The organism is Sulfitobacter sp. 1A13679 (genome assembly GCF_043557115.1).
Taxonomy (GTDB): domain Bacteria; phylum Pseudomonadota; class Alphaproteobacteria; order Rhodobacterales; family Rhodobacteraceae; genus Sulfitobacter; species Sulfitobacter faviae.
Genome location: NZ_JBIFFO010000010.1, coordinates 56253 through 113923 on the forward strand (window position 1 = coordinate 56253; position 57671 = coordinate 113923).

52 protein-coding genes and 2 pseudogenes (1 of these 54 only partly in view) are annotated in these 57671 nt (G+C 59.3%); 32 read left to right on the top strand and 22 right to left on the bottom strand.

From position 1 onward, the window contains the following. Window positions 1–212: 212 nt before the first annotated feature. From ACGYLA_RS09685 to ACGYLA_RS09700, 4 genes are all read left to right on the top strand, one after another. The gene (locus ACGYLA_RS09685) at window positions 213–821 is read left to right on the top strand and encodes a TetR/AcrR family transcriptional regulator (protein WP_136340169.1); all 609 of its coding nucleotides are present in this window, start codon (window positions 213–215) and stop codon (window positions 819–821) included. Between the two features lie 79 nt (window positions 822–900). Continuing rightward, entirely contained in the window at window positions 901–1440 is a 540-nt protein-coding gene (locus ACGYLA_RS09690) for a TetR/AcrR family transcriptional regulator (RefSeq protein WP_136340217.1), read from the top strand. Next, window positions 1427–2575: an efflux RND transporter periplasmic adaptor subunit gene (locus ACGYLA_RS09695; protein ID WP_152467181.1), complete on the top strand. Its 1149-nt coding sequence runs from the start codon at window positions 1427–1429 to the stop codon at window positions 2573–2575. The genes ACGYLA_RS09690 and ACGYLA_RS09695 overlap by 14 nt, the downstream gene beginning before the upstream one ends. A 27-nt stretch (window positions 2576–2602) precedes the next feature. Beyond that, window positions 2603–5683: an efflux RND transporter permease subunit gene (locus ACGYLA_RS09700; RefSeq protein WP_152467182.1), complete on the top strand. Its 3081-nt coding sequence runs from the start codon at window positions 2603–2605 to the stop codon at window positions 5681–5683. 12 nt (window positions 5684–5695) lie between these two features. Here ACGYLA_RS09700 and ACGYLA_RS09705 read toward each other — a convergent pair whose 3' ends face one another. After that, window positions 5696–5929 carry a hypothetical protein gene (locus ACGYLA_RS09705; protein WP_336246031.1) on the bottom strand — a complete coding sequence of 78 codons (234 nt, stop codon included), beginning with the start codon at window positions 5927–5929 and terminating at the stop codon, window positions 5696–5698. Between ACGYLA_RS09705 and ACGYLA_RS09710 the strand changes: the two are divergent. The 16 genes and pseudogenes from ACGYLA_RS09710 to ACGYLA_RS09785 all read left to right on the top strand — a co-directional run. Continuing rightward, window positions 5886–6308: pseudogene (locus ACGYLA_RS09710) on the top strand (transposase); the annotation flags it as partial. The gene ACGYLA_RS09705 and the pseudogene ACGYLA_RS09710 sit on opposite strands and share 44 nt — an antisense overlap. Window positions 6309–6431: 123 nt before the next feature. Next, complete coding sequence (locus ACGYLA_RS09715) at window positions 6432–7643, top strand: CaiB/BaiF CoA-transferase family protein (protein WP_152467184.1); 1212 nt, start codon at window positions 6432–6434, stop codon at window positions 7641–7643. Then, window positions 7640–8806 carry an acyl-CoA dehydrogenase family protein gene (locus ACGYLA_RS09720; RefSeq protein WP_172975950.1) on the top strand — a complete coding sequence of 389 codons (1167 nt, stop codon included), beginning with the start codon at window positions 7640–7642 and terminating at the stop codon, window positions 8804–8806. Before ACGYLA_RS09715 ends, ACGYLA_RS09720 begins: the two co-directional genes overlap by 4 nt. A 105-nt stretch (window positions 8807–8911) precedes the next feature. Continuing rightward, window positions 8912–9766, top strand: coding sequence for an SDR family oxidoreductase (locus tag ACGYLA_RS09725; RefSeq protein WP_028284935.1), 855 nt, complete (start codon window positions 8912–8914; stop codon window positions 9764–9766). A gap of 37 nt (window positions 9767–9803) precedes the next feature. After that, entirely contained in the window at window positions 9804–10610 is an 807-nt protein-coding gene (locus ACGYLA_RS09730; RefSeq protein ID WP_136340174.1) for an ABC transporter ATP-binding protein, read from the top strand. After that, a complete protein-coding gene (locus ACGYLA_RS09735; RefSeq protein ID WP_368999367.1) occupies window positions 10603–12522 on the top strand; it encodes a long-chain fatty acid--CoA ligase in 1920 nt (639 codons plus the stop codon). Before ACGYLA_RS09730 ends, ACGYLA_RS09735 begins: the two co-directional genes overlap by 8 nt. After that, window positions 12523–13410: a branched-chain amino acid ABC transporter permease gene (locus ACGYLA_RS09740; RefSeq protein ID WP_152467186.1), complete on the top strand. Its 888-nt coding sequence runs from the start codon at window positions 12523–12525 to the stop codon at window positions 13408–13410. It begins immediately after the preceding gene. 3 nt (window positions 13411–13413) lie between these two features. Continuing rightward, window positions 13414–14487, top strand: coding sequence for a branched-chain amino acid ABC transporter permease (locus tag ACGYLA_RS09745; protein WP_152467187.1), 1074 nt, complete (start codon window positions 13414–13416; stop codon window positions 14485–14487). Window positions 14488–14498: 11 nt separating this feature from the next. Next, window positions 14499–15308, top strand: coding sequence for an ABC transporter ATP-binding protein (locus ACGYLA_RS09750; RefSeq protein ID WP_152467188.1), 810 nt, complete (start codon window positions 14499–14501; stop codon window positions 15306–15308). A 33-nt stretch (window positions 15309–15341) separates the two neighbouring features. Further along, window positions 15342–16580, top strand: a complete 1239-nt coding sequence (locus tag ACGYLA_RS09755) for an ABC transporter substrate-binding protein (protein WP_394374333.1) — start codon at window positions 15342–15344, stop codon at window positions 16578–16580. Window positions 16581–16677: 97 nt separating this feature from the next. Then, the gene (locus ACGYLA_RS09760) at window positions 16678–17928 is read left to right on the top strand and encodes an ABC transporter substrate-binding protein (RefSeq protein WP_152467189.1); all 1251 of its coding nucleotides are present in this window, start codon (window positions 16678–16680) and stop codon (window positions 17926–17928) included. Window positions 17929–18022: 94 nt separating this feature from the next. Next, a complete protein-coding gene (locus ACGYLA_RS09765; protein ID WP_394402448.1) occupies window positions 18023–18784 on the top strand; it encodes an enoyl-CoA hydratase/isomerase family protein in 762 nt (253 codons plus the stop codon). Between the two features lie 11 nt (window positions 18785–18795). Further along, window positions 18796–19578 carry an enoyl-CoA hydratase/isomerase family protein gene (locus ACGYLA_RS09770; protein WP_136340178.1) on the top strand — a complete coding sequence of 261 codons (783 nt, stop codon included), beginning with the start codon at window positions 18796–18798 and terminating at the stop codon, window positions 19576–19578. A gap of 42 nt (window positions 19579–19620) precedes the next feature. Beyond that, window positions 19621–20379 (top strand): electron transfer flavoprotein subunit beta/FixA family protein, encoded by a 759-nt coding sequence (locus ACGYLA_RS09775; protein ID WP_090029138.1) that lies wholly within the window; start codon window positions 19621–19623, stop codon window positions 20377–20379. Further along, window positions 20379–21305, top strand: a complete 927-nt coding sequence (locus ACGYLA_RS09780; RefSeq protein ID WP_152467191.1) for an electron transfer flavoprotein subunit alpha/FixB family protein — start codon at window positions 20379–20381, stop codon at window positions 21303–21305. Before ACGYLA_RS09775 ends, ACGYLA_RS09780 begins: the two co-directional genes overlap by 1 nt. A 205-nt stretch (window positions 21306–21510) precedes the next feature. Next, window positions 21511–22668 (top strand): acyl-CoA dehydrogenase family protein, encoded by a 1158-nt coding sequence (locus ACGYLA_RS09785; RefSeq protein ID WP_081979662.1) that lies wholly within the window; start codon window positions 21511–21513, stop codon window positions 22666–22668. Between the two features lie 21 nt (window positions 22669–22689). Here the strand turns inward: ACGYLA_RS09785 and ACGYLA_RS09790 are convergent, their stop codons facing one another. Further along, on the bottom strand, window positions 22690–23856 hold the full coding sequence (locus tag ACGYLA_RS09790; protein ID WP_152467192.1) for a CaiB/BaiF CoA-transferase family protein: 1167 nt from the start codon (window positions 23854–23856) through the stop codon (window positions 22690–22692). Window positions 23857–23886: 30 nt separating this feature from the next. After that, window positions 23887–25032 carry a CaiB/BaiF CoA-transferase family protein gene (locus ACGYLA_RS09795; RefSeq protein WP_152467193.1) on the bottom strand — a complete coding sequence of 382 codons (1146 nt, stop codon included), beginning with the start codon at window positions 25030–25032 and terminating at the stop codon, window positions 23887–23889. A 104-nt stretch (window positions 25033–25136) separates the two neighbouring features. Between ACGYLA_RS09795 and ACGYLA_RS09800 the strand changes: the two genes are divergently transcribed. From ACGYLA_RS09800 to ACGYLA_RS09845, 10 genes are all read left to right on the top strand, one after another. Beyond that, window positions 25137–25514: a Zn-ribbon domain-containing OB-fold protein gene (locus tag ACGYLA_RS09800; protein WP_152467115.1), complete on the top strand. Its 378-nt coding sequence runs from the start codon at window positions 25137–25139 to the stop codon at window positions 25512–25514. A 3-nt stretch (window positions 25515–25517) separates the two neighbouring features. After that, on the top strand, window positions 25518–26669 hold the full coding sequence (locus tag ACGYLA_RS09805; protein WP_152467116.1) for a thiolase: 1152 nt from the start codon (window positions 25518–25520) through the stop codon (window positions 26667–26669). Window positions 26670–26692: 23 nt separating this feature from the next. Then, complete coding sequence (locus ACGYLA_RS09810) at window positions 26693–27550, top strand: MaoC/PaaZ C-terminal domain-containing protein (RefSeq protein WP_172975947.1); 858 nt, start codon at window positions 26693–26695, stop codon at window positions 27548–27550. 10 nt (window positions 27551–27560) lie between these two features. Beyond that, a complete protein-coding gene (locus ACGYLA_RS09815; protein WP_394374334.1) occupies window positions 27561–28697 on the top strand; it encodes a CaiB/BaiF CoA transferase family protein in 1137 nt (378 codons plus the stop codon). A gap of 63 nt (window positions 28698–28760) precedes the next feature. Continuing rightward, window positions 28761–29480 carry a transglutaminase family protein gene (locus ACGYLA_RS09820; RefSeq protein WP_152467118.1) on the top strand — a complete coding sequence of 240 codons (720 nt, stop codon included), beginning with the start codon at window positions 28761–28763 and terminating at the stop codon, window positions 29478–29480. Beyond that, window positions 29477–29926 (top strand): MaoC family dehydratase, encoded by a 450-nt coding sequence (locus ACGYLA_RS09825; protein WP_136340184.1) that lies wholly within the window; start codon window positions 29477–29479, stop codon window positions 29924–29926. The genes ACGYLA_RS09820 and ACGYLA_RS09825 overlap by 4 nt, the downstream gene beginning before the upstream one ends. Then, on the top strand, window positions 29913–31037 hold the full coding sequence (locus ACGYLA_RS09830) for an acyl-CoA dehydrogenase family protein (RefSeq protein WP_394374335.1): 1125 nt from the start codon (window positions 29913–29915) through the stop codon (window positions 31035–31037). Before ACGYLA_RS09825 ends, ACGYLA_RS09830 begins: the two co-directional genes overlap by 14 nt. Then, window positions 31034–32185 carry an acyl-CoA dehydrogenase family protein gene (locus tag ACGYLA_RS09835; protein WP_152467119.1) on the top strand — a complete coding sequence of 384 codons (1152 nt, stop codon included), beginning with the start codon at window positions 31034–31036 and terminating at the stop codon, window positions 32183–32185. Before ACGYLA_RS09830 ends, ACGYLA_RS09835 begins: the two co-directional genes overlap by 4 nt. Window positions 32186–32213: 28 nt before the next feature. Next, complete coding sequence (locus ACGYLA_RS09840) at window positions 32214–33023, top strand: enoyl-CoA hydratase/isomerase family protein (protein WP_028095226.1); 810 nt, start codon at window positions 32214–32216, stop codon at window positions 33021–33023. 27 nt (window positions 33024–33050) lie between these two features. Continuing rightward, on the top strand, window positions 33051–34247 hold the full coding sequence (locus ACGYLA_RS09845) for a phenylacetate--CoA ligase family protein (RefSeq protein ID WP_232237126.1): 1197 nt from the start codon (window positions 33051–33053) through the stop codon (window positions 34245–34247). A gap of 225 nt (window positions 34248–34472) precedes the next feature. On the opposite strand, the gene ACGYLA_RS09850 is transcribed toward ACGYLA_RS09845, so the two are convergent. After that, entirely contained in the window at window positions 34473–35450 is a 978-nt protein-coding gene (locus ACGYLA_RS09850; RefSeq protein ID WP_168733229.1) for an FAD-binding oxidoreductase, read from the bottom strand. On the opposite strand from ACGYLA_RS09850, the pseudogene ACGYLA_RS09855 reads away from it, so the two are divergent. Next, window positions 35401–35922 (top strand): annotated as a pseudogene (locus ACGYLA_RS09855) (SDR family NAD(P)-dependent oxidoreductase); the annotation flags it as partial. The gene ACGYLA_RS09850 and the pseudogene ACGYLA_RS09855 sit on opposite strands and share 50 nt — an antisense overlap. Window positions 35923–36068: 146 nt before the next feature. On the opposite strand, the gene ACGYLA_RS09860 reads toward ACGYLA_RS09855, so the two are convergent. Genes ACGYLA_RS09860 through ACGYLA_RS09870 form a run of 3 tightly spaced genes read right to left on the bottom strand, consistent with a single transcriptional unit; the run spans window position 36069 to window position 39295 of the window. Next, a complete protein-coding gene (locus ACGYLA_RS09860; protein ID WP_136340189.1) occupies window positions 36069–37235 on the bottom strand; it encodes an acyl-CoA dehydrogenase family protein in 1167 nt (388 codons plus the stop codon). Between the two features lie 16 nt (window positions 37236–37251). Next, complete coding sequence (locus tag ACGYLA_RS09865) at window positions 37252–38490, bottom strand: thiolase family protein (protein WP_152467122.1); 1239 nt, start codon at window positions 38488–38490, stop codon at window positions 37252–37254. Between the two features lie 16 nt (window positions 38491–38506). Beyond that, window positions 38507–39295 carry an enoyl-CoA hydratase/isomerase family protein gene (locus ACGYLA_RS09870; protein ID WP_152467123.1) on the bottom strand — a complete coding sequence of 263 codons (789 nt, stop codon included), beginning with the start codon at window positions 39293–39295 and terminating at the stop codon, window positions 38507–38509. A 41-nt stretch (window positions 39296–39336) separates the two neighbouring features. Between ACGYLA_RS09870 and ACGYLA_RS09875 the strand changes: the two genes are divergently transcribed. Beyond that, window positions 39337–40512 (top strand): CaiB/BaiF CoA-transferase family protein, encoded by a 1176-nt coding sequence (locus ACGYLA_RS09875; RefSeq protein WP_276155042.1) that lies wholly within the window; start codon window positions 39337–39339, stop codon window positions 40510–40512. 25 nt (window positions 40513–40537) lie between these two features. On the opposite strand, the gene ACGYLA_RS09880 is transcribed toward ACGYLA_RS09875, so the two are convergent. The 15 genes from ACGYLA_RS09880 to ACGYLA_RS09950 form a co-directional block, all read right to left on the bottom strand. Next, window positions 40538–41326, bottom strand: a complete 789-nt coding sequence (locus tag ACGYLA_RS09880) for an SDR family NAD(P)-dependent oxidoreductase (RefSeq protein ID WP_043753691.1) — start codon at window positions 41324–41326, stop codon at window positions 40538–40540. Between the two features lie 12 nt (window positions 41327–41338). Next, a complete protein-coding gene (locus ACGYLA_RS09885; RefSeq protein ID WP_028288589.1) occupies window positions 41339–42130 on the bottom strand; it encodes an ABC transporter ATP-binding protein in 792 nt (263 codons plus the stop codon). A gap of 61 nt (window positions 42131–42191) precedes the next feature. Then, window positions 42192–43430 carry an ABC transporter substrate-binding protein gene (locus ACGYLA_RS09890; RefSeq protein ID WP_051630972.1) on the bottom strand — a complete coding sequence of 413 codons (1239 nt, stop codon included), beginning with the start codon at window positions 43428–43430 and terminating at the stop codon, window positions 42192–42194. A 34-nt stretch (window positions 43431–43464) separates the two neighbouring features. Next, the gene (locus tag ACGYLA_RS09895) at window positions 43465–44517 is read right to left on the bottom strand and encodes a branched-chain amino acid ABC transporter permease (RefSeq protein ID WP_027264390.1); all 1053 of its coding nucleotides are present in this window, start codon (window positions 44515–44517) and stop codon (window positions 43465–43467) included. A gap of 3 nt (window positions 44518–44520) precedes the next feature. After that, on the bottom strand, window positions 44521–45405 hold the full coding sequence (locus tag ACGYLA_RS09900; protein WP_028288586.1) for a branched-chain amino acid ABC transporter permease: 885 nt from the start codon (window positions 45403–45405) through the stop codon (window positions 44521–44523). A 15-nt stretch (window positions 45406–45420) separates the two neighbouring features. Beyond that, window positions 45421–47376, bottom strand: a complete 1956-nt coding sequence (locus tag ACGYLA_RS09905) for an AMP-binding protein (RefSeq protein WP_233145719.1) — start codon at window positions 47374–47376, stop codon at window positions 45421–45423. Between the two features lie 46 nt (window positions 47377–47422). Then, window positions 47423–48202 (bottom strand): ABC transporter ATP-binding protein, encoded by a 780-nt coding sequence (locus ACGYLA_RS09910; RefSeq protein ID WP_028288584.1) that lies wholly within the window; start codon window positions 48200–48202, stop codon window positions 47423–47425. Window positions 48203–48413: 211 nt separating this feature from the next. Continuing rightward, the gene (locus ACGYLA_RS09915; RefSeq protein ID WP_152467124.1) at window positions 48414–49253 is read right to left on the bottom strand and encodes a MaoC family dehydratase N-terminal domain-containing protein; all 840 of its coding nucleotides are present in this window, start codon (window positions 49251–49253) and stop codon (window positions 48414–48416) included. Between the two features lie 11 nt (window positions 49254–49264). After that, window positions 49265–50428, bottom strand: a complete 1164-nt coding sequence (locus tag ACGYLA_RS09920) for an acyl-CoA dehydrogenase family protein (protein ID WP_152467125.1) — start codon at window positions 50426–50428, stop codon at window positions 49265–49267. 3 nt (window positions 50429–50431) lie between these two features. Continuing rightward, on the bottom strand, window positions 50432–51226 hold the full coding sequence (locus tag ACGYLA_RS09925; RefSeq protein WP_152467126.1) for a citryl-CoA lyase: 795 nt from the start codon (window positions 51224–51226) through the stop codon (window positions 50432–50434). Further along, window positions 51226–52140 carry an SDR family NAD(P)-dependent oxidoreductase gene (locus ACGYLA_RS09930; protein WP_152467127.1) on the bottom strand — a complete coding sequence of 305 codons (915 nt, stop codon included), beginning with the start codon at window positions 52138–52140 and terminating at the stop codon, window positions 51226–51228. Before ACGYLA_RS09930 ends, ACGYLA_RS09925 begins: the two co-directional genes overlap by 1 nt. Before the next feature lie 12 nt (window positions 52141–52152). Then, window positions 52153–53112, bottom strand: a complete 960-nt coding sequence (locus ACGYLA_RS09935; RefSeq protein WP_152467128.1) for a hydroxymethylglutaryl-CoA lyase — start codon at window positions 53110–53112, stop codon at window positions 52153–52155. 4 nt (window positions 53113–53116) lie between these two features. Then, window positions 53117–55123, bottom strand: a complete 2007-nt coding sequence (locus ACGYLA_RS09940) for a biotin carboxylase N-terminal domain-containing protein (RefSeq protein WP_152467129.1) — start codon at window positions 55121–55123, stop codon at window positions 53117–53119. Between the two features lie 10 nt (window positions 55124–55133). Then, the gene (locus ACGYLA_RS09945) at window positions 55134–56741 is read right to left on the bottom strand and encodes an acyl-CoA carboxylase subunit beta (RefSeq protein WP_152467130.1); all 1608 of its coding nucleotides are present in this window, start codon (window positions 56739–56741) and stop codon (window positions 55134–55136) included. Beyond that, window positions 56738–57671, bottom strand: the 3' portion of a protein-coding gene (locus tag ACGYLA_RS09950) for a phenylacetate--CoA ligase family protein (protein ID WP_136340197.1). 458 nt of this gene lie beyond the right edge of the window; 934 of the gene's 1392 nt are visible here — the last part of the coding sequence; its start codon lies beyond the right edge, outside the window; the stop codon is at window positions 56738–56740. Before ACGYLA_RS09950 ends, ACGYLA_RS09945 begins: the two co-directional genes overlap by 4 nt.

The following is a 57671-nucleotide window of genomic DNA, read 5'->3' on the forward strand; positions in this document are numbered from 1 at the left end:
ATCCCGCGCCCGAGAACAACTCAGGCAGAATCAGACCCGAAGCTCATGACGAATTGAAAACGGCGCTAGAAAAAGCCGCCAAGCGGCGCTTGGTGGGGTAGATCCGCACAGCTTTACGCTTTGCTGCTAAATCAACTTCTATCTACTATACTCACTAGACGGTACAGTAAAGCTTGTAACCGCCTAGTCCTGCCTGGGATAGAGAGAACGAGATGCCCGTGAGAAAAATGGCCGACGTCATGATTGGTGCGCGCGAGGTTTTCTTCCGATGCGGTTACGAAGGAGCCACGGTCGATGCAATTGCCGCTGAAGGAAAAGTGTCGAAGGCAACCATGTATTCGTATTACCCGACCAAGGAGCAACTGTTCCTGAGCGTGGTTGAATCCGAATGCGGTCGGCTTGCGGACGAAATCCTCCGGCCCTTGATCGCGTCTTTGGAGCCGCGCGCCCAGTTGGAAGAACTCGCCCTTCGCATGGTCGACCTCACCTTGGACGACACCTACATCCGTCTCCTGCGAACGTGCGTTGGCGCCTCCGAGGCACTGCCCGAAGTGGGTGAGGTTTATTTTCGCGCAGGCCCGAAACCTGCCCGCGAACTCGTCGGTCGGATTCTGGAGCGCCTTACGCGCGAAGGCGCGCTCGATGTCGATGACGTCCGGCGCGCGTCCGATCACTTCATACACCTTTGCGTTTCGGGGCTACTTATGCCGCGCCTTCTCGCAGTGAAACGAGCTGTCCACCGCGAGCAACATGCGCGCGAAGCGGTCGCTGCATTCCTGCGACTTTACGGTAGCGGCCACAGAGACAAATTTTCAGATTGAGCTCGCTTGCCAAATACGGGGCAGCGCATTAGCTCGCCCAATGACTTAACCGACCGGACGGTACAGGGTGACTGCACAAGTGGAAAAGCAACCGAAGAACGCCTCGCCGAAGATTCTCGGCGCTGCGCGGGCGATTGCGCTGCGAGAAGGCGCGGGAAAGATCACGATCGACGCCGTCGCTCGGGAATCCGGCCTCAGCAAGGGTGGGGTGTTGTACAACTTCCCCACCAAGAAAGCGCTTCTGGCCGGGCTGCTCGACGAAATGCTCGCGGAGCACCGCGAACGTCTGGCGTCGGTCCCGGAAGGGCACAGTTCCCGCACCCTGCGCGGTCATCTCGAGACAGTTCTGCAAGCCGTAAGCACCGATGATGACCTTTCGATGGCTATTCTCGCGGTTTCGGCGTCGGATCCGAATCTTCTGGACCCGCTGAGAAGAGAGCTGTCCCGTGATGTCGAGCGCATCCGTTCGGACGCGCAGGACGACACTGCGGCGATGGTTCTTTTTTTGGCGATCCAGGGTCTTCGTTTCCAGAGGCTTCTTCGCCTCGCGGATGGTGACGACGATCAGCAAGACGCCGCCATCGACAGATTGAAGGACATGATAAATGAGCTTGAATAGAACCAGATACTTCCGAGGAGGTGCCGCTGGATTGGTCGCCCTTCTTCTCGCCATTGTCCTTCTCGTGCAATTCAACCCGGACATCGCATCCAAGGTCTTCGCGCAGACTACGGATGAGGTTTCCGGTGCCGATGCGCAAGGGAGCGCCGAGCAAGACATGGCCCAACCGGTCACGGTCGAAGTATCGCGTGCCGAGCTTCGCGATAGCGATAGGGCGCGCAGCCTGGCAGGCCGCGTGGAGCCCGCCCGGACCGTGGATATTGCCTTTCAGGTTTCGGGTCAGCTTTCCGACCTCGCGGTAGATGCTGGGACTCGGGTCGAGAAAGGCGATTTAATTGCCGCGCTCGACCCAGTCGATTTCGAATTGGCCGTGGATCGGGCGCAGGCCTCTTTCGACCTCGCAAAATCCGAATACGATCGTGCGTTGAGTCTGACCGAGAGGGGGGTGGCGACCGACGCCCGACTTGAAACGAACCGCGCGCAGCTTGCTCAGGCAGAAGTCGCCCTGCGTGAAGCGGAGCGACGCTTGGCTCAAGCCACGATCACCGCGCCCTTCGACGCCATTGTCGCGCGCATCTTTCTGGAGGAGTTTTCGAACGTCACCCCTGCGGCTCCGATTGCCAGGTTGCAGGACATCAGTGAAATGCGGGTGCGGATTTCGCTGCCCGAGGAACTCGCCGCGATGGCACGGGCCCAGCCCGATGCATTCAGGGTAACCGCCTCTTTCCCCGCCGTGCCGGGATATGACGCAACTCTGTATCTGCGGAAATTCGTGACCGATGCAGACCCCACAGCCCAAACCTATGACGTCGAGTTTGCAATCGAGGGCGCCATCGACCCGAGATTGCTGCCCGGAATGACGGCGAATGTGCGCGTAGCCGCCGCCGCGGAGGGTGCGCAATCGCGGTTGGTAGTCGTCCCGGTCTCGGCGATCGACACGACGAGCCGGAGCGAGCCGTCCATCTGGCTGTATGACGAGGGGACCGGCCGGGTGTCCCGTAAGACGATCCGCCTGGGGCTGCCGAACGACGACGAAATCGTCGTGCTTGAGGGGCTCTCCGGAGACGAACTGGTTGTGTCCGGCGGGTGGTGGCGCCTGAAGGAAAACGAAACAGTCGCGGTTCGCGGCCTCTGAACGATCCTGGACCGGAAAACCGAAACCATGACAATGAGTATTTCCCGCGCAAGCATCCGACGTCCGGTCGCCGTTTGGCTGGCAATTATCTTTTGCCTTCTCGGCGGTTTGTGGGGGCTGAACACGGTCGGACGCCTCGAAGACCCGAGTTTCACGCTCAAGACGGCGCTCGTTTTCGTGCCCTATCCGGGCGCGACGGCGATGGAGGTGGAAGAGGAAGTCACCGATGTCGTGGAAAGCGCACTCCAACAGATGAAGCAGCTCGACCGGGTGGAATCGAAATCCATGCCGGGCATGGCCCAGATCACGGTCGAGATCGAGATGACCTATGGGCCCGACGAGATTCCGCAGGTCTGGGACGAGATGCGCCGCCGTATCCGCGACATCGAAGGAGAGCTTCCCTCCGGTGCGCAGTCTCCGATCATCAATGACGATTTCGGCGACGTCTACGGCATGTTCTACGCTGTGACGGCCGATGGGTTGAGCGCCTCGGAACAGCGAGACCTCGCGACTAAACTGCGGCGCGACCTTGTCACCGTCGACGGGGTGGCCAAGATCGAGGTTCAGGGGCTGGCTGAAGAGGAGATCATCATTTCGATCCCTTCGGCGCGCCTGACCGAACTGGGCCTGCCACCGGACCAGATCCTCGGTATCATCGCCGACGAAAACCAGGTTTTCTCCAACGGCGAGATCAGCGAAGGGCTGTCTCGGCTGGGCGTGTCCGTTCCGCCGGGTTATGTCAGCGTCGAGGGCATAGAGGCGCTGCGGCTCGGCGCCCCCGGAGAGGTCGGGCAGATTGCGCTCTACGACATCGCTCGCGTGGTCCGAGAGGAGACAGAGCGGCCGAGCCAGATCGTGCGTCACAATGGCACGCGGGCCTTCACCCTCGGGGTCTCGGCGCTCGTGGACCGCAACGTTGTCGAGGTCGGCAGATCGGTCGAGGCACGGCTGGACCAGCTGAAGACCGAATTGCCGGACGGCGTCGAGATCGTACCGATCTATGAACAGCATAAGGTCGTCGACGAAGCGGTCTCGAGCTTCCTCGTCGGCCTCGGTCAATCCGTGGCCATCGTCATCGGGGCGCTGATGCTGACCATGGGTTGGCGCGCGGGTTTGGTCGTGGGTGCCACGCTGGGCCTCACGGTTTTTTCCACACTGTTTTTCATGTCTGTCTTCGGCATCGAGATGGAACGGATCAGTCTCGGGGCTTTGATCATCGCCATGGGCATGCTGGTCGACAATGCCATCGTGATCGCCGAAGGCATGCTGATTGGCATGGCGCGGGGCAAGTCCGCCGAAGACGCCGCCGCCGATACAGAGACCGCGACAGGGTTTCCCCTGCTTGGGGCCACCGTGATCGGGATCATGGCGTTTTCGGGCATTGGGCTATCGCCAGACGCCACCGGAGAATTCCTGTTCTCGCTTTTCGCGGTTATCGCGATTTCGTTGCTGATGAGCTGGATCCTCGCCGTAACCGTTACACCCTATCTTGGGAAGCTCCTTCTGAAGGCGCCAAGAGACACCTCCAAGGACCCCTATCGCGGCTTAGTCTATTCGGCTTATCGCGGTTTCCTCTGGATGGCGCTGCGCGCCCGCGTGCTCGTAGTCCTGACGGTCGTCGGAATCACGGTCTGGTCGGTCATGGCCTTCGGCCAAGTCAAGCAGGCTTTCTTTCCGGCGTCGAACACCCCGATATTCTACGTCGAATTCCAGATGCCACAGGGCACGGACATTCGAGCCACGAATGAAGAAATGGCCCGGCTCGAGGCGATCATCTTAGGCGAGGAGATAGTGACGGACGTTACAACGCTTGTCGGGCGAGGGGCCAGCCGCTTCATGCTGACCTACAACCCTGAGCAGGCCGATGCGAGCTACGGTCAGCTGATCGTGCGTGCGACCGATGCCACACTCATCCCCGATGTTGCGGCGCGTCTCAATCGCGAACTGCCGGCGCAATTCCCCAATGCTCTTATCCGCGTCGAGGAGATCGTCTTCGGTCCGCCTGCCGGGGCCGATGTCGCCGTTCGCTTTTCGGGACCCGATCCGGTAGTCCTCCGGCAGCTATCGGATAACGCGCTTGCGATCTTCGACGAGGCCGGCACGATCACAAACCCGCGCACAGACTGGCGACAGCGCGAAATTCTCGTCGAACCCATCGTCGACGAGGCTCGCATGCGGTTGGCCGGTGCGACTCGCGGATCGATTTCCGACACCGTGCAATACGGGACCTCGGGCCTGCGGGTCGGCACCCTGCGCGAAGGCGATGCCGAAATCCCTATGTATCTGCGGCTTCCCGAGGTCGAGCGCGACGGGCTGGATCGTTTGCGCGATCTCTCCGTCTGGTCGCCGGGTGCAAATGGCTATGTGCCGATGGCCAACCTCGTCTCCGGCTTTGAGCCCCGCCTCGTCGAGGCCCTTATCCACCGCCGCGACCGTGAGCGTACGATAACGGTCCTCGGCGGTGCAGGCGGCGACCTGACAGCAGATGAGGCCTTTCGCAGTGTCCGCTCTGATATCGAAGCCATTCGGCTTCCCGAAGGCTACACGATGGAATGGGGTGGCGAGTTCGAAAGCGCGGGAGAAGCGCAGGCAAGTCTCGGCAAACAGCTTCCCTTGGGCTTTCTGGTAATGCTGACAATTTCGATCCTGATGTTCAACAAAGTGCGCCAGCCACTGATCCTGTGGCTCGTGGTTCCGATGTCGGTCACGGGGATGGTTCTTGGTCTGCTGTTCACTGGGCTACCGTTCACGTTCACGGCGCTTCTCGGCTTCTTGTCCCTTTCCGGGATGCTGATGAAGAATGCCATTGTGCTGGTGGAAGAAATCGATCAGCAACGCGCCGAAGGTGTCGAGGACTATCAGGCGGTAATCGATGGCTCGGTCAGCCGTTTGAGGCCCGTCGTGCTGGCTGCGGGCACAACGATTTTCGGTATGACTCCGCTCATATCAGACGCCTTCTTCGCATCGATGGCTGTCACAATCATGGGTGGCCTCGCGTTCGCCTCGATCCTGACACTGGTCGCGGTGCCGGTATTGTATGCGCTGTTCTTCTTGATCAAGCCGCCTAAACAAGAAAACGCTCCTTCAGGTTCCCCAGCGACAGCCTGAACGCAGATGCAGTTATAAGCGTTTCTCTGAGCGCCCTCGACCCGTCTTAAGGACGGTGTAGGCATGTTCCGTCGCCTCAAGCGCGCCTTCGAGAAAACCGCCGAATGTCGGAGCCACTTCGGTGCCGCCAAAGACGAGCGCTTCGTCCCACAGGCCTGAAAGAACGCACGGCAGGCCATAGTTCGGGTGGGCAAAAAAGACAGCGAAACTGCGGCTGGCAGCACGCCAGGCGCACTCCCGCTCCATGGTCTAGGCCTTCAAGGCATGGACCGAGGCCCAACTGCTACGCATTCCCGGCAAGGACGGTCTCGCGAAGGCCTTCCGCTATGGTCTCAGCTGCTGGCCGTCATTCGAGCTCTTCCTTGGAGATGGCCGCGTCGGCATCGACGACACCACCGCCGAGCGCGTCATGCGCCCGATCAGCATCGGGCGAAAAAACTGACTTTTTGCAGGCTCCGACAGCGGTGGCGAAACGCTGTCCCGGGCGATCTCCCTTGTCGAGACAGCCAAGATGAACGGCCACGATCGGCAAGCCTGGCTGGCCGAAATCCTCGACCGCATCCACAATCACATGACCAACCCGCTCAACGAACTGCTTTCATGGAACTGGACGCCGATAAACTGATCCGCGGTAACAACCGGGCGGTTACGTTTTTGGGGAAGTGATTACCTTTGAATCTTGAGGTCCGACTTCGCCTTTGCTAGGAATCGAACAACCATTAGAAAATTAGCAAAGTCGAAAGTGCAGATGTCTGGACCCCTTGATCAACTGAAGATTATAGAACTTGGTCACGTAATTGCCGGACCACTTGCGGCAGCTTTACTCTCGGATTTTGGTGCAGATGTCATCAAGATCGAAGCCCCCAACCGGACGGATATGATGCGCGACCTTGGACCCAAGGCAGAGGATGGGGTGGGCGTCTGGTGGAAGACTTTGGGCCGTAACAAGAAAACACTAGGCCTGGACTGGAAGTCCGACGAGGGCCGGGACATCCTGCGAAAGTTGGTCGAAGATGCCGACGTGCTGATCGAAAATTTCCGACCGGGTGTGCTGGAACGTGCCGGTGTTGGGCCAGACGTCTTGCACGATTGGAACCCGGACTTGGTTGTCTTGCGGGTTTCAGGTTACGGACAGGACGGTCCGATGCGCGACGTGCCAGCGTTTGGGCGTGCTGCGGAGGCCATGAGTGGATTAGCGCATCTGACCGGTTTTCCCGACGGGCCGCCGATGCACCCCGGCTTTCCGGCGGCCGACAGCACGACAGGGCTGATGGGCGCTTTGGGAATCATGATCGCGCTATTTGCTCGCGAAAAGGGCATTGCACGCGGTCAGGTCGTCGATCTTGCGGTGTTCGAGGCGTTGCTTCGGTTGATGGACTATCCTGTTCCCGCATTGACGGGCGCGAACCTCTCGCCGCGGCGCAATGGGCTGCGCCAGCCGATGGACTTTGCTCCGGGGGGGATGTTCCGAACGTCCGATGGGGTGTGGCTGACCGTTTCCGCAGGGAGCGCGGAAACCGCGCACCGACTGTTGCGGGCAGTCGGCGGGGACGCCCTTGCCGATGATCCGCGGTTTGCGACACTCGGCGAGATGTCGCAGCACATGACGGTGGTCTTTGACGCGATCAATGATTTCGTCACGCAGCACACGGCTAAGGAAGTGGAGGCGGTATTCGCCCGCCATGATGCCGTTGCCTCGCGTGTGTTGAGTGTCGAGGAAATCGCGACGAACGAGCAGATACGCCATCGCGGGGATATCGTGTCGGTCGCTGGCGAACAGACTCAGGTCATTGGTCCGGTCCCTCATCTCAGCGCGACGCCCGGTCAGCTTCGTTGGCTGGGACGACCGCCTGGCGCAGACAGCCAAAGCATTCTGCGTGATCTTGGTTTTGACGATGAGCGGATCGCTGCCCTATGTGAGGCTGGGCTCGTAAGATTGGAAAGAGGGCGCGCGCTATGACATTTCGATTGACCGCCGACCAACAAGAGATTCGCGACCAGGTTCTGCGGATTTGCGCAAGGTTCGACGACGACTATTGGCTGGATCGGGATCGCAACGGTGGTTTTCCCCATGAACTGCACAGGGCAATGGCCGATGGCGCCTGGCTGGGTATCGCCATGCCAGAAGCTGTCGGCGGCGCTGGTCTGGGGATCACCGAGGCGACCATAATGATGCAGGCAATCGCCGAGTCGGGGGCCGGCGCAAGCGGAGCCTCGGCCATCCACATGAACATTTTCGGGCTCAACCCGGTGGTGAAGTTTGGGACCGATGAGCAGCGCGCGCGTATGCTTGGCCCTCTAATAGCAGGCGATGAAAAGGCCTGTTTCGCCGTGACCGAACCGACGACGGGGCTGGATACCACAAAGCTGAAGACCATGGCGGTGCGGCGGGGGGACAGATATGTCGTGCACGGACAAAAAGTCTGGATTTCTACCGCGCAGGTGGCAGACAAGATGTTGCTTCTGGCCAGAACAACGCGGCTTGAGGATGTGAGCAGCCCGACCGAAGGGCTGAGCCTGTTCTATACAGATCTCGACCGAAATTTCGTTGACGTGCGAGAGATCGAAAAGATGGGTCGAAAGGCTGTCGATTCGAACGAAGTCTTCATCGATGGATTGCCGATTCCGGCTGAGGACCTGATCGGGGAGGAGGGCAAAGGCTTTAGGCAAATTTTGCACGGGTTGAATCCCGAACGCATCCTGGTGGCCGGTGAATGCATCGGTATTGCGCGCAACGCACTGGCGCGAGCGGCGCATTATGCAAACGAACGTGTGATTTTTGACCGCCCGATCGGCCAAAATCAGGGTGTTCAGCATCCACTCGCCAAAGCCTGGGCGCGAGTGGAATCTGCCAATCTCATGGTGATGCACGCTGCAGCCCTCTACGATGCGGGAGAACCCTGCGGCGTCGAGGCGAACGCCGCCAAGCTTTTGGCCGCCGACGCCGCGGTCGAGGCGACCGAAGCCGCGCAAATTACGTTTGGCGGATTCGGATATGCTAAGGAATATCACGTGGAGCGACTGGTACGTGAAGCTCTGCTGTTCCGCATCGTACCGGTGACACCGCAGATGCTTCTGTCGTTCATAGCAGAAAAAGCCCTTGGACTTCCAAAGTCTTACTGATCGGAGATAACGGGCGGGGCTGGTGGGAAAAGTTGTCTTGACCAATTTTCTAACGCCCGTTAGATTACTGGCAGCTGCCCCTAATGGGGAATGGGAGGAGGCGTCATGAATAAGACGCAGTTTGGGTCTTCGAGGGAGGACCTATCAAAACGTGCAACCGTTTACGCAAGCGGTTTATTCACCGGCAAAGTCGTTGTGGTGACCGGGGCCGGAGGCGGATTGGGGCTGGCAATTGCGACCTTGTTCGCAAGGCTCGGGGCCAATCTGGCGATCAATGGACGCAACGAAGAGAAACTGGCTTTGGCCAAGGAGTTTCTTGAAAGTTTCGGGGGCGAAGTTTTCGCTGTGCCTATGACCATCCGGGAGCCTGAGCAGGTCGAGGATTTTGTCGCCAAGACGAACCAGGAGTTCGGGGCGATTGACGTATTGGTGAACAATGCTGGGGGTCAGTTTCCGCAAGCAGCGTTGGAGTTTAGTCCAAAGGGCTGGAATGCGGTCATAGACACCAACCTGAACGGCACGTGGTGGATGATGCAATCCACGGCGCGCCACTGGGTTGCCAACAAGCAATCGGGCTCCATCGTCAACATCGTGGCCGATATCTGGCGCGGCATGCCCGGCATCGCGCATACCTGTGCGGCCCGGGCAGGGGTAGTTTACCTGTCCAAGTCGGTTGCGGTGGAGTGGGCCCCGCACGGTATCCGAGTGAACTGCGTGGCGCCGGGTTGCTGCGAAAGCAACGGTTTCGGGAACTACCCTCCGGAGGGTTCTGCGACCTTTCAGGACTCCAACCCGATGCGGCACGCCGGGGACGAATGGGATGTCGCTGAAGGGGTTGTCTATATGGCGGCGAATTCAGGGAAATTCGTAACCGGAGAAGTTCTGAACATCGACGGTGGGCAGCAATTGTGGGGGGATCCATGGCCAACGGGGCGGCCGGACTACTTCCGGATTACCTGATGTTGGCCGTGAACCTTAGGGGGACAATGATATCTAGATGACGACAAGGATTAACACAGCAATCGGAGCCGATGATGGGGCGATACTGGAGTGCAGCGGGGTCGAACGACGGTTCGGCGGCATCGTCGCTGTCACCGGTGTTGACCTCGTTATTCGACAAGGGGAAATCTTTGGACTTGTCGGTCCGAATGGCAGCGGCAAGACAACGCTAACAAACGCAATTACCGGATTTTACCCGCCAAACGAGGGCAGGGTCCGGCTGGCAGGAAACGACATTACGGGTACGGCGCCTCACAAGGTTGCCAAGCTCGGCGTTGCCAGAACGTTCCAAAATCTTGCCCTGTTCAACGGGATGAGCGTTCTGGACAACATCCTGCTCGGGCGGCACATCCACATGAGCCCAGGCGTTTTGCGTACGGCGCTATATTGGTGGGCAGCACAGCGTGAAGAAATCGAGAACCGTAAAATCGTCGAGGAGGTGATCGAGTTTCTACAGCTCGAGAGCATTCGGCATGAGTTGGTCGATGGTCTTCCGATCGGGTTGAAAAAGCGGGTCGAGCTGGCGCGGGCATTGGTGGCCGAGCCACAGATGCTGATTCTCGATGAACCGATGGCCGGCATGAACCAGGAAGAGAAAGGGTATATGTCCCGTTTCATTCTGGATGCCCGTGCCGAACGCGGCGTCAGCGTTCTGCTGATCGAACACCATATGGATGTCATCACCGGCATTTGTGATCGGATGCTGGCACTGAACTACGGTGAAATGATCGCCAGTGGCATCCCCAAGGAGGTTGTGAAGGACCCGCGGGTCATCGAGGCATATATCGGAGGGTCGCATGACTGATTTTACGAAGAACCGGTCTTCAGGCGGCGAAACGATTGGTGCACTTCTGGCGAAGAACGCGTCGCTCCACGGAAAGGATATCGCCCGTCGCGAAAAAGAGCGTGGGATATGGAAAGAAACCACCTGGGCGGAATACGCCCAAGAGGTGGTGGCCTGTGCGGCTGGGCTTGAAAAAATCGGCGTGAAGCCTGGCAAAGCAGTGCTTGTTCTGGGCGATAACCGTGCGCGGCTCTATGGCGGCATGCTGGCTGTTTCGTTGCTTGGTGCCTACGCCATGCCCGCTTATCCGGGCGCAACTCTTGAGGAACTAAGGCACTTTCTTGGCGAAGTCGAGATCGTCGCGGCCATTGCGGAAGATCAGGAACAGGTTGACAAGATCCTGGAACTGAAGGACGCGGGCGCCGAGGGCATCGACCACATCATTTATGATGAAGCGCGCGGTCTTGGCTTCTACGAGGTTGAAGGGCTGTTGTCCTGGGATCACCTGATCGAAGTTGGTCAGCACGATCTGAACGAAACCCCGGGCCTGCGTGAGGAACTGCTTAGTCGTGCGAAGCCGGAAGATCCGGCCATTTTTCTGCACTCCTCCGGAACGACGGGCGCGCCGAAGGGCATCGTACTGAGTCAGAAGAACGTTCTTGCTGCTGCTCGGAATGGACATGCGGCGGGTGCCTTCGACGAAAATGAGGAGATCCTCGCGTACTTGCCGATGGCCTGGGTGGGAGACTACGCCATAACCGTTGCCGCGGCACTCCTTTGGCGTTTCACCGTGAATGTGCCTGAGCGCCAGGAAACGGTCGTGCGCGACATGCGCGAGATCGCTCCGACCTTCTATCTGGCGGCTCCGAGAAGCTGGGACCAGATGCTGACGACAATCCAGGTGGGTATCGAAAATTCGTCCCCTTTAAAGAAATGGCTGTACCATTTTTTCATGGATCGGGCCATCGCCGCTGAGACACGCAAGCTGAACGGAAAAAGCGGTGGTATATTGGAGCCTTTGGGCCGACTTTTGGGCGAGGCAATCATTTTCGGACCGATCAAGGACCAGTTCGGAATGAGCCGCCTCAAGAACGCGTTCACCGGCGGCGAAGCGATCGGCGAAGACACCTTTGTTTTCTACCGATCCTTGGGAATCAAATTGCGCCAACTCTATGGCCAAACCGAAAACAGCGCGATCAATGCAATTCAGTCTCCGGGTGAAGTGCGCCTTCATACCGTCGGCAAACCCGCGCCCGGCGTCGAGGTGACCATCGCCGAGGACGGGGAGATCCTGGTACGCTCGGACAGCGTATTCGAAGGGTACTTCAACAAACCCGAAGCGACCGCCGAAGCCCTTGAGGGCGGGTGGCTGCATACAGGTGATGCCGGGTATTTGGAGGAAGATGGACACTTGGTTGTTCTGGGGCGCGTCTCCGAGGTCATGCATACGGCCGGAGGCGAGCGGTTTGTGCCAAACTACATCGAGAACCGGTTGAAATTCAGCCCTTATATTAAGGATGCTGCCGTAATCGGCGCCGGGCTGAAGGAACTGACGGCGATGGTCTGCGTGGATTTCGAGGCCGTGGGGCACTGGGCCGAAGTGAACGGCGTACCTTACGTGTCATATGCCGATCTTTCTCAGCGTGAAGAGGTCGCGACGTTGCTTCGCGAGGCCTTCCAACGGGTCAACAAGGCCGTCACCGAACCATTGCGCCTGCAACGCTTTGTCAGTCTGCCGAAAGAATTCGACCCGGACGATGGTGAAATCACACGGACACGAAAACTACGGCGCAAGGTCGTTCAGGAACGCTATGCTGACGTGATCGCGGCGCTCTACGACGGTTCAAAAGAGGTCCATGTAAGCGCGCAGGTGACTTACGAGACCGGGGAAGTAGGGAAGGTCGAAAGAAGCCTTCCCATCAGGGAGGTATAAATGGACTGGGTCTTTCTATCAGAGCTTGCGATCAACGGAGCCTTGACGGGTCTGCTGTACTCGCTATTCGCCATCGGCCTTGTGCTGATTTACAAGGCATCTTCGGTGCCCAATCTGGCGCAGGGCGGGTTGACCATGGTCGGGGCCTATGTGGTCTTGGCGCTGGCACGCGACGTGGGTTTACCCTTGTGGCTGGCCATCCCTCTGGCTGCGGTTGTCATGTTCGGCCTTGGGTTCGGCATTGAGCGTGTTGCTTTGCGCCGTCTCGCAGGTCGGCCGGTTGTCATGATCTTGATGCTGACACTCGGCCTCGACATTTTCCTGCGGGGTACAACGCTTGCGATTTGGGGCGGGACGTCACGTTCGATGGAATTGGGCGTCAGCTATGATCCACTGTTTTTGGACGACATCTTCATCAGCCGCATCCATCTGGTTGGTGCCGGTGTTGCGCTCGCCTTGTTTGTCGCATTCATGCTGTTTTTCCGAACCCGGACCGGGATCAAGTTGCGGGCGATCGCGGATGATTACATGGCTTCGTGGTCGGTCGGCATCTCGGTTGAACGCGGAGTTGGCCTGTCCTGGGCGCTGGCATCTGTTGTTGCTGTCGCCGCGGGCGTTATCTGGGGCGGAATTCAGGGTGTCGATCAGGCGCTGTCGCTGTTGCTGCTCAAGGGTCTGACCGTTGCCGTTCTCGGTGGTCTCGACAGTATCCTTGGCGCCGTGATCGCGGGCATCATCCTGGGCGTCGTCGAAAACGTTGGCGCTGATTTCCTCGATCCGCTTGTCGGAGGCGGAAGCCGTGAGCTTATCGTCGCCGCCGTGCTCATTCTTACGGTCATGATCCGTCCGCACGGGCTATTTGGTCGTCACGACATCGAAAGGGTGTAAGGGATGTTTTACAGACTTTCTGGCGTCCATCACGCCGACTACGTTTCGGACAGCCGTATCTTCAAGGTGCCTGCCGACAGAAATCTGACAGCATTCATCTTTCTGATCGGTCTTGCCGCGCCGTTCATCATTCCGTCGCTTTACCTGAACAGCTACTTGCTTCCCTGGCTGATCTGGACGGCCGCCGCTTTGGGGCTGAACCTGGTGACAGGTTGGGCGGGGCAGCTTCACCTGGGCTATGCCGCGGTCATGGCGGTCGGCGCCTATTCGGCGATCCATGCCGCGCGTTTCGGGGTGCCGTGGGAATTCGCGCTGATCATCGGCGGGTTGACGTCATCCGTGATCGGCAGCCTGTTTGCTTTTGCCGCTTTGCGGGTCAAGGGACTGTACCTCGCCCTTACCACTCTTGCGATGCAATTTGTGATGGACTGGGTTCTGACCCACTCTCCGGCGATCTCGGGGGGCTCACACGCGTCGCTCCAGTCACCGACATTGGCGCTGCTCGGGCAAGAGATTACCACTGATACTGGCTTCTACTATGTCGCCTTCGGCTGGTGTGTCTTGGTGACGATCTTCATGCTTAATCTCAAGCGTACTGGACTCGGTCGCGCTTTGGTCGCTGTCCGTGAAAAAGATTTTGCCGCCGCGATCCTGGGTGTGAACAGTTTCTACTACAAAATTCTCGCATTCGCGACTTCGTCGTTCATCGCGGGCGTCAGCGGTGCGTTGCTTGTTGCCACCTTTTTCTTTCTCGCCGCACCCGAGCAATTCTCGGTTGCCGTTTCGATCCAGGTTCTTGCGATGGTGATCGTTGGAGGTCTTGGCAGCATCATCGGATCCTATTTTGGGGTTGCCCTGATCCTTCTTGTTCCGGGTATCGTGAACGGTCTCGTCGTCACGCTGAGTGAATGGATTGGCATGCAGATCAACGTTGAAACGCTCGCTCACATCCCGAACGCAGTCTATGGCGCACTGATCGTCATTATCCTTCTGATCGAACCACTCGGTTTGGGAAAACTCTACGGCAACATCAGAGACTACCTGATGGTCTGGCCCTTCGATCAGTTCAAGAAATAAGGGAATTGACGATGCAAGAGAAAGTTGAAGCCCAGAACATTCTGTCCATGAACAGTGTCGAGGTGCTGTACGACAATGTAATGCTGGCGATCAAAGGTGTTTCGGTTCAGGTTCCTACAGGCGGGATGATCGCACTCTTGGGATCGAACGGAGCGGGGAAAAGCACCACGTTGAAAGCGATCAGCGGTCTTTTGAAGGCTGAGCGCGGACGCATCAGCCGAGGTGAGATAACGTTCCAGGGAGCGGACATTACCGAAGCGCTCGCGCAAAAACGCGTCGAGATGGGCATCTGTCATGTCATCGAAGGGCGACGAGTCTTCGAACACCTGACCCCCGACGAGAACCTGACCGCCGCCGCGCCGCGCGGAATGTCCCGATCAACGCTGAATGCGGAAAAGGACAAGATCTACGGATATTTTCCGCGGCTTGCCGAACGCAAGAATTCGCAAGCAGGCTATTTGTCGGGTGGTGAGCAACAGATGCTTGCCATTGGGCGGGCCCTCGTGACCCAGCCGAAGCTGTTGATGCTTGATGAACCAAGTCTCGGGCTTGCTCCGTTCCTGGTCGAGGAAATCTTCGGCATCTTGCAAAAGATCAATAAGGATGAGGGCCTGTCCGTCCTGCTGGTGGAACAGAACGCCTTGGCGGCTCTGGAAATCGTTTCGCAAGGGTACCTTATCGAAAACGGCCGCGTTGTTATGCACGGCACCGCCGAGGCGCTCAAATCTAACTCCGACATTCAGGAGTTCTATCTAGGCGGCGGAGAGACCGATTTTCACAACGTCAAGCACTACAGCCGACGCAAACGTTGGTTGAGTTGAGGTACTAATCAGAAGTTGTTCAGGGAGGAACAAATGAAGAAACTTACCAAAGCGTTGGCCGTATTATCAATGTTCGGCGGAGCAATGTTTGGCACCCAGACGCTGGCTGAGCCATTCAAGATCGGCATCTGCTACGATCTCAGCAAGGCCTATACCTTTGCCACGCCGCAGGTTTCGCAGGCCGCGATGGACCTTGCCAAGCTCATCAACATGAAGGGCGGCATCGGTGGGGAACCGGTCGAAGTCATCGTGCGTGACCACGGGAACGAACCGCAGCGCGGAATCGAGTGCTACTCCAAGCTCAGCCGCGAGGGTGTATTCGTCTTCGATACCCTGTCCACTCCGGTCTCTCTGGCTATCCTGCCGCGGGCCATGGAAGACGGGCGTATCCTGATGCAGTCGCTTGTCGGCCGAGGCGATGCCGTTGACGGCACCGTTTTCGAATGGGTCTATCCGGTCGGACCGACCTATTGGGGACAGGCGGCCAATGATGTTGCCTACATAAAGCAATTGCATGATGGCGACTTGTCGGACGTGAAGGTGGGGTTTGTGTATTTCGATTACCCTTTCGGACAGGAGCCGATCGAGATCCTGGAAACCTTGTCCGAAAAAGAGGGTTTCGAGCTTGAGCTGTACCCCGTGCCGCTTCCGGGCAGTGACCAGGCCGGTGTGTGGTCCAAGGTGCGCCGCGACAAGCCCGATCATGTAATCGTCTGGATGTTGGGCGGTGCGCATGTGGTTGCGTCGAAGGAGATGCAGCGCAATCGCATTCCGATGGACAAGTACATCTCGGTCAACTGGTTGAACGAAGTCGATATCGCCAACATCGGTGAAGAGGCCGCCAAGGGTATCAAGCGCGGTACCAATGTCGTGGGCGGTCAGGATATTGCCCTGTATCAGGAAATCATGTCCGAGCTTTATGACAAGGGCGAGGGGTCCGGCCCGATCGAGAAGACGCAGGACGTTTTCTACAACACCGGTCTGGCGATGTATTCAATCATGTTCGAAGCCGCGCGCAGGGCGGCAGAACAGGAAGGCCTTCCGATAACCGCGGAGTCCTACAAAGCCGGACTGGAATCTCTTGAGGGATACGACGCGAACGGGCTGATGGCCCCCATTACGGTGACGGCCGAAGATCATGGCGGCGGCGGTAAGACCCGGATCGAGATGTGGGACGGGGAGACTTGGGTGCCGCAAACCGACTGGATCTCTGAGTACACGGACGTCGTGTGGGACGTGGTGAAAGAAAGTTCCTCAAAATACGAGCAGTGAAAGACAGGTAGCAGGAAGGGTGACGCTACGCAGGGCGGCAGCGGCGCTTACGAAACGGTATCATCGCCCTAAACCCTAGAAACGGGAGAGAGAAAACATGAAAGTCAAACAGCACATTAAGGCAGTGGTCCTTGCTACTGCGCTGGCTGCAAGCGCGACTGTGGCCTCAGCGCAGGACAAGGAGCCGATCCGCTTCGGACTCTGCTTCGACCTCAGTAAATCCTACACGTTCATTTCGCCGCAGGTGGCCCAGGCCGCGCAGGATCTCGCGATGTACACCAACGAAAACGGTGGTATTGAAGGGCATCCGGTTGAAGTCATCATTCGCGATCACGGCAACGAACCGCAGCGTGGCGTGGAATGCTATGAGCAGCTCAAGCGCGAAGGCGTTTTCCTTTTCAATTTTCTGTCCACGCCGGTCACGAACGCGGTTTTGCCGCGTGCCATGAAGGACGGTAACGTACTGATGCAGTCTTTCGTTGGCCGCGGTGACGCGGTGGACGGCGAAGTGTTCGAATGGGTTTTCCCGGTCGGTCCGACGTACTGGCAGCAGGCGGCAAATGACGTTGCCTTCATCAAGGGTCAGATGGGCGGTGACTTGAGCAAGGCGAAGATCGGGTTCATCTATCTGGATTATCCCTTTGGCCAGGAACCGATCGAGATCCTGAAAACGCTTTCCGAAAAGGAAGGGTTCGAGTTGGAGCTGTATCCCGTACCGCTTCCCGGGTCGGATCAAGCCGGCGCATGGAGCAAAATCCGCCGCGACAAGCCCGACTATGTGATCAGCTGGCTACTGGCGGGCGGACATGTGGTCGCCTCGAAGGAAATGCGCCGCAACCGTTTCCCGATCGACCGCTATCTGTCGGTGAACTGGCTGAACGAAGTCGATATCGCCAATATCGGCGCGGAAGAGGCGAAAGGCATCCTGCGCGGGACGAACGTGGCCGGTGGCCAGGAAGTTCCGATCGTCAAGACGATGCTGGACACCTACTATGCCAATGGCAAGGGCAGCGGACCCGAGAGCCTCGTGCGCGACGTGTACTACAATACGGGCATGGCGATCTACTCGGCCGGTTTCGAAGCTGCGCGTATTGCGATTACCGAAAACGGTTGGCCGATCACACCGGAAACCATGAAGAATGCCTTTGAATCGATCGAGAACTTCGATGGAAACGGCATCATGGCCCCGGTTACAGTGACCGACAAAGACCACGGAGGTGGTGGCAAGACCCGGGTCGAACAGTGGAATGGCGAAACCTGGGTTCCGCTGACCGACTGGAGCGCCGACTATCTCGACGTTGTTTGGGATGTCATCAAGCACAGCTCGGCGACTTTCACCGTCGAATAAGACTGGGCTTCCCCGCGGCAGACACGTCGCGGGGAAGCTTTCCGCAGTTAGATTGTCCCGAGAAAGCGAAGCAGGTATCATGAGCCCCATTGACGTGAAGATCGAAGACGGAATTGCAACCGTCTGTATTAACCGGCCCGAACGCAAAAACGCACTTTCCGTGGCGGCTACGAACGGGCTGACCGATGCTTGGGAAAAGATCGAGGCGGATGACAGCGTTCGTGTGGCCATTCTGACTTCGGCCGATTGTGGCGTGTTCAGCGCCGGACTGGATCTGAAGGAAGCCACAAAAATCGCACGCGACGAGGGCGTCGATATTCTGACCAAGATGCGCGACCCGTTTCACGAGACAATGCGCGCCTGCAAGAAACCGATCATCGCGGCGATGACGGGGTCGCTGATGGCGGGCGGAATGATGCTGACTTTGAATTGCGATCTGCGGGTCGGTCTCAAGGGGACCAAGGTCGGTATCACCGAAGTAAAGATCGGTCGTGGATCGCCTTGGGCATCGCCAGCATTGTCCATGCTGCCGCAGCCCATCCTTATGGAAATAGTTCTGACCGGCGACTTGATGCCGATCGAGCGCCTGCACGAATACGGGTTCACCAACTATATCGAAGACACTCCCGATGCTGTCCGCGCACGGGCCTTCGACCTTGCCAAACGCATTGCCAGCGCGGCCCCGCTGTCGGTTGTTGCCGCGAAAGGCAGTGTTCGCGCAACCATGGATCTTGGCTGTGCCGGTGGTCTGGAAGAGGGCAAGCGCCTGCACGAGGTGGTTTACGCCAGCAACGACGCGATTGAAGGCCCAAAGGCCTTTGCTGAAAAGCGAGCACCCGTCTGGACCGGGACCTGATGGAGGCTTGAATGACTGAGCTTATTCGCCTGGACAGGGATGGCCCTGTCGGAATCCTGCGGTTTCTTCAGCCGACAAAACGCAACCCTTACAGCATCGGGTTCGTCGAAGAACTAGTGGCGCTCCTGCGCGAAGCCGAACGGGACGCTACGATCCGTGTCGTTGTTATGACCGGTGGCGATCATTTCAGCAGCGGCGGCGATCTTGTCGGGTTTCAGTCTGAGATCGCGAAAGGCGCAAAGGCGACATCGGAAATGGTGGAGCTGGTTCACGATGGCGGACGCGCGGCCTATCTGTTTCGCAAACCTCTGATTTCCGCGGTATGCGGCGTGGCTTTTGGCGCGGGTTTAAGCCTGGCCTTGTCGGCGGACATTGTCGTTGCTGCCGAAGATGCCCGGCTGTGCGAAGTTTTTGCGCGCGTCGGCGGCTGTCCTGACACGGGATCAAGCTGGCTGCTTCAACAGCGTGCCGGTGCGGGGGTGGCGCGGATGCTGGTGCTCACGGGCCGCGAGATCGACGGACGCACCGCTAGGGACCTGCGCGTTGTCGAAGAATGCGTGCCGGCCAACCAGGTCGAGGTACGGGCGTTGGAAATTGCCCGCGAGATTGCAACGCACCCGATGTTTGGCGTTCAGACCGCCAAGCGTGTGATGCGCGCCGCAGCCGAGTGCAGCTATCTCGAGGCGCTGGATATCGAGCGCGATGCCCAAAGCGTTTTGCTGTGCGCGCATGACTTTCCCGAGGCGATGAAAGCGTTCTCGGAAAAAAGAACTCCAGAATTCAAAGACCGTTAGCTCGGTTGAAACCTTATCGCAAAACTCAAGGAGCCCACGCCAATGAAGGTACTCGTGCCTGTGAAACGCGTGATCGACTACAACGTGAAGGTCCGCGTCAAGGCGGATGGCAGCGGTGTCGATCTCGCCAACGTTAAGATGTCGATGAACCCGTTCGACGAAATCGCCGTTGAAGAGGCGATCCGCCTGAAAGAGGCGGGAAAAGCCGAAGAGGTCGTCGCGGTATCCATCGGCGTCAAACAGGCGCAGGAAACCCTGCGCACCGCACTGGCCATGGGCGCCGACCGCGCCATCCTGGTCGTCGCAGCGGATGACGTGCACCAGGATATCGAGCCGCTGGCAGTGGCCAAGATCCTTGCCAAGGTCGTGGAAGAGGAACAGCCCGGTCTGGTTCTCTGCGGCAAGCAGGCGATCGACAACGACATGAATGCCACCGGCCAGATGCTGTCGGCGATCCTCGGTTGGAGCCAGGCGACCTTTGCCTCGGAAGTGGGCATCGATGGCGACAGCGCCGTCGTCACCCGCGAGGTCGATGGCGGCCTGCAGACCATCAAGGTCAAGATGCCGACCGTCGTTTCCGTCGACCTGCGCCTGAACGAACCGCGCTATGCGTCGCTGCCCAACATCATGAAGGCCAAGAAAAAGCCGCTGGATGAAAAGACCGCCGCCGATTACGGCGTCGACGTCACCCCGCGCCTGACCGTGGTCAAGACGTCCGAGCCGGCCGAACGCGCCGCCGGTGAAATGGTTGGCTCGGTCGACGAGCTGGTTGCGAAACTCAAGGAAAAGGGGGCGGTGTGATGGCTGTTCTTCTTCTTGCCGAAGTCAACAATGGTGAACTGTCGATGGACGCGACCGCAAAGGCGGTCACCGCGTCCAAGGCCCTGGGCGACGTGACGGTTCTGTGCGCCGGCGCATCCGCCGCCGACGCCGCGAAAGAAGCCGCGACAATTGATGGCGTGGCCAAGGTGCTGGTCGCCGAAGACCCCGCGCTGGGTCATCGCCTGGCGGAATCGACCGCCGACCTGATCGTGTCGCTGGCAGGCGATTACGATCACATCGTGGCGCCCGCCACCACCGACGCCAAGAACGTGCTGCCCCGCGTGGCCGCGCTGCTGGACGTGATGATGCTGACCGACGTCTCGGGCGTGGTCGATGCCGACACGTTCGAGCGCCCGATCTATGCAGGTAACGCGATCCAGACGGTGAAATCGGGCGACGCGAAAAAGGTCGTGTCCTTCCGCACCGCCAGCTTCGACGCGGCCGGCACCGGTGGCTCGGCCGCCGTGGAAACCGTGGGCGGGGCCTCCGCTTCGGGCCTGTCGGAATGGGTCGAAGACAAGGTCGCCGAAAGCGACCGTCCCGAACTGACCTCGGCCGGTATCGTGGTGTCGGGCGGCCGTGGCGTCGGCTCGGAAGACGATTTCGCGCTGATCGAGAAACTGGCCGACAAGCTGGGCGCCGCCGTTGGCGCATCCCGCGCCGCCGTCGACTCGGGCTTTGCACCGAACGACTGGCAGGTTGGCCAGACCGGCAAGGTGGTCGCGCCTGACCTGTATATTGCCGTCGGCATCTCGGGTGCGATCCAGCACCTTGCGGGCATGAAGGACAGCAAGATCATCGTCGCGATCAACAAGGACGAAGAGGCCCCGATCTTCCAGGTGGCCGATTACGGTCTGGTCGCCGACCTGTTCGAAGCTGTGCCTGAACTGACCGACAAGCTGTAAGTCCATTGCAAAAATTACAAAAAGGCCCGCCTGTTTTGTCGGGCCTTTTTGTACGAGCCGAATGGGCGGCGCGTTGATTGGAAAAATCCGGATGCGCACGGTCCGAAGCCGTGTGACGCTCCGTCAGAACGGCTCGGGTTCATTGTCGAGAAAAAAACACTTGTTAGATTTCCTCAATGCAAGCATGACTCGATAGGAATAAAACATGTCTCTGATCAAGAACTCCCCGAGTTGGGCAGTGGATGAACACAAGATGTTCGCCGATAGTACACGCAGGCTTTTCGATGCAGAGATGGCTCCGAAGATTGAAAAATGGGCGGAGCAGGGAATTGTTGACCGCGACTTCTGGAAAACAGTCGGTCAGCAGGGTGTCATGGGTGGCTCGATTGCCGAAGAATATGGTGGTTTCGGTGGCGGCATCGGGTTCGACGCGATTACCGTCTACGAGCAGGGGCGCACCGGTGATACGGGTTGGGGCTATGGGATTCAGTCCATCGTAATCCATTATCTCAACGCATATGGCAGTGAGGAACAGAAGAAAAAGTGGTTGCCGAAACTGGTCAGCGGCGACAGCGTTGCGGCGATTGCCATGACCGAGCCTGGAACGGGCTCTGACCTCCAGAACGTACAAACCTATGCGGAAAAGGATGGCAACCACTACAAGATCAACGGTTCGAAGATCTTTATCACAAACGGGCACACGGCGGATCTCGTTGTTATCGTGGCAAAGACCGATCGCAACGCCGGCGCCAAGGGCGTTTCGTTGATCGTTCTGGAAACCGAGGGCGCCGAGGGCTTTCGCCGGGGACGGAACCTGAAGAAACTGGGTATGAAAGGTTCGGATACTGCTGAGCTGTTCTTCGAGGATGTGCGCGTGCCCACGGCGAACCTGCTTGGTCCGGAAGAGGGGCAGGGGTTCTACCAGCTGATGAAGCAGCTGCCTTGGGAGCGGCTGATGATCGGCATTACCGCGCTCGGTTTTATTGATTTTGCGATCGATGAAACGGTGAAATATGTTCAGGACCGCAAGGCATTTGGAAGCCGGATCATGGACTTCCAGAATACACGCTTCAAACTGGCGGAATGCAAAACCAAGGCCGAATTGCTACGTTCTTTCGTAAATGACGGGCTCGCGCGTCTTGAAGCGGGCGAACTTGATGCGGCCACGGCTTCGATGGCGAAATGGTGGGGCAGCCAGACGCAGAACGAGGTCATGCATGAATGCCTGCAACTGCACGGCGGTTACGGTTTCATGATGGAATACCCCATCGCGCGACTTTATGCCGACAGCAGGGTCCAGATGATCTATGGCGGCACCAACGAGATCATGAAGGAACTGATCGCACGCTCGATGGATGTTTGATCCGTCCGGTGCCGGGTGGGGCTATTCCCTGCCCGGTCCCAGAATTTCGTCGCTGTGTTCCCCAAGTCGCGGGGCCGGGCGATGATCATGTCGCGCAGGGGTCGCCGAAAAGCGAGCCGGCGGGCGTGTCGTCCAGATCGCACCTTCGGTCGGGTGATCAATCCGTTGAAAGAACCCGGTTGCGGCAAGATGGGGATCGTTCGGCAAATCTGACAGGTTGCGCACTGGCATGGCGGGTATGTCGGCCTGCTCCATGAGGTCAAGCCACTCATCTGTGGTCCGGGTCAGCGCAATCTGCGCCACCATATCGTATACTGCGCCGATGTTGCGGCTTCGGGCATCCATGTCAGTGACCCAGACATGGTCGATCATGTCGTCGCGCCCGACCGCCTGAAAGAACCGCGCCCATTGCACGTTGGTGTAGGGCAGAATGGTGATGTAGCCATCTGCGGTCTGAACCGGACGCCGGTGCGGAACCAGCATGCGGGCATAGCCGAAATCCTGCGGAGTCTCCTCGAAGGTGGCGCCATCCATGTGTTCGGCCAGCAGGAAGGCGGCCAGCGTCTCAAACATCGGAACTTCGACATGCTGGGCCTGTCCCGTACGCTCGCGGTGGAACAGGGCGCCCATCACGGCATAGGCGGCGGTCACGCCGCCAAGCTTGTCGGCCAGAATTGTCGGGGCATAAGCGGGCGGTGCCTCGGGGTCGCGCAAGGTTGCCAGGCTGGCCAATCCCGACACCGACTGGACGGAATCGTCGAATGCTGGCTTGGCGGCATAGGGCCCGTCCTGTCCGAAACCGGTGGCGGATACCGTGATCAGGTTCGGGTTTTCCTGGCGCAGGGTTTCGGGATCCAAAGACAATCTGGCAAGCGCCGCAGGCCGGATGCTCGAAATCATCACATCGGCATCGATGAGCAGTTTGCGCAACTGATCGAGACCGGTTTGTGTTTTGAGGTCGAGTACGACACTGCGCTTGTTACGGTTGGTCCCCAGAAAAGCGGCCCCCATCAGCTTGTTGCGCGATGGCTGGACCTGGCGAAGAAGATCGCCCTCGGGGCCTTCCACCTTGATCACATCGGCCCCCAGATCGCCCAGCATCTGCGTCGCCAAAGGTCCGAAAACTACAGAAGTCAGATCGACGATCTTCACGTCTTGAAGGATCGCCGGATTGTTCTCATCGGTCATTTGATTGTCCACTTAGTTGCCTACCGTTTTTTATGAACAACGGCCGAACTCGGCGCGAAGGGCCTTGCCTTGCGCATCGAAGGCCGGGCAGGGGCCCAGTGCCGTTTCGCCGAGGCTGCGCCGGATCGGGGGGGTCGGGACGTTGATTTCACCGGAAGGCGTGCGAATTACGGACCGGTCAAGCTGGGGGTGACCGGACAGGGTCGCCACGTCGTTCACCGCGCCCGAGGCAATGCCCGCAGCGTCAAGCCGCTTCAGCATCTCGGCGCGGTCATGCGAGGCGAACACGTCCTTGATGAGAACTTCGAGCGCGGGTTTGTTTTCAATTCGCGACGTGTTGTCATGGAACCGGGGGTCGGTTGCCAAAGCCGCATCGCCCAGTATGTGTTCACAGAACCGTTGCCATTCGCCGTTGTGTTGCACGGTAATGACGACAAGCTGACCGTCCTTGCATTCATAGGCCCCGTACGGGCAAATGACCGTGTGGTTCAGTCCGACACGAGGTGTCGGCTTGCCAAGGTAATCGTGATACAGCAGTGGAACCGACATCCAGTCGGCCATCACATCAAACATTGCCACGGAAACGCCGCTGCCCTTGCCGGTGCGATCACGCCCGACAAGTGCTTCGCAGATTCCAGCATGGGCTGTCATACCGGTGGCGATATCGCAGACCGACACGCCCACCCGTCCTGGTCCGTCGGGTGTACCGGTCACTGATGCCAGACCGCTCTCGCATTGCACCAGAAGGTCATAGGCCTTGGCGTTGCGCATCGGGCCGTCTTCGCCATATCCGGTGATGTCGCAGGTCACTAGACGCGGGAAGCTCTCTCGCAGACTCGCGGAATCGAGCCCCAGCTTGGCCAGCGCGCCCGGCAGCAGGTTCTGAATAAACACATCTGCGTTTTCCAGCATCCTGAGCAGGATTTCACGGTCTTCGTCGGCTTTAATGTCCAAGGCGACCGATTCTTTGCCTCGGTTCAGCCATGTGAAATAGGCGCTTTCACCGTTGGCGGCGGTATCGTAGGCGCGGGCGAAATCGCCTGCGCCCTTGCGTTCGATCTTGATCACGCGCGCGCCGGCGTCGGCCAGCCGCGAGGAGCAAAAAGGCGCAGCGACTGCCTGTTCCAGCGCAACGACGAGTTTGCCGGAAAGGGGGGCTAAGTCTGAACCTGACATGAGTTTCTCTCAATTGATCCTGAAAGGTTGACTAAATCTAACAATTGTTAGAAAGATTATCAATACGCTTGAACAAAGACTGGGTCGCTTGAAGGAGAACGCCTATGCAGGATGCCAAAGGACCAGACCAGCTTTTCCAACGCGCGCTGGCAGAGGGAGAGATCCTGCTGCCCAAGTGCGACGACTGCGGGGCCTATCACTTTTTCCCGCGAGTCCTGTGTCCACATTGTCATGGCGCCGCGATTTCGTGGAAGCAGGCCACCGGCAAGGGACGGGTCTACACCACAACCGTCGTGCGCCGCAGCCAAAACCGCGGTGGCGACTACAACGTGTGCATGGTCGAGCTTCAAGAGGGCGTTCGAATGATGAGCCGGGTCGAAGACATTGCACCGGGTGAGGTCGCCATCGACATGGCTGTAACCGCTTTCGTGGGCGAGGCCGAGGGTGTTCCGGCCGTGCTCTTCAAGCCGTCGGAGGTATAAGTCATGACCACAGAACTTCGGGGGAAATCCGCCATCGTGGGAACCGGTCATGCCGGTTTCGGAGAAGCCCATGGCCTGACGGCCTATGATGTCATGGCGCAATCTGCGCTTGCGGCGCTTGGCGATGCCGGGCTGAAACTGTCCGACGTCGACGGGCTGTTCTGCACCATGATGGAAGACAGCATGCCGGCGCTTATGGCGGCGGAGTATCTGGGCATCCAGCCCCGTTTCATTGATGGCACGATGTCGGGCGGTTCGTCCTTCGTAAACTACCTGACGTCCGCGACCATGGCGCTTGATGCCGGTCTGTGTGATGTCGCTCTTATCGTCTATGGCTCCAACCAGCGCACCGCATCGGGCAGACTCGTGACCGCTTCACGTCCGCCGGCCTACGAGGCGCCATATAATCCGCGCTATCCGATCTCGGCCTATGCGATGGCCGCAGCCCGGCACATGCATGAATATGGCACCACCCGAGAGCAGCTGGCCGACGTGGCCGTTGCTGCGCGGGCATGGGCACAACACAACCCCGAAGCGTTCGAGCGCGGCCCGCTGACCCGAGAAGACGTGTTGGGCGCGCGCATGGTGGGCGATCCATTGACCGTGCGCGACTGTTGTCTTGTCACCGACGGCGGTGGCGCGATCGTGATGGTCCGCGCGGACCGCGCACGGGATTTCCCCAAGGTGCCTGTCTATGTGCTGGGCAGTGCGACGGCAAGCTCGCACCGGCAGATTTCCCAGATGAAGGATTTCACCGTGACCGCGGCCCGCGACTCGGGCGCGCGCGCCTTTGCGGCGGCCGGAGTGACCCCTGCGGATATCCAGGCGGTCGAGCTCTATGATGCCTTCACCATCAACACGATTTTGTTTCTCGAAGATCTTGGGTTCTGCGCCAAGGGCGAGGGAGGGGCCTTTGTCGAGGGCGGACGCATCGCGCCTGGCGGCGTCTTGCCGGTGAACACGAATGGCGGCGGCCTGTCCTGCGTGCACCCCGGGATGTACGGCATCTTCACAGTGATCGAGGCTGCTCGTCAGATCCGTGGCGACGCGCCGGGCATTCAGTCGAAGGATATCGACCTGGCGCTGGCGCATGGCAACGGCGGTGTGCTGTCCAGCCAGGTCACGGCGATACTTGGATCGCAAAACACGCTCTGACGGCAACTAAGGGAGGAAAGTAAATGCCATTGGATTTCGAGGCACTGTCGAACTGGGACTTTGAGGAAATCGAACAGACGCTGACCGAGCGGGATACCATCCTGTATGCACTCGGCCTTGGGTTCGGCGAGGATCCGACCGACAAAAAGGAGCTGGCCTATGTCTATGAGGACGGGCTCAAGGCAGTTCCCTCGATGGCGGTCATTTTGGGGTATCCCGGCTTCTGGCTGCGCGATCCCAAGACCGGCGTAAACTGGCAAAAAGTGCTGCACGGAGAACAGTGGCTCGACATCTACAAGCCGCTGCCGACACATGGCCGGATTGTCGGCCGCAGCAAGATCGACTTCATCGCCGACAAGGGCGAGGGCAAGGGAGCCGTCATTTACCAAAGCCGTGATATTATCGACGCGGACAGCGGTGAAAAACTGGCGCGCGTGGCGATGTCGGCTTTCTGTCGCGGTGATGGGGGGTTCGGCGGTGAGAACCAGGCAGGTCCGGCACCCGCAGTGCTACCTGACCGGGCGCCTGATCACATATGTGATATCGATACCCTGCCCCGCCAAGCCCTTATTTATCGTCTCAGCGGTGATTTCAATCCGCTTCACGCTGACCCGGATGTGGCCCGTTCTGTCGGGTTCGACCGCCCGATCCTGCATGGTCTGGCGACCTATGGGCTGGCGGCCCGGGCGATTCTAAAGACGTTGCTTGACTATGATTCTGCCCGGCTTGTCGGTCTGGATGTTCGGTTCTCGGCTCCGGTCTATCCCGGCGAAACCGTGCGGTTCGAAATCTGGGAAGAGGACGGCGAGGTCCGGTTTCGAGCGTCTATTCCTGCACGCGACGTGGTTGTTCTGAACAACGGCGCAGCGCGCTTCGCCTGAGGCAATGAAGATGGCTCAACCTCTCAAGGATATCCTGGTGCTGGATTTCAGCACCCTTCTTCCCGGTCCGATGGCGACGCTCATGCTGTCCGAGGCCGGCGCCGAAGTGATCAAGTTCGAACGGCCCGGAGTCGGCGAGGACGCGCGCCAAACCGAGCCCAGGATCGACGGAGAGAGCATCGGATTTGCCGTGTTGAACCACGGCAAGCGATCGGTGGCCATCGACCTCAAGTCAAGGGGCGCAGTGGAACGTCTGCGCCCTTTGATCGAGAAGGCCGATGTTCTGGTAGAGCAGTTTCGTCCCGGCGTGATGGACCGGCTGGGGCTTGGTTATGAAGCGTTGCGAAAGATCAATCCCGGTCTCATCTATTGTTCGATCACCGGCTATGGCCAGACCGGACCAAAGGCCAGCGCCGCCGGCCACGATCTCAACTACGTCGGTGATGCGGGTATCCTGTCGCTCAGTCGCGGACCGGATGACCAGCCAACAGCCCCGTTCGGGCTGGTCGCCGATATCGGAGGCGGAACCTATCCTGCGGTGATGAATATCCTGCTGGCCCTGATTGCGCGGCAGGCAAGCGGGCAGGGGATGCATCTGGATATCGCAATGGCCGAGGGGGCGTTCGCCTTTGCCTATTGGGCCCATGCCGAAGGTGTGATTGCCGGGCAGAACATCGAAAGCGGTTGCAGCCGTCTGACGGGTGGCCTGGCCCGTTATCGGCTTTATACGGCTGCGGACGGGCGTCAGATCGCCGTCGGCGCGTTGGAAGAAAAGTTCTGGCAGTCGTTCTGCGATGTCATTGGTTTGCCGGTGGCCCTTCGCGATGACTGGTCCGATCCAAATGCCTGTGCCGCAGAGGTTGCACGTCGTCTGAGGGAACACCCCTCGACCCATTGGGAGCCTTTGCTGGCTGCGGCAGATTGCTGCTGTTCGGTCGTGAAGACGCCCGCCGAGGCGGCGCGTGGCCCGCATTTCAAAGCGCGTGACGTGTTCGGGCGGACCGTAAAAATCTCCGGCCGGGACGCGCCCGCTTTGCCGCTGCCAATTGCCCCGGAGTTCCGTTCTTCCGGAAATTCGGTCGGAGTTGCAGCCACTCTGGGCGAAGACAATACGCGTTATGGCTTGGACCAACCAAAGACAGAGTAAATCCCGTTGACGGGCAGGTTTTGAATCGGTAATCTAACAATTGTTAGAAAAAAGGAGGGTCCAATGGACAAGTCTGACGATGACCTGCCGACTGAAGCTGAGCGTTATGTCATGCCATCGCGCTTTGTGGAAAGCGATAGCTTGGAAGTGCAGGGTTTCGTGACATCGGCTTTGCGTGATCTTCCTGTGGGCGCAACCAATCGAGATAAGGCGATCCGCCTGTTCGAAGCGGTGCGCGACGATATTCGCTATGATCCCTATTGTTTTGCGCTGGATGAGGACTCTTACCGTGCCAGCCGTATCGCTGGGGCGGAAGCGGCGTTTTGCGTTCCCAAGGCAATTCTTCTGGCGGCTTGTTTGCGTGCTGTGGGTATCCCTGCCGCTCTGGGGTTCGCGGATGTGCGCAACCACCTGAATACACCCAAGTTGCAGGAGTTGATGGGGACCGATCTCTTTATCTACCACGGCTATGTTCAGCTGTGGTTGGGGAATGAGGCCTACAAGGTGACACCTGCATTCAACATGGAACTGTGTGAAAGATTCGGGGTCAAACCCCTGGTCTTCGACGGCTATCACGACGCGCTCTTTCATGAGTTCGACGAACAGAATCACCGGCACATGGAATATGTGAACGACCGTGGTCTCTATTTCGACGCGCCGATGGGTGAGTTCCTGGTGGCGTTCAAGCAAACCTATCCGAAGCTGGAAGAATTCAACCGCATCCGAATATCCAAGGATGCGAGCGGATACGATGACGGTTTCGCAAAGGAGGGTGCCTCTTGAGGTATCTGGAAGACTTCTCGCCGGGCCAAGTCTATCGCTTTCGCAGCGCTCCGATGAGCGCGGATTCAATAAAGGCCTTTGCCAAGGAATGGGATCCGCAGCGGCTGCACACCGATGAAGACTATGCAACCGCCATACATGGCAGCCTGATCGCCTCGGGCTTTCAGACCATGCTTGAGGTGTTCAAGCCGGTCATGACCGAGATGATGGTCGATGTTGCCAATATCGGCGGCATGGGCTTTGACAATTTGCGCTGGCTGCGGCCTGTGCACCCGAACGAACCCCTTGATGTCGAACTGACGGTCAACTCGGTCACACCGTCAAAAAGCAAGCCCGACAGAGGTGTTTTGCACTATACGCTCAGCGCCAGAAACCCCGAGGGCGAGGTCGTTTTTTCGACCGACACCCCCGTGATGATCCAGCGAAAACAAAATGACACAAACTGATATCCTTTCCAGCGAACAAGAAGACCTTCGCCTGTTGCGCGAGAGCGTGCGCACGTTGTTTGAACGGGCGGGCGGAAGTGACAGAGCCCGACAACTCCGTGATGCCGGGGGCGGTTTCGATCCGGAGATGGTCCGGGAACTGGCCGAGGCCGGTGTTTTCGGCGTGGCGGTGCCCGAAGATCAGGGCGGGCTTGGCATGGGCCTAGCCGCCGGGGGTGTCATCGCCGAGGAAGTCGGCCGTGTGATTGCGCCGGAACCGGTCGTGTCGACGATCGGTCTGAGCCTCGGCCTTCTGCGCCGCCTTTGTCCGGATCATCCGAAGATGGCACAGCTCATCGGCGGCGAAATTTCATTGGCGGTTGCCTGGCAGGAACGCGGCCCCGACGGGGCGCCTGCCGATGCGACCTGCCGATACGCGGACGGAAAGCTGACCGGTAGCAAGGCCTGGGTCGTCGGTGCGATCGGTTCGCACGGGTTCCTTGTCGTGGCCGAACAGGATGATGGTCCGGTTCTGGTTCTGGCTGAGGCAGACGCGCAGGGGCTTGTCATCGACAAGCGGACGCAGGCGGATGGCAGCTCTCTGGGCGAGCTTTCGTTTTCGGGAACTCCGGCCGCGGAATTGGCCAGCAGCGGTGCGGTTCTCACTGCACTGGCCGAGGCTGTCGCCGATGCAACGGCGCTTGCCGCGGCCGAGCTTGTCGGCCTGAGCGAGCGCGCCTTCGAGATCACGCTCGACTACATCAAGACGCGGGAGCAGTTCGACAAGCCGATCGGATCATTCCAGGTCATCCAGCACCGTGCCGTCGACCTCAACGTGATGTGCGAGGTCGCGCAGGCCGGAGTGCGGGAGGCGCTTGCGCAGATGGACATCGAAACCGATCCGAAGGTTCGGGCCCCGATTGCCAGCCGCGCCAAAGCGCGCGCCGTCACGGCCGCCAAGAAAATCACCCGCGACGCCATCCAGCTGCACGGGGCCGTCGGGTACACGGATGAGTTCGATATCGGGCTCTACCTGAACCGGGCGCTGGTGCTGTCGGCCTGGTTGGGCGACGATGCCTATCACAGGCGGATATGGTTCGAGGCACGCGAAGCAGAGGGGGCAGCACAATGACCGACTGGAACGCTATGACCGATGCAGAGTTCCGCAAAGAAGTGCGCCAGTTCTTCGAGGCGGAATATCCCGAGGAGCTGCGTCACCTGCCGCACCGACCGAAGTTCGCCGAGATCGAACATTGGCACCGCAAGCTTCACGCCAAGGGCTGGGTCGCGCCAGCCTGGCCCGCTGAATTCGGCGGTATGGGGCTGAACGCCGCCAAGTTGCTGATCTTTTACGAAGAGCAGCAGCGCTGGGGCGTCAATCGCGGCCGCGACATGGGCGTGCAGATGGTCGGGCCGCTGATCATCAAATTCGGCACCCAGGAACAAAAAGATTACTGGCTGCCGCGTATCCTGAGTTGCGAAGATATCTGGTGTCAGGGCTATTCGGAACCCGGCGCCGGGTCCGATCTGGCGAACCTGCGCACACGCGCAGAGATTGACGGCGACGACTTTGTCATCAACGGACAGAAGATCTGGACCACGATGGCGCATGACGCCACGCATATTTTCATGCTGGTGCGCTCCGATCCCGATGCGCCGAAGAAACAGCAGGGCATCAGTTTCCTGCTCGCTCCGATGGATCAACCCGGAGTCGAGGTGCGCACCATCACGACCCTGTCGGGCGAGACCGAGTTTTGCGAGGTCTTCTTTGACAATGCACGGACGCCCCGCGAGAACCTCGTGGGCGAGCTGAACAAGGGTTGGACGATGGCCAAGGCTCTCTTGAGCTTCGAACGCATTTTCATCGGTTCGCCAAGTCTGGCCCAGAACGCTCTGGGACAGCTTGAAAGCTTTGCCCGTGGCCGTGGCGCGTTTGACGATCCGGTGTTCCGTGACCGCTTTGCCCAGGCGGCACTGGATGTGGAAGATCATGCCGCGCTTTATGCCCGTTTTGCAGATCAGCTCAAACGTGGCGAGACGCTCGGTGCGGATGTGTCCATGCTGAAGATTTGGGTGACTGAATGCTTCCAGCGCATCACCGAGCTGATGATCGAAGCAGCCGGTCCCGATGGCGGCTCCATCGGGCCGCTTCAGGTCGGCAACGTAAGTGTCGATGTTCTGGCGAGTTTCTACAAGGCCAGACCTACCACGATCTACGGTGGATCGAACGAAATCCAAAGAAACATCCTGTCCAAGGCCGTCCTGGGACTGCCTGGCTGACTCAATACCCCACGGAGGAAATAGAACCATGTCGGATCGTTATGCAAAATACGATAAACTGAAATTTGACTACCCGGCGGATCGCGTCCTGCGCATCACGTTCGACCGGCCCGAGACATTCAACTCGGTCGATGCCGAAACCCACACTCAGATGACGGACATGTGGATCGATATCGACCGTGACCCAGACATCAATTCGGTCATCGTGACCGGTGCGGGCAAGGCATTTTCCGCCGGGGGTGATTTCAGCCTGATCGAAAACATGATTGGCAATTCGCACGAGATCATGAAGACGTGGAAAGAAGCCAAGGATCTCGTCTATAACATCATCAACTGCAACAAGCCGATCATTTCCGCGATCAATGGCCCAGCGGCCGGCGCAGGCCTTGTGGTTGCCATCCTGGCCGACATCTCGATCGCCGGAAAGAAGGCCAAGATTGTCGATGGTCATCCCCGCCTTGGTGTTGCCGCCGGTGACGTCGCGGCGATTATCTGGCCGCTGCTGACCTCGATGGCCAAGGCGAAATACTATCTGATGACCTGTAAGCCGGTGTCGGGCGAAGAGGCCGAGCGTATCGGTCTGGTATCAATGTGCGTCGAGGATGACGAGCTGCAGCAGATCGCGCTGGATACAGCCGTCGAACTGGCCAACGGCTCGCAAAGCGCGATTCGCTGGACCAAGTATTCGCTGAACAACTGGCTGCGCCAGGCCGGGCCGATCTTTGATGCGTCGACCGCGCTGGAGATGCTTGGCTTCATGAGCGAGGACGTCAAGGAAGGTGTGTTGTCGCACCGCGAGAAGCGCGCGCCGAACTTCCGTAAGGACTGCCCGCTTTAACGCCCGATTGGACGAGGAGGCATGGAAATGTCTGATGATATCTACAAAGATATAGCTCAAGCCTATGCCGCTGCGGCCGAAAAAGCTCCTGGCCTGAAATCGCGATTTACGGCTGCCGGATTCGATCCGGCAGCTGTCACATCGGTGGCGGACCTCTCGCGTCTTCCAGTGATGAAAAAAGAAGAGCTTCTGAAGATCCAGCGCGAGAACCCGCCCTTTGGCGGGTTCCTGGCCTCGGATCTGAAGGATGTCGGGCGGATCTACGTGTCCCCCGGCCCGATTTTCGAACCGGCCCTTTCGGACGGTGGCGGCCACGGCCTTGACCGGCTGTTCAAGGCGGCAGGCGTGGGGCCGGGGGATATCATCCTGAACACCTGGATGTATCATCTGGTGCCCGCGGGGCTTTTGTTCGACGAAGCGGCACAGGCCGCAGGCGCCACGGTGATCCCCGGAGGCGTCGGCAATACGGAGCTTCAGGCACAGATCATCGCCGAAACCGGCGTGACTTCGATCTGCGCTTCGACCGCGTTTTTCCTGACGCTGGCGGACAAGGTGATCGAAACCTATGGCCGCGACGCATGGAAGGTGAAGACAGCCTTCCTCGGCGGTGAGATGGGCGACTGGATGGCCAAGCGCCGCCGGATCGAGGCCGAATACGGCGTGTCCACCTGGGCCGCCTATGCCACCGCCGATCTGGGCCTTGTCGCCTATGAGGATGGCGGCGAAGGCTACCTGGTTCATCCCGACCGCGTGGTGCAGATCTGCGATCCGGTCAGCGGCGAACAGGTCGCTCATGGCGAACCTGGCGAGGTTGTCGTGACCGCGCGCGATGCCACCTGGCCGATGATCCGGTTCGGCACCGGCGACAGCGCCTTTGCCCTGGAAAGCAACGCGGATGGCACCGTCAGCCGGATTTCAGCATTGCAGGGACGGGTCGGGGCAGCGGTCAAAGTGCGCGAGATTTTCGTTTATCCGCGCGTGGTTGAAGAAGTTGTCATCGGCACGCCGGGCGCAAAGGCCGCGCAGGCCGTGGTAACGCGCGAGAACGATCGCGACATGATCCGCCTCTCGCTTGTGCTGGAAGACGGTGCCGACGCTTCCGCCGCAGAAGCAGCCGCCGCTGATACCTTCAAACTGCATGCACGAATTCGTGCTGACGAGGTGAACATTGTTTCGGAACTACCCGAAAATGCAGAACTGATCGTCAACCAAAAAGACCGCTGAGATCGGGTTCTGTGCGCTTTGCCTGAATCCGACCTTTTAGCCGACACTGGCACGCGGGTTTTCGTGGACCCAAGACTTTCAACTTGGCGAAGGTCTTGGGGATCCCGGCCCCGCGCGCCCGTGGGGTGTCGCGGAAAGCGGCACAGGTCAAACGTGGTCGAAATCGACTGTCAGTTTTTTGGTTTTCGGACGGGCCTGGCAGGTCAGGACAAAGTTCTCCTTCAACTACCAAGGCTCCAAAGCATAGTTCAGCGTCATCTCTGCCTCGCCTTCGATAACTTTGGCGCGGCAGGTGGAACACATTGCGCCCTTGCAGCAATAGGGTAGTTCGATACCTGCTGCGGCGGCGGAGACCACGCTTTCCTGATCAGGTGTCATCACAAAGCTGCGGGCGGTGCCATCATGGATCGCCGTGACCTGAACTCCTTCTCCAGTGGCGGCTTCCGCCGTAAGCGGCGCAAGCGTGACGGTGGCGGTATTGTCAGCATCGGCGGGAGCGAACAGCTCGTCATGAAAACGGTTCTCTTCAACGCCTAGGTCGCGGAGCGCGGTCTTGAGTTCCTGAATCATCTCGGCGGGGCCGCAAAGAAAAGCATCTTCTATTTCTGCCGGAGCGAACAGGGCACCGGAGAACTTGCGCAGCTTTTCCGCATCAAGCCGGCCCGAGAATAGTGGGGAATCGGTGCCTTCGCGCGTCAGTGTATGAAAAAGAGAGAACCGTCCGGGATAGGTATCCTTGAGATCGTTCAATTCGTCGCGGAAGATGATGGAACTTAGCGTTCGACTGCCGTAAAAAAGGATGAAGTTGGCCCCGGCCTCGGTGGCAAGCACCGAGCGGATGATCGAAATGATTGGAGTAGTTCCACTGCCCGGGGCCAGGGCGAGATAGGTGCGTGGTCCGCCTTGTCGTATCTTTGATCCGAATGTGCCTTCGGGCGTCATGACATCAAGTTCGGTGCCCGGTGGCAGTTCGCTATGAACGAAAGAGGAAAACGCTCCGCCTTCCAGCAGCTTGACCAGAACGCGCAACTCGCCATCGTCTCGGCCGGAGCTGACCGAATAGCATCGCCGCACACCATCGATATCATCGGCACGGCGCAGCGTGACGTACTGGCCCGGGATGAATTGATAGTCGTCCGCCAGATCTTCGGGATTGGGCGAGCATTTCGCCGAACTGCTGGCGGGGCAGGATGTCGACGTCACATTGGCCGCCCGCCGCGTCGCCCGCTTGTCTGAGCTTTCCGCAAAGATAGCGGCGGAAGGGGGGCAGGCCGATGTGATAGAGATGGACGTGGCGGACCCGAAGTCGGTGGAAGCCGCGCTGAAGGGACGGGTCTTTGACACTGTCATCAACAATGCCGGAACGACGGCATCTCTTCCCGCATTGGAACACGGGCCGGCCGAAATCGACGCGATCATAGACACAAATCTCAAGGGCGCATTTCATGTCGCACGTATCGCCGCCAAAGCGATGATTGATGCCGGACGCGGGGGCTGTATCGTCAATGTCGCCTCGTTTCTGGGCACACGGGTGGCCAGCCATGTGTCCGCCTATGCCGCGTCCAAGGAAGGGCTGATTCAACTGACCCGGTCTCTGGCGCTTGAATGGGCGCGGCATGGCATCCGGGTGAATGCCATCTGCCCCGGTTATATCGAAACCGACCTGAACCGTGAGTTTTTTGCCACTGACGCGGGACAGGCATTGATCAAACGCGTCCCGCAGCGCCGGTTGGGGCATGATCCGTTGGCCGCCCCCCCCGGACCGGGGGCCTACGATAAGGCGACCGGGAATCCCCGGCCGCAATTCTTAGAGTCACGATTTCAGAACGCGTTAAGCCCGGTCAGGTTGCGCCCGATGACCAGTTTTTGGATTTCGGTGGTGCCATCGGGAATCGGCATGACCTTTGCATTGCGGAAGTGCCGTTCAACGTCGAACTCTTTGGTGATGCCGTTGCCGCCGTGGATCTGCACCGCTTTGCCGGCGATTTCGACGGCCATTTCGGTTGCATACCATTTCGCCATCGAGGTCTGGGTGTCACAGCGCACGCCCAGGTCCAGAAGTTGCAGCCCGCGCTGGCACAACAGGCGCGCGGCATCCAGGTGCGTGGCCATGTCGGCCAGGTAGCCTTGAATCAACTGGTGCCCGCCAATCGGCTTGCCATGCTGCTCGCGTTCCTGGGCATATTTGACCGCACATTCCAATGCCGCCTGACCAATGCCGATGCTGGTCAGGCCAACAAACACACGCGCGCTCTCAAACAGTTTCAACGTCTGGAACAGGCCGCCGCCTGCATTACCCAGAACATGCTCGGCGGTGGTTTCCGCCCGGTCGAAAAACAATTCACAGGTCGATGCACCGACAAGTCCCATCTTGCGCAATTCGCGGCTCTCATAGTTGCCGGTGTCGCGGTCGACGATGACCATGGAAATACCGTCGTCCAGATTGCAGACAACGATGGCGAAATCCGACTGGGCCCCATTGGAAATCCAGAGCTTCTGGCCAGTGACGAAAATCTTATCGCCCTCTCGGTCCGCACGTGTCTTGACCTCGCGTACGTTCGAACCGACCTCTGGTTCGGAAATACAGGTGGCACAGATCCGTTCGCTGCGCAGGAGCGGCTTCAGATAGGCCTCTTTCTGCGCCACATTTCCCAAGAGGTTGACCGCGAACACGGCATGACCCTGAATCAGCACCGCGATTGCCAGATCGGCCCATATCCGGGCCAGTTCCTCGTATAGGATGCCATAGGTCATGCGGTCGATTCCGGCACCGCCTTCCTCTTCGGGGATCAGGCCGCTGATCAGCCCGAATTCCTCGACCTTGGCGAACAGGGACTTCAGGGTTTTCGCATCGGGGGGGTGGCCGAGGTTCTCGTATTTCTCGGCCAGCGGCGCGAACTCTGCCTCGGCCATCTTGCGGAAGTTTTCCAGCAACATGCGTTGCTCATCTGTATAGATTGCCTGAGCGGCGGCGATCACGTTTTCCATGGTTCGTCTCCTTGTTTCAACGGCCCAGAATGATGACGCAGGCGGCCGCTTCTTCTACCCCGTGCAACCCCCCGCCGTTTTCGGCGATGGCATTCTTTGCCCCTTCGACCTGGCGCGCGCCAGCTTCGCCGCGCAGTTGCGTGACCAGTTCGAAAACCTGCCCTATCCCTGTGGCACCGACCGGGTGGCCCTTGGATTCCAACCCGCCCGAGGGGTTCACCGGAATGCGTCCGCCGATCTTTGTCTCGCCGCGCAGACTGGCGGGACCGCCCTCGCCGAATTCGACAAATCCGAGGTTCTCGATCTGGATCACTTCGCCCACGGCCGTGGCGTCATGCACTTCGGCCACCGATATATCCTCGGGGCCGATCCCGGCCTGTTCATAGGCCTCAAGCGCGGCAAGCCGGGTCAGGTGGTTCTTGTAATCTTCCGGCGGACGATCGGTGCCCGAGCGCAGGATCGCGGCCTTGACCTTGATCGCGCGCGCGGGATCTAGGCCCAGACGTTTTATCCCCTCGCCGGTGCATAAAACGGCCGCAGCGGCCCCGTCCGAGATCGGGGCGCACATCGGCAGGGTCAGCGGATAGGTGATCGGCGGCGCGGCCAATACCTGATCGACGCTCATGGCTTCTCGGTATTGCGCCAGTGGATTATGCACGGAATGCGCATGGTTCTTGGCGGCGACGGCGGCGAACTGTTCCTGAGTTGTGCCAAAGGTCTTCATGTGCAGCCGGGCGAAGCCTGCGTAGACATCCATGAACACGCTGTAGGGCTTGGGCGATTTCGATCCTTCGGGTTCCTCGACCCCTGCACCCAGATCGGCCAGCCGTTGCGCGACCTCTTCGCTGTTGCTGACGTCCCAGCCGCTGTCGAAGGCCGAAAACATCAACGCACGGTCGTCAGAATACATCTTTTCGGCGCCCACGGCGAGACAGCAGTCGCCATTGCCGGCCTTGAGGAAATCGACTGCCAGTTTGAACCCGGTCGAGGCGCTGGCGCAGGCGTTTTCGACATTCACCACCGGAATGCCCTGAATGCCCATTTCACGCAGCGCGATTTCGCCGCGGATCATGTGCTGGCCCTCCATGTGGCCCTGCACCGCGTTCGAGAAGAATGCGCCGTCGATACGATCTGCCGTCACTCGGGCATCGGAAAGCGCGGCGGCGACGGCCTCGCCGGTCATGTCCTTGATGGTTTTGTCCCGGAACTTTCCGAACGGCGTCATCCCGACGCCAACGATGTAAATGTCCTGCATCGTTTGTCCTCCTGACCTAGTATCCGCGAAACTGCGGTTTTCGTTTTTCATTGAACGCCGACAGACCCTCGTGCATGTCCCAGGATCGCATGTGCGCGCGCAGGTTCAGCATCTCTTCGGAAAGCGCGGCGGTTTCGTCCACGTCCAGCGACCGATTGGCAACCGTCTTCATGCGGCGTAAGACCGCCGGGCTTTTTTCTGCCAGCCTGTCGGTAAAGGCCTGCACCGCTTGTCGCAGGTCTTCGTCCGCGACGACCTTGTTCACCAGTCCCCAGTCCATCATGTCCCGTGCCGAAACGTTCTCGCCCGAGAACAGCAGGTATTTCGCGCGGTTCAGGCCAATCCTACGCGGCAGGATCGCCGCACCGCCGGCCCCGGGAAAGACGCCAAAGTTGGAATGTGCGTCGCCCAGTTGCGCGCTTTCGGCGGCAAAGACCAGATCGCAGGCCATCACCATTTCCAAACCGCCCGCCATCGCCAGCCCGTTCACTGCGGCGATCACCGGTTTCGGGCCATGTCGCATCAGCCCAAACGTGTGATCGACAAGATCCAGAAGATCCGGCTCGCCTGGTGCATGTTTGGCGCCAGCAACTTCTTTCAGATCGGCACCGGCGCAGAATGCCCGGCCAGAGCCGGTCAGGACAATTGTACGCACCCCATCGTCGGCCAGCGCCGATTCCAGTGCTGCCGCCATCTCGCGCAGCATCTGCGTTGACATTGCGTTGAGCTGTTCGGTGCGCTGGAAGGTAATCCATTCAGTTTTTTCGACCCGCTCAACGAATAGCGTCTGCTTTGCTTCACTCATGCTAAGCTCCTGATAATTATACATATTATTGGTTTTTCGCCTTGTCTTTTGCGGCGATTTGCGCTGCACTCGGGCGGACCCGCACGTGGAAAACAAAAGAGCTGGAGATTGATATGAGCACTACACCCCTGGCCGGCCTGAAAATTCTCAGCCTTGCCGAACAGTTTCCCGGTCCCTATGCCACAATGCTGTTGTCCGACATGGGAGCCGAGGTGATCATGATCGAACGACCGGGTGTCGGCGATCCGGCCCGGCAATTTCCGCCCTTGTTCCGGGCACTGAACCGAGGCAAGCGCAGCGTTGCGTTGGATCTGAAATCGGCCGAGGGGCTGGCACGGTTTCGCGAACTGGCCAAGGAATCGGATGTCATCGTCGAAGGGTTCCGCCCTGGCAAGCTTGCGGCCTTGGGTGCCGGTTTCGAGGACATGCGTCGTGTCAACTCGCGGCTGGTTTATGTATCGATTTCGGGTTACGGGCAGGACGGCCCCTATCGTGACAGGGCTGGCCATGACCTGAGCTATGAAGGGGTTGGCGGTTTGCTGGCCGATCAGGCCGATGCAAAGCAGCCCGGCCCTGTGCCGCCGATCCCCCTTGCGGATGTTGGCGCGGCGTTGTTCGCGGCGATCGCAATCCTGTCGGCGGTGGTGTCGAGCCAGCGCACAGGGCAGGGGCGTTACGTGGACGTGTCCATGTCGGATGCGGTGGTTTCGATGTTGACCGCATTCCTCGTTCCCGCCGCCAATGGAACACCGCTGGGCGAATTTATCGCCGAGCCGGGCTATGGCGTGTTCACCTGCAAAGACGGCAAGCTCTTGACCTTGTCCATCGCGCATGAGGACTGGTTCTGGAAACCGTTCTGCGATGTGATCAACAGGGCGGATCTTGCGCCGTTGACAGGCCGCGACCGTGTCGCCCGCAAGGCCGCGCTGCGCGAAGAAATCGCGGCGATTTTGGTCAACAAGACGCGCGCCGAATGGGGCGACCTTCTGGATAAGGCGGGGGTGCCATGGGGTCCGGTCAATTCCCTGGTCGAAACGTTGGACGACCCCCATGTGCGTGCGCGCCAGCTGCTGCGCAAGATTACGCATGACGGCGGCAAGGCCGAGACTTTTATTGTCCAGCCGTTGAAATTCGATGGTTTCGAAACCGCGATACCGGATCTGCCCCCCGAGCTCGGGGCAGATAATGACAGCGTTTTTTCGGACAGCTCCAACTAGAGGCGGCAGCCGTCCGATGGCGGCTCTAGCAGGCAAAAGAATACCCGCCATTCACCGGATAGGTTTGACCGGTGATCCAGCTGGCAGCATCCGAGCAGAGGAACAGGATCATTCCGGCGGGGTCTTCCGGCTCGCCCAGACGGCGGATCACGTACTGCGACAATGCCCGCTTCTCGGTCTCTGCATCCGGGATCAGGTCGGCGACAGCCGGAGTTCTTGTGCCCCCCAAGGCGACGCAATTCGCGGTGATCCCGAACCGGCCGCCGGCCTTTGCAATTGCCCGCATGAAGCCGGCCGCACCGGCCTTGGCCCCGGAATAAACCGCCAGATGCGGTTCACCGACACGGCCGGCGTCGGAAATGACGGTCACAATGCGCCCATAGCCACTGTTAACCATCAACGGCATGGCGTGACGGGTGCAGTTCAGCACCCCATCGAAATTGGTGGCCATCCAGCGGCGCCATTCGTCGGGATCGGATTCCCAAAAAGGGACCAGATCGTCGAGCCGCGATGTCGGCCCGGCGTTGCCCGCATTGTTGACCAGAATATCCACGCCGCCAAATGTGGTCTGCGTTTCGGCAAACGCCGCGCCAACCGCGTCGAAATCCGAGACGTCGAAGGCGAGTGGCAGAGCCTTTGCACCCGCTGCCTCCACTTCCGCGGCAACGCTTTCGGCCCGTTCGGCGTGAAAATCGTTGACAACGATGGCACCGGCTCCGTGTTCCGCCAGATAAAGCGCGGCTTGCCGACCAACGCCTTGCCCCGCTCCGGTTACAAATGCGGTACGACCTTTGATGGAAAGCAGGTTACTCATCTTCGTTCCTTTCTATCCCAGCCATCTCTTCCGGCGGCGATAGTGTTTGATATCTCGATAGCTTTTGCGCTCGCCCGATGCGGTGACGCCGAGATAGAATTCCTTGATGTCCTCGTTGTCAGCAAGCTTGTCGGCAGGGCCGTCCATCACGATCCGGCCGTTCTCCATCACATAGGCATAGTCGGCGATCGATAGCGCCGCGGCGCTGTTTTGTTCGACCAGGAAGAAGGTCGTGCCTTCTGACTTGAGCTGCTTGAGCACTTCATAAACATCCCGGATCATCATCGGGGCCAATCCCAACGACGGTTCGTCGATCGCGATGATCTTGGGGCTGGCCATCATGGCCCGGCCGATCAGCAGCAGTTGTTGTTCGCCACCAGACATGAAGCCAGAGGTGCGGTTGCGCAGGTCCGCAAGCCGGGGCATCAAGGTGTAAACATGGTCCAGGCGCTTTTTCAGCTCGGCGGAGTTGGGCACCATGTGCCCGCCGACGATCAGGTTTTGCTCTGACGTCAGATGCCGCAAAACGCGCCGCCCTTCCATCACATGGATGAGACCGTTCTTCACGACTTCCGAGGCTTCCATGTTCTGAATGGGAGTTCCGTCCAGAACGATGGACCCCGCCGAAACGGTTCCATCCTCGGATTTGAGCGTTCCCGAGATGGCTTTAAGCGTCGTGCTTTTTCCTGCGCCATTGCCACCGAGCAGAGCAACACATTGTCCCGCACGGACTGTCATGGACACGCCTTTGAGCGCCAGGATGACGTCGGAATATGTCACCTCTACGTTGTTGAGTTCCAGCATGGTCATATTGCCCGGGGCTAAGGATCAGAACGGGCGCCGCGACTGCGGCGCCCGGATTAATTCACCATTTCTCAACTTGCGGAACGTCGACACCCGTTGCCGCGATGGTGATTTTCCCATCTTTGACGGTGCCCACATTCACTTTGAGGCCTTCCAATGGGAACGGTGCTTCTGGCGTAAAGGACAAGGTCGGCAGGAACCCATGGGTTTCTTCGGTGGTGATCGGTTTGGCAAAAAGCGCCTCACGTACCATCTCTCCGGTCAGGCCCTCGGCGCCGTTCGCCTCGATCGCGTGATCGATCACGGTCACGGTATAGAGACCCTGAGATACGCCCATTGCGGTCACGACGTTCCAAGGTGCTTCGAGTCCGTAATCGGCAACCAATGTCTCGTAGAATTGTCGCGCGGGAGTGTCCTCATCGGCCGCAATCGCCATGCCGTAGGCTTCAAAGTCCCCCTCCATTTGCTCAAGCCCGCCAAGCGCGCCACCCGAGGCTGGAAGCCCGTTATGCGAACTCATCATGATCGGGATGTTCGCCCCGTTGGCCTGCAGCCCACGTTTCGCGGCAACCACGATAGAGGTGTTAGTTTGGATTACCAGCGCCTCGGCCCCGGCTCGTACAACGCGGCGCATTTGCCCCGTCAGATCGGTGGGTTGAACTTCGGTATAGATGACCTCGACGAGGTCGATCTCCTCGGGGTGCTCTTCGGCATAGAGTTCAAGGCCCTTTGCCATGTCGACATAGGCAGGCGATGCTTCGGAGGCGAGGATCGCAACCTTGAGCGGTTCGTCTCCTCCGCGCTGTTCACGCATCCAGTTCAGAAAGCCGACACTTTCGTGCGAATAGGTCGGGCGTGGGTTGAAAATCCAGGCATCCGGTTGCCAGGCAAAACCGTAGGCCGCTGTGGCCATGAACATCGGGATTTTGTCTTCCGGCAGGCGTTCGGAAAGGGCCGCGACGTCAGGCCCGCCGAGGCCGACAACCGCAATCGGGTCCAGTTCCGATTTGATCCCGGGCCAGAGACTTGCCACCTGTGCCGCGTCATAGCGGGTTTCGTAGTTTTTGTAGTTCAGCGTGACGCCAAGTTCCTTGCCGCGGGTTTCATTCCACCAGGTGAACACAGCTTCGCGTCCGCCTGCCAGGATGGGCATGATGTCAGCATAAGGGCCGGAAAAGTCCGACAGCAGGGCGAGATTATAGGTCTCTTCGGCCTGCGCCTTCAAAGGCATGGTCGCCGCGGCCGCCAAGGCAGCCGCTGCCAGTAAGCCGCGAAGACCTCGATTCGATTGGTAAGTCATATTCTTCCTCCCAGGTTTAGAGCCGCTCTATTTCTCAGTAAGGAAACGGCCAGATACGGTATGACGACTTCAGGATGTTCCAGCGGTGCATCAGCCCCTTGGGTTCGAGGATCATAAACAATGCGATCACGCCGCCAAGAACGACATTCATGCCAGCGAACACGATGTCACCGCCAAGGAATGATACCGAGTCGGCGATATTGGGGCCGACCGTCGCGATAATTTCCTGGATGATGCGGATAATGAAGACGCCGATCAGGGCCCCCACGATTGAACCCATCCCGCCGACGATGATCATCGCGACGAAGAAGATCGAGTGAAACAGGGTGAACTGGTCTACCCCCACGAAGCGGATCAGATAGGCCCAAAGCGCCCCGCCGACGCCCGCATAGAAAGCGCCGATCAGGAAGGCATTTGCCTTTGTGGCCGCGACATTGATCCCCATTATACCCGCGGCCACGTCATCATCCCTGACCGCCACGAAGGCACGGCCGAAGCGTGACCGAACGATCCCGAACGCGCCCGCCACCATGATCGCGGTCACGGCGAAATTCAGATAGAACTGCGAAGATTCGCTGACAAATCGCAGCCCGAAAAGCTCGGCCGGGGGCACGGTGATACCGTTCGACCCACCCAGCCAGGTTGACGGCAGGTTCAATACGGCAAAGTGGAACAGGAACTGAGCTGCAATCGTGGTCAGTGCCAGATAGAACCCCTTGATCCGCGCCGCGGTCAAGCCAAAGAGAAAGCCGAACAGCGCAGCCGAGAGCCCGGCCAGAGGAATGGTCAGCAGAAACGTAAGGCCGGTCTTCGAGGCCAGTATCGAGGCCGTATAGGCGCCGACCCCCATGAACGCCGCCTGACCCAGGTTGATCTGGCCCGCATAGCCGGTGCAGATCTGAAGCCCGACGGCGATGACGGCGCTGATCATCATCATATTCAGGATAGCGATGATACGGCTGCTCACCAGGTAAGGCGCCAACAGCAGTAGAGCCATGAATACGACGAGGGCCAGAAACTGCCAGCGCGTTCGGATCAAACGTCTGTCACTGCGATAGCTTGTCGGGAATACGCCAGAAGGATCCATGGATTACACCCGTTCGATTGTGCGCCAGCCGAACAGGCCGGTCGGCCGGATCAGCAGAATGGCAAGCATTATGATATATGGAACGACACTGCCGAGCGAGCCACCGATCAACGGATCAAGGTAGTTGGTGGTCAAGCTCTGCGCGATGCCGATGATTATTCCTGCCAAGATAAGCCCGCCGATGGATTCCAGCCCGGCAAAGAGCGCCACCGGCAGGGCCGCGAACCCGATATCCGAGGCCAGGAAGGTCAGCGATTTGCCGCTGAGAAAGATCATCGCACCAATTGTGGACAGGATTGCCCCGAGAACCCAGGCAACGGCAATCGAGCCTTTCACCGAAATGCCCATCGAGGAAGCTACGACGTGGTCCTCCGCCACAGCGGTCATACGGAGGCCGGACCGGGTCCGGTTGAAGAACCACGACAGGCCGACGGCCGCGACAATGGTGATGATCCCACCTATCAGGAGGTTCATCGGGATCAACATATCGCCGAGGAACAAGGGTTTCAGCGGAAAAATGATCGGGAAGGGTCTTACCGCGGGACCGAACACAAGCAGCACCAAACCGCGCAGCAGGATCAAAAGGCCGACGGTGACCATGACCATCGAGAAAACCGATTCACCGATCAGCTTTGTCAGGAAAATCCGTTCGATTGCGTACCCGACCAGCCCGGCCAGAACCAGCGAAAGGGGTATCGACAACCAAAGGCTAAGCCCCGCTTGCATCGTTGTGAACCAGACGATGAACCCGCCGATGATCACAAGCTCGCCCTGCGCGAAGTTGAACACCTTGCTGGCGCGGTAAATCACAACAAAGCCCATGGCCACCAGCGAATACAGAAGGCCGATCAAAGCCCCGGTAATGATGTCATTGATGAAATAGACCATTGTCGCCGACCTCCTTTAAGATTTGGACTGCCGCTTGGCAGCCTTCGATGCGTTTTCAACATCCGACACGCGAACCGTGGTCTTGAGAACGCCTTGACGGCCGTCCTGATAGGTCACAGCGATTTCGAGATCTGTCTCGTCATCGCCAGCATAGATCGCCTCGACGAGCTTGGCATACCGTTCCTCCAGAAAGGCCCGGCGAAGCTTTCGGCTGCGGGTCAACTCGCCTTCATCCGGGTCGAGTTCCTTGGGAAAATTCGCAAAACGTGCCACGCGCGAGCCTTCGGGCAGGAGCGCATTGATGCGCGCCACTTCGCCTTTGATAAGGTCCAGAACTTCGGGTTTCTGCGAGAGATCGGTGTAGGTCGAAAAGCTGATCTTGTTCTCTTCCGCCCAACGCCCGAGAACTTCCATATCGATATTGATAAGCGCGCTGACGAAGCTCCGGGTTTCGTCGCCCAAGGTCATGAGATCCTTGATGAAGGGGCTATACCGCAACCGCGTTTCGATGAATTGCGGCGGATAGCTGTGCCCATTTGCCAGGCGGCGCATATCCTTGACACGGTCAAAGAACAAAAGCTCGCCGTCGTCGGTCATCGACACCGCGTCACCGGTCTTGTACCAACCGTCTTCGGTCAATTCCTCTGCGGTCTTTTCGGGCTTGCCGTGATAGCCACCGAAGCCCGATCCGCCACGCACCTGAAGCTCCCCTTCGTCCGAGACCCTGTATTCCAGCGGTTCGCCGTAGTTCGTGTTGCTTTGCATCCAGCTGCCGCTGGTTTCCAGCTGATAGCTTTCGCCGACATGCGCGGTCAGAAGGCCGATTTCGGTCGCGCCATACACGTTGCGCAGCTTAACCCCCATCGCGTGGAACATACGAAAGACGTCAGGTGCCATCAGGGCGCCGCCGCTCATTGCGTTTTTGGCCTTACCAAGGCCAAGATTGTCGCGCAGGTGATGCAGCACCAGAGCTTCGGCAAAGGGAAGCTGCAGGCGTGCGGCAAGGCTGGGGCTACGCCCCTCCAGCCGTTCCACATAAACGTCGTGGCCGACCTTCATGCCCCAGTTGTACATCGCATTGCGGATTTTGCCCGCCCCCAGCATCCGGGCCTGAACGATGGAGGCGAGATTTTCCCACTGGCGCGGGCTGAACACCAGTGCGTCGACCGCCAGTTCGCGAATGTTGGTCAGTACGTCTTCAGGGCCTTCGGGGAAATTGACGACCATGGGCGCGATCAAACCGATCGACAGGCCGAAAATCTGTTCCGTGACCCAGGCCGGCGAAATGTAGGTCAGGTATTCGGTGCCCGGCGCGATTTCGATTGCCCCCATCACCCGCGAGCAATTGTCGAACAGGTAGCGATGGCTGATGACAACGCCCTTGGGTTTTCCCGTGGTACCCGAGGTATAGGACAGCAAGGCGGTATCGTCCGCCCGTCCACGTTTTACGTGTTCTTCAAATCTGGCGGGTTCCTTGGCGTGGATCTGACGCCCTGCCGCGCTCACACTTTCAAACGAATGCAACAGGGGATGATCATAGCCCCACAGACCGGAATCGTCCCAGTAAACGACCGCCAGGGCGCCCGAGTACTTGCCCGCAATCTCGATGCATTTATCGACCTGCTCCTGATCCTGCGCCAGAAAAATCCGCGTTTGCGAGTCTTCGGCCAGATACAGAATCTCTTCAGCGTTTTGATCCGGATAGACAGACAGGACTTTGCCGCCTAACGACTGGACGGCGTATTCAGCCCAGAAATGTTCGGGTTCGTTTTCGCCAATCATCATGACGGATTCGCCAGCCGACAAGCCCAGGTTCTCCAACCCGAGAGCCAGGGCGCGAACCCTGTCAAGAACATCGGCCCAGGTGAATTCACGCCAGATGCCCAGGCGCTTGTGCCGTTCGGCGAGGTTGGTCGGTGTGGATGTCGCTCGCGCGAGCAAAACCTGCGGCAGGGTTTCGCTATGTGTCACTGCTGGGTCCGAAAAGACCATTGCTGTCCGTTGTTTGACCATGCCGCTACCCCAGATATGCCTTTATGACAGCCGGGTCCTTCTGGATTTCTTCCGGGGTGCCTTCGGCGATGACCCGCCCGAAATCCAGCACCACGATCCGGTCGGCAAGGTCCATCACGACGCCCATGTCGTGCTCCACCAGAACTACCGGAATCTTGCGCGCCTCGCGCACATCGAGAATGAAGCGCGCCAGGTCTTCTTTTTCCTCCGAGTTCATGCCGGCCATCGGTTCATCCATCAGCAGGATCGACGGTTCCTGCGCCAATGCACGGCCCAGATCGACACGCTTGCGCAACCCATACCCCAACGTGCCCACGGGCCGGTTGCGGATTGCCTCGATCTCGAGAAAATCGATGATCTCCTCTGCGGCTTCACGATGTTCCGATTCCTCGCGCATCACGGGACCGAACTGGAAAAAGGCCTGGACTACATTCGATTTCATCAGCATGTGGCGGCCGATCATAATGTTTTCCACCACCGTCTGCCCGGCAAAAAGATGGGTGCCCTGAAACGTCCGCGCCAGACCGCGCCGGGCGATCTGGTCAACACGCAGGCCGGTCACGTCCTGCCCGGACAATTCGACACGGCCCTTCTGCGGACGGTAGAAGCCCGCAGTCACGTTCAGAAGTGATGTTTTTCCGGCTCCGTTCGGTCCGATAATTGCAAGCAATTCATCGTCGGCCACAGAAATGCTCACATCGTCGAGCGCGGTCACACCGCCAAATTTCAAAGTTGCACCACGCACCGCAAGCGGTGAGGATACGTGCCCGTTATTCGTGGTCATGTTGCGGCCCGTGCTTTTGCCCCACACCTCATGGAGGCGCGCATAGCCTGACCGCACGGTTTTTCGTTGGTTACGAGTTTTCCTCGCATTGTTCCTCCTCCCACCTCTAAATTCAGAGGTTTGCCTGGTTTATTTACCAAGTTTCTCCGCCATTCCTAACAGATGTTAGAAAATTTGGTCAACAATTGAATTCGCTACCGAAGAAAAACGATCAGACAGCCGCGTACTCTGCGGAAAAGCTTCGAAGACCGTTTTGATCCTGACACCAGACTGTCCCGGAGGTGCCGGTCTCTTCATTGTGCAGTTGCAATTCGCAGGGCAGGGTGAGTGGCGCGAGTCCGCGAAAAGAAAACCGGTGAGGCGATGTTTTCAACGCATCCGCCGCCAGATTCAGAAGTAGCGTGGCTTGCAAGGGGCCATGGACAACAAGCCCGGAATAGGCTTCGGTTTCGGTGGCGTAGATGTGGTCATAGTGAATGCGATGGGCATTGAACGTCAGCGCCGAATAGCTAAACAGCAGAACAGGATCCGGTGTCAGGGTCGATCTGAGCGTGGTGGGGTCACCCGCGTCAGGTGCGCTCTCGCCCGTGCGGGGGGCGGAAATCTCACGATAAACGATCGTTTGCTGCTCCCGGATACAAAGCCGGTTGCCACTCAGATACTCATGTTCGACGGTCACAAAGACCAATGGTCCACTACGGCCCTGCTTGGCCACAATATCCCTGATCGAAGAGCGTCGGGTGATGGTTTCGCCGATTTTCAGCGGCGCGATATGCGTAACATCGCCGCCAGCCCACATGCGGGCGGGCAGCGGAACAGGGGGCAGAAATCCACCCCTCGCGGCATGGCCGTCTTCTGACAGGGCGGTCGCTGGCACGGTATCAAGGGCAAGGCACCAATGAATTCCCAGCGGGACATCGCCCGCTCCATCCCAAAGATGCGGACCGAGCGTGGCGCGGAATTTGTCGATCAGCCCGTGCGTCAGAACATCTTCCTTAGTCTCGGTGCGTCCCAGCCAGGGCGCCAGCGCGTCAAGGTCGATCTCACCCATAATCCTAGCCTTCAGAACGATCTTGGCATGCCGAGGATATGTTCTCCGACATATGACAGGATCAGGTTGGTCGAGATCGGGGCGACCTGATAGAGGCGCGCCTCGCGGAACTTGCGCTCGACATCGTATTCCCGTGCGAAACCGAAGCCGCCATGGGTCTGAATGCAGGCATTGGCCGCTTCCCAGCTGGCCTCCGAAGCCAGCAGCTTAGCCATATTCGCCTGTGCTCCGCAATCCAGCCCAGCATCGAACCGCCTGCAGGCTTCAAAGCGCATCAGATTGGCGGCCTCGATGTTCACATAAGACCTGGCGATAGGGAATTGCACGCCTTGGTTCTGGCCGATGGGACGGTCAAAGACCACGCGGTCACCGGCATAGGCGCGGGCTTTGTCGACGAACCAGTATCCATCACCGATACATTCCGCCGCAATCAGGGTCCGTTCGGCGTTCAACCCGTCAAGAATATGGTAAAACCCGCGCCCCTCGGTGCCGATCAGGTTCTCGGCGGGGATTTCCAGGTTGTCGAAAAACACTTCATTGGTTTCGTGGCCGGGCATATTGGCGATGGGGCGGACCTCCATCCCGTTGCCGATAGCCTCTTTCAGATCGACCATAAAGATCGACAGGCCCTGCGACTTTTTCTTGACCTCGCTCAGCGGCGTGGTGCGTGCCAGCAGGATCATCAGGTCGGAATGCTGGATACGGCTGATCCAGACCTTCTGGCCATTGATCTCATACCGGTCACCTTTCTTGACCGCGGTGGTCTTCAGTTTGGTGGTGTCGGTCCCGGTTGTCGGTTCGGTCACGGCCATGGATTGCAGGCGCAACGCGCCGCTGGCGATGCCGGGCAGGTATTTCTGCTTTTGCTCATCCGAACCATGCCGCAGCAGCGTGCCCATGTTATACATCTGCCCGTGGCAATGGCCCGCGTTTCCGCCGCAGCGGTTCACCTCCTCCATGATGATCGAGGCTTCGGTCAACCCCAGACCCGAGCCACCGTATTCCTCTGGGATCATCGCGGCAAGCCAGCCCTCGCGGGTCAGCGCATCGACGAATTCCTCGGGGTAGGTTTCGTCTTCGCCGAACTTGCGATGATACTCTGGCGGAAACTGCGCGCAAAGTGCGCGCAAGGCGTCGCGCAGATCGGTGTGAGTGTCTGGGGCTGACGTCTGCATCGGTTACTTCGCTCCCGGACCCGACGTTTCAAGAATTTCCTGCTCGGCACGCTGCCAAAGCTCATAGGAAATCGGGTTTTCGCTCTCTTCGAGGATATGACCGACCAGACCGATGGCGCGTGCCATGACGCCAAAGCCCCGCACGATCTTCCAGGGGAAGCCAAATTCACAGCAGATCGCTCCGATCGCCCCGGTGGCGTTGATCGGCAGCATCTTACCCGATTTTTCTTCGGCAACGGCCTGAATTTTCTGGATCAACTCGATGTATTCACCGGACTTGCCGTTCTCGGCAGCGATCTGGAACAGGCGAGGTGTGCGCGGATCGACCGGCTTGTGCACCGGATGGCCCAGCCCCGGCACGATCATCTTGCGGGCGCGGAATTTTTCCACCGTCTCGACGGCCAGCGCATCCAGATCGACACCGGTGCCCAACTTGTCCTGTGGCAGTGCCTCGTAAAGCATCTTCGAGGCACCCTCCATAGAACCGACAAAGACGGTGCCCAGCCCGCACAAGCCAGCCGCCACAGCCGCCTGAAGCGATTCCGGCGCCCCCATATAGGTCATCCGCGCCGCCAGGGCCGAGGGCGTGATACCATGTTCGACCAAGGTAATGACGATAGCGTTAAAGACGCGGCTTTCCTCGGGCGTGGCCTTGCGACCCGTCAACTGCAGAAACGCCAGATCGCCGAGGTTCATGTGGCCCAGGATCTCGTTGGGCAGATCGAGCCCACGCACGCTGATCTTGTCAGAGGTGCTCCAGGCAATGTCGGAGCTGATTTTTTCTTTGCGTTTTCCCATCAAACCGGATCCCACGAAAAGACATCCGCCGAAACTTCGAGCGGCGTGAACTGTGATTTGAGCGCGGGAATGGCGCGCTCGGCGATTTCATCGGCGGTCCAGCCATCATCGGAATGAACCGACCGCACCGGGCGGGGCTGGTTGAACAGGAAGATCTCGTTCTTGCGAACCGCAAAGATTTGTCCTGACACGTCAGCCGCGCGGTCGCTCATCAGGAAACAGGCCATCGGTGCAACCTTGGCCGGTGTCATCTCCTTGATCTTTTCGACCCGTGCCACCTGTTCCGGGGTGTCTGTCTTGATAGACGAGATCATCCGGCTCCAGGCGAAGGGCGCGATGCAGTTTGACCGCACGTTCCAGCGTTTCAGGTCGAGCGCTACCGATTTCGAGAAGGCCGCGATGCCCAGCTTTGCCGCCGAATAATTCGCCTGCGCCAGATTGCCGATCAGCCCCGAGGTCGAGGTCATGTGCACCAGAGCACCGCCCTCTTGCTCGCGGAAATAATCGGCCGCCGCGCGGCTGGTGTTGAAGGCGCCATAGAGATGGACCTTCACCACCGCGTCGAAATCCTCGTAGGTCATTTTGTGGAAGAACCCGTCGCGCAGGATGCCGGCGTTGTTCACCACCGCGTCGATGCGGCCGAATTCCTTGACACCCGCCTCGATCATCGCGCGCGCGGCGTCCGGATCGGTGACGTTGCCGCCATCGGCGATCGCATCGCCGCCCGCCGCCTTGATCTCTTCGACGACTTTCTGCGCCGCAGTTTCTGTCTGACCGGTGCCTTTCAGGGATGCGCCCAGATCATTGACCACCACGGCGGCGCCTTCTGCGGCTGCCATCAAGGCGATATCACGCCCGATCCCACCGCCGGCCCCGGTGACCAGAACGACCTTTCCGTCAAGTGCTTTTGTCATCTTCTTGCTCCCTCAGCGTGACTTGCGGTATTTGTCCAACCCGCCGGTGTGCATGACCCGGCCCATGAGCGGCACACCGATGATCTCTTCTGCTTTGACCGCCGCTGCGATCAGCTTGTCCAGATCAATGCCGGTTTCGATGCCGAGCTCGTGACACAGGAACACTGAATCCTCGGTGCAGACATTTCCTGCGGCGCGCGCGTGGCCGTGGCCCGCGAAAGGACAGCCGCCAAGACCGGCGACGGAGCTTTCGAACATGTCCACGCCCATCGACAGGGCCGCATAAACGTTGGCGATCCCCAGCCCACGTGTGTCATGGATGTGCATACCGATGCGCGCCTCGGGCGCCAATTCGCGCAGGGCGCCGATCATCCGTTTGACCGCCTCGGGGTTTCCCCAACCCATGGTGTCGGCGACCACGAGGATCGGCACGGGGATGTTCTCTTCTTCGCATAGCTGAAGGATAAAGCGGAAATCGTCCAAGATGCGTTCTTGGGGGATGGGGCCCTCGAGGTTGCAGCCGAAGGCGGTCATCACATAGGCCGCGTCGACGGTATATCCCTCTTCCTTGTAAAGACGGACCCAGTCACGTTGTTTTTCCCGCATCTCGGCCGAGGAACAATTGTTGTTCGATTGGGCGAATGCTTCGGAAGGATAGAACAGCAGACGCGGGTCGATATCGACCTCATGCGCGGTCAGGGCCTTGCGAAACCCTTTGTCGTTCAGCCACAGCGATGTGTAGTTCACGCCCGGTTTGCGCTTGATACGCTGGAACAACTCGCCGGTGTCCGCCATCTGAGGAACGTATTTCGGGCTGACAAAGCTGCCGACCTGAATGCGTTTCAAGCCGGTTTCGCTGAGCATGTCGATCAGTTCGATCCGCTCTTCGATCGGGTAAATCTTCTTTTCGATCTGAAAACCCTCACGCGGGCCTTCTTCACGAAATTCTACGAATTTGGGAAAGTCGCTCATTTCATCACTCCTCGGATGGCAGGATCTCGGCGATGACCTGGCCGCGATCGACCATGTCCCCATTCGAGACGGATATATTGCTGGCGATCCCGGCCGCGGCCGCCCGGATCGAGATTTCGAGTTTCATGGATTCCATGACCGCGACCACGTCGCCTTCGGCCACGCTCTGACCATCGGAGACCTTGATTTCGACAATCATGCCGGTCAGCGGAGAGGTCACGGCGCGATCCGCCGCGGCATTGTCGCCGGCAAAGGCAAGGGGCGCGGCGGGCCGAAATACCAGGCGGCCTTCGGGCGTATCCAGTTCGATCACGCCCGCGTGCAGGCGCGCGTCGATCAGATGGACGGTGTCGCCTTCGCCGACACGCCAACGGCCCGGGGTCAGTTCACGTGCCGACAGTATCAGCGCCTCGCCTTTCTCCGAATGGATGGTGTACTTGGCACCCGGTTTGACAGGACTGACGCGCAGTTCTTCGGATACCTCGTCAGAATCGGTAAGCGTCACGCGCTGCCCCGCTTCAATCGCATCGCCGCCCAGTCCAAGCCGCCAGCCGGTAAAGGCATCACGGTTGGTCCAGGGATTGGCGTTTGTGTCGCTGCGCGACTGGGTCACGAAGAGAATGGCAGCGGTCGCCTTCCACAGATCGGGGCGGGTCAGGCCGGGTGCCTGTGTCAGCTCATCCAGCCTGCCGTCGATCCAGCGGGTATGCACCTGCATCCGTTCGAATTCATGGTTTCGCGCCAGCGCCGTTAGAAAGGCGCGATTGGTCTCGACACCTTCGACCGCGACATGATCAAGCGCCGTGGCCAGACGTGCCAATGCGGTTTCCCGGTCGGGCGCGTGCACGATCAGCTTGGCGATCATCGGGTCGTAGTAGGGCGTGACGGCATCGCCTTCTTCGACGCCGCTGTCGATGCGCAGGCCCGATGGCAGGCTGAGCGTGGAGAGCGTGCCCGTCGACGGGGCGAATTGCATCGCCGGATCTTCGGCGTAAAGCCGCGCCTCGACCGCGTGGCCGTTGATCGTCAGATCGTCCTGCACCAGTCCAAGGCCCGCGCCTTCGGCAATCCGCAGGTGAAGCGCGACAAGGTCCAGCCCGGTGATCGCTTCGGTGACGGGATGTTCCACCTGAATGCGCGGGTTCACCTCAAGGAAGAAATACTCGCCACCCGCGACCAGAAATTCGACCGTGCCCAGCCCGCGATAGTCCAGCGTTTCGCCCAAGCGCACCGCGTCGCGTGCGATGTCGTCCAGAAGCGTTCGGGGCAGACCCCAGGCCGGGGCTTCCTCGATGACCTTCTGGTGGCGGCGCTGAAGCGTGCAATCGCGTTCGAACAGATGCACCACATGGCCTTTGCCGTCACCTGCGATCTGCACTTCAACATGGCGCGCCTCGGGCAGGAAACGCTCCAACAGCAGCCCTTCGGAGCCGAAGGTGGATTTTGCTTCGCGCAGCGCGCCTTCGATGTCCTCGACCAGCGTGGTTTCGTCAGTGACGAGCCGTTGTCCGCGCCCACCACCGCCGCCGACCGCCTTGAGCAGCACCGGCAGGCCCATTTGGCGCACCTCCTCGGCAATCTGCTCGGGATCGGACCGCGCACCTTCGGCGCCCGAAATCACCGGGACGCTGGCCGCCACGGCGGCCTCTTTGGCGCTGGCCTTGTCGCCGAAACGTTCAAGCGTTTCAGGCGTCGGCCCCATGAAGATCATGCCGGCGGCTTCGACCGAACGAGCAAAATCGGGGTTTTCGGCCAGAAAGCCATAACCGGGATGGATCGCATCCGCGCCCACTGATTGCGCAGCGGCAATCACCGCGTCGATTTTCAGATAGCTCTCGGATGCAGGTCCGGCGCCGATACAGACAGATTTGCCAATCTCGCGGACATGCAGGGCATTGGCGTCGGCCTGCGAATGCACGCCGACGGGAATGATACCGCTGGCCCGCGCAGTGCGCGCGATCCGGCAGGCAATTTCGCCGCGGTTGGCGATCAGAAGCGTCTTGATTTTCACGGTTCGCTCCTCACATCCTGAACACGCCGAATTTGGTATCGACCTTGGGTCTGCGCGATGTCACATCCAGCATCAGCGCCATGACATCACGGGTCTCACAGGGCTCGATCACGCTGTCGATCCAAAGGTTGGAAGCAAAATTATAGGCTCCCTGAAAATCTTCGTATTCCTTGCGGATCGGTGCCTTGAAGGCTTCCTCCTCCTCGGGGGTCCAGCTTTTGCCTTCGCGTTCGTTGATCTGCGCGCGGACCTGAGCCAGCACGCTGGCGGCCTGTTCCGGCCCCATGATCGCCGACCGTCCCGTCGGCCAGGCAAACATTGCGTCCGGCTGGAACGGGCGGCCCAGCATGGCCAGGTATCCCGCCCCATAGGAGCCGCCGGTGATAATGGTGAATTTCGGCACCCGGGCCGAAGACATGGCCGTGATCATCTTGGCGCCAGCCTTGGCAATGCCCATCTGCTCGACCTCGCGGCCCACCATGAAGCCGTTCACATCGGCCAGGAACAGCAGCGGAATATCACGCTGGACGCAGAGATTGATGAAATGCGTGGCCTTCAGTGCGGCTTCGACGAAAAGCACGCCTGTATTTGCGAGAATACCGACCTCGTGGCCGTGGATGCGGCCCCAGCCGGTCATGATCGTGTCGCCATAAAGCGGTTTGAATTCGTGAAAATCGCTCTCATCGACCAACCGAGCCACGATTTCGCGGTTGTCGGTCGGCACCTTGGGGTCGCGGCTGATGAGTCCATAAATCTCTTCGACCGGGTAGGCGGGCGCACGGGGCGTTTCGGGCGTCTTGCGGGGTTGGGGTTTTTCGCCAAGATGGCTGACAATTTCGCGCGTGATGGCCAGAGCGTGGGCGTCATCTTCGGCCAAATGGTCTGTCACACCGGAGACGGACGAATGCATCTTGCCGCCACCCAGTTCTTCGGCTTCGACCTTTTCGCCGGTTGCGGCAAAGGTCAATTCCGGTCCGCCTAGATACATAAAGCCCTGACCGCGCACGATCACCACTTCGTCACAGAGCGCGGGGATATAGGCACCACCCGCGGTGCAGGGCCCCATGACCACGGCGATTTGCGGCACACCATCGCCAGACATGCCGATCTGTTGGTGAAAGATGGAGCCGAACTGGCCTTCGTCGGGGAAAAGGTTGGCCTGGTCGGGCAGGAAGGCACCGCCGGAGTCCACGAGGGTGATGACGGGCAGGCGGTTTTTCCAGGCAATTTTCTGTGCCCGGACGTGTTTGCGGCAGGTGATCCCGAAATAGGTGCCGCCCTTTACGGTGGCATCATTGGCGATGATCATGCACTGACGGCCTTCGATCACGCCAATACCGGTGATGATGCCGGCGCCGGGTGGAACTCCCTTGTGCATATTCAGTCCGGCCAACTCGCCGAGTTCCAGAAATGGTGTGCCCGGGTCGATCAGTCGTTCGATCCGTTCGCGCGGCAGGATTTTGCCTTTGTCCACATGACGTTTGCGCGCCATTTCGGGGCCGCCGACGCGCTGTAAGAGCCGGAGGGCATGTAGTTCATCGACCTTTTCGCGGTAAGACACGTCGTTGGCGCGGAAGTCGTCCGACGCGGTGTCGAGAAGGGATTTCATTCTAGTCATGGCAGGTCTGGATATTTCCTGAGAACGAAGGCGACCTTGGCGGCGCCAGGTTTTTCGAAAGTGTCGGCCGCAACCAGGTGAACGTCGGCCTTGAAGACCAAGGATTCGCGCAGGCGCTGCTCGATTTTCTTTTTGAGGGTGACGTCATCGGCCGGATCGCGATTGGGGCCGCGTTCGACAATCACCGTCAGCGCGCCCTGCGTGGTGTGGCCCTCGAAATCGGCCACGATGCGCATGACGCCATTGGTGTCCGGCACCATTTCGGTAATGACGCTGTTGATCGCCGACGGGAAGACATTGGCCCCCCGGACGATCAGCATGTCGTCGGTCCGGCCGGTACAGCGGATCTTCGGCCCGGTGCGGCCGCAGGAGCATTCGGTATCGATCACTTCGATATAATCGCCTGACCGGAACCGCACGAGCGGGCTCGCCTGGCGGCCGAGCGCGGTATAGACCATCTCGCCCTCGGCACCTTTTTCCCAGGGGATGATTTCGCCGCTTTCGGGGTCGAGCAATTCGGTGATGATATAGTCCATGTTGACCATGTGCATACCCGACTGGGCGTCGCACTCGGCCCAGTATGTCACGCCCAGATCGGTGCCGCCCAGCATCTCGGTGCATTTCGCACCCCAGGCCTTTTCGATCTTTGCCCGAATTGCGGGAATGCCGCCGCCGGGTTCGCCGCCGACGATCACGCGCTCGATACCCAGTTCGCTGGCCTTGCATCCCAGCACCTCGGGAGCCTTTTCGGCCAGGTGCAGAACAAAGTTCGGAGCGCCGACCACGCAACGCGGCCGCGTGTCTGCGCAGGCGCGCAGCAGACGTTCTGCACCGCCATCCGCCCCCACCGGCACATCGATCGTGCCCATGTACTGCAATCCCTGCATCACCGGGATGCCGCCGACAAAGCCCTTGGCCAGCGAAAACGCG

Excerpts from the sequence above, each read along its gene's own strand:
- ACGYLA_RS09860 (WP_136340189.1), bottom strand. The coding sequence starts at position 37,235 with ATGGAAAACGTGATCGCCGCCGCTCAGGCAATCTATACAGATGAGCAA.
- ACGYLA_RS09865 (WP_152467122.1), bottom strand. The coding sequence starts at position 38,490 with ATGCAGGACATTTACATCGTTGGCGTCGGGATGACGCCGTTCGGAAAG.
- ACGYLA_RS09830 (WP_394374335.1), top strand. The coding sequence starts at position 29,913 with ATGACACAAACTGATATCCTTTCCAGCGAACAAGAAGACCTTCGCCTG.
- ACGYLA_RS09755 (WP_394374333.1), top strand. The coding sequence starts at position 15,342 with ATGAAGAAACTTACCAAAGCGTTGGCCGTATTATCAATGTTCGGCGGA.
- ACGYLA_RS09820 (WP_152467118.1), top strand. The coding sequence starts at position 28,761 with ATGGACAAGTCTGACGATGACCTGCCGACTGAAGCTGAGCGTTATGTC.
- ACGYLA_RS09745 (WP_152467187.1), top strand. The coding sequence starts at position 13,414 with ATGTTTTACAGACTTTCTGGCGTCCATCACGCCGACTACGTTTCGGAC.
- ACGYLA_RS09750 (WP_152467188.1), top strand. The coding sequence starts at position 14,499 with ATGCAAGAGAAAGTTGAAGCCCAGAACATTCTGTCCATGAACAGTGTC.
- ACGYLA_RS09735 (WP_368999367.1), top strand. The coding sequence starts at position 10,603 with ATGACTGATTTTACGAAGAACCGGTCTTCAGGCGGCGAAACGATTGGT.
- ACGYLA_RS09885 (WP_028288589.1), bottom strand. The coding sequence starts at position 42,130 with ATGCTGGAACTCAACAACGTAGAGGTGACATATTCCGACGTCATCCTG.
- ACGYLA_RS09725 (WP_028284935.1), top strand. The coding sequence starts at position 8,912 with ATGAATAAGACGCAGTTTGGGTCTTCGAGGGAGGACCTATCAAAACGT.
- ACGYLA_RS09920 (WP_152467125.1), bottom strand. The coding sequence starts at position 50,428 with ATGCAGACGTCAGCCCCAGACACTCACACCGATCTGCGCGACGCCTTG.
- ACGYLA_RS09915 (WP_152467124.1), bottom strand. The coding sequence starts at position 49,253 with ATGGGTGAGATCGACCTTGACGCGCTGGCGCCCTGGCTGGGACGCACC.
- ACGYLA_RS09895 (WP_027264390.1), bottom strand. The coding sequence starts at position 44,517 with ATGGATCCTTCTGGCGTATTCCCGACAAGCTATCGCAGTGACAGACGT.
- ACGYLA_RS09800 (WP_152467115.1), top strand. The coding sequence starts at position 25,137 with ATGCAGGATGCCAAAGGACCAGACCAGCTTTTCCAACGCGCGCTGGCA.
- ACGYLA_RS09775 (WP_090029138.1), top strand. The coding sequence starts at position 19,621 with ATGAAGGTACTCGTGCCTGTGAAACGCGTGATCGACTACAACGTGAAG.
- ACGYLA_RS09845 (WP_232237126.1), top strand. The coding sequence starts at position 33,051 with ATGTCTGATGATATCTACAAAGATATAGCTCAAGCCTATGCCGCTGCG.
- ACGYLA_RS09935 (WP_152467128.1), bottom strand. The coding sequence starts at position 53,112 with ATGAGCGACTTTCCCAAATTCGTAGAATTTCGTGAAGAAGGCCCGCGT.
- ACGYLA_RS09925 (WP_152467126.1), bottom strand. The coding sequence starts at position 51,226 with ATGGGAAAACGCAAAGAAAAAATCAGCTCCGACATTGCCTGGAGCACC.
- ACGYLA_RS09795 (WP_152467193.1), bottom strand. The coding sequence starts at position 25,032 with ATGTCAGGTTCAGACTTAGCCCCCCTTTCCGGCAAACTCGTCGTTGCG.
- ACGYLA_RS09780 (WP_152467191.1), top strand. The coding sequence starts at position 20,379 with ATGGCTGTTCTTCTTCTTGCCGAAGTCAACAATGGTGAACTGTCGATG.
- ACGYLA_RS09930 (WP_152467127.1), bottom strand. The coding sequence starts at position 52,140 with ATGACAAAAGCACTTGACGGAAAGGTCGTTCTGGTCACCGGGGCCGGC.
- ACGYLA_RS09705 (WP_336246031.1), bottom strand. The coding sequence starts at position 5,929 with ATGGAGCGGGAGTGCGCCTGGCGTGCTGCCAGCCGCAGTTTCGCTGTC.
- ACGYLA_RS09760 (WP_152467189.1), top strand. The coding sequence starts at position 16,678 with ATGAAAGTCAAACAGCACATTAAGGCAGTGGTCCTTGCTACTGCGCTG.
- ACGYLA_RS09835 (WP_152467119.1), top strand. The coding sequence starts at position 31,034 with ATGACCGACTGGAACGCTATGACCGATGCAGAGTTCCGCAAAGAAGTG.
- ACGYLA_RS09900 (WP_028288586.1), bottom strand. The coding sequence starts at position 45,405 with ATGGTCTATTTCATCAATGACATCATTACCGGGGCTTTGATCGGCCTT.
- ACGYLA_RS09870 (WP_152467123.1), bottom strand. The coding sequence starts at position 39,295 with ATGAGTGAAGCAAAGCAGACGCTATTCGTTGAGCGGGTCGAAAAAACT.
- ACGYLA_RS09715 (WP_152467184.1), top strand. The coding sequence starts at position 6,432 with ATGTCTGGACCCCTTGATCAACTGAAGATTATAGAACTTGGTCACGTA.
- ACGYLA_RS09700 (WP_152467182.1), top strand. The coding sequence starts at position 2,603 with ATGACAATGAGTATTTCCCGCGCAAGCATCCGACGTCCGGTCGCCGTT.
- ACGYLA_RS09880 (WP_043753691.1), bottom strand. The coding sequence starts at position 41,326 with ATGAGTAACCTGCTTTCCATCAAAGGTCGTACCGCATTTGTAACCGGA.
- ACGYLA_RS09685 (WP_136340169.1), top strand. The coding sequence starts at position 213 with ATGCCCGTGAGAAAAATGGCCGACGTCATGATTGGTGCGCGCGAGGTT.
- ACGYLA_RS09910 (WP_028288584.1), bottom strand. The coding sequence starts at position 48,202 with ATGACCACGAATAACGGGCACGTATCCTCACCGCTTGCGGTGCGTGGT.
- ACGYLA_RS09810 (WP_172975947.1), top strand. The coding sequence starts at position 26,693 with ATGCCATTGGATTTCGAGGCACTGTCGAACTGGGACTTTGAGGAAATC.
- ACGYLA_RS09740 (WP_152467186.1), top strand. The coding sequence starts at position 12,523 with ATGGACTGGGTCTTTCTATCAGAGCTTGCGATCAACGGAGCCTTGACG.
- ACGYLA_RS09805 (WP_152467116.1), top strand. The coding sequence starts at position 25,518 with ATGACCACAGAACTTCGGGGGAAATCCGCCATCGTGGGAACCGGTCAT.
- ACGYLA_RS09840 (WP_028095226.1), top strand. The coding sequence starts at position 32,214 with ATGTCGGATCGTTATGCAAAATACGATAAACTGAAATTTGACTACCCG.
- ACGYLA_RS09730 (WP_136340174.1), top strand. The coding sequence starts at position 9,804 with ATGACGACAAGGATTAACACAGCAATCGGAGCCGATGATGGGGCGATA.
- ACGYLA_RS09720 (WP_172975950.1), top strand. The coding sequence starts at position 7,640 with ATGACATTTCGATTGACCGCCGACCAACAAGAGATTCGCGACCAGGTT.
- ACGYLA_RS09790 (WP_152467192.1), bottom strand. The coding sequence starts at position 23,856 with ATGACCGATGAGAACAATCCGGCGATCCTTCAAGACGTGAAGATCGTC.
- ACGYLA_RS09785 (WP_081979662.1), top strand. The coding sequence starts at position 21,511 with ATGTCTCTGATCAAGAACTCCCCGAGTTGGGCAGTGGATGAACACAAG.
- ACGYLA_RS09890 (WP_051630972.1), bottom strand. The coding sequence starts at position 43,430 with ATGACTTACCAATCGAATCGAGGTCTTCGCGGCTTACTGGCAGCGGCT.
- ACGYLA_RS09815 (WP_394374334.1), top strand. The coding sequence starts at position 27,561 with ATGGCTCAACCTCTCAAGGATATCCTGGTGCTGGATTTCAGCACCCTT.
- ACGYLA_RS09695 (WP_152467181.1), top strand. The coding sequence starts at position 1,427 with ATGAGCTTGAATAGAACCAGATACTTCCGAGGAGGTGCCGCTGGATTG.
- ACGYLA_RS09770 (WP_136340178.1), top strand. The coding sequence starts at position 18,796 with ATGACTGAGCTTATTCGCCTGGACAGGGATGGCCCTGTCGGAATCCTG.
- ACGYLA_RS09945 (WP_152467130.1), bottom strand. The coding sequence starts at position 56,741 with ATGACTAGAATGAAATCCCTTCTCGACACCGCGTCGGACGACTTCCGC.